Here is a 41,120-nt window from a genome sequence, read left to right as displayed (position 1 = left end):
AGCCAACGTCAGATCCTCAGGAACGGTTAGGCGGTAGGCGAGGTCGCGAACACCGCCTTTGACGAGCATACGCTTGCCGCTGCCCAGCGACAGCTTCCTTGTCGAGTCTCTTAAGCCACGGGTGCTTATGTCGATCGGCGAAGAAGAACAGGCGCTTGACCTTCACGCCGGCGCAATCCTTCAATAGTTTTTGCAAACGAACAGGGCGCAGATTGCCGAGGCCGCCAAACAGGGCGTCGACCTGCTCCTTCGATCAAAACCTTCTCCCCACGTGGGCAGAGCCCTTGAACTGAAGCACCTGCGCTCTGTCGTGGCCGCGGCCGATTGTGGCAGCCTCCGTCAAGCGGCGGAATTGCTGAGGTCCCAACAATCCTGCCTCAGCCGTAGAATTAACGAGATTGAACACCACTTGGGAATTGCGATCTTCGAGCGCTTCAGCGGCGGTGTGCGCCCAACACAGGCAGGCCGCAGTGTTCTTCGCCTGGCAAGGACAATTCTAGAGGAGTTCGATACTCTGATAGCGACTGCAGAGCAGTTCGGAACGGTGAACCGGTCGGCTCAGCGCCGGATTTTGCACGTCGCTTTCGGTTGGCAATCTTCAAGCGTCCTTGCTGGATTTCAAGCAAGATCGAGCTGGCGGCGGTTGAACGATCACGAACACGCTCGGCAACGGCACTTTACAACGGCGCTCTCGATATCCTAATCGTCACTGGGAGCCGACCACTACTCGACATTAACGCGTTGCCACTGTTGAGCGAGCGCGTTCTGGCCGTCTTACCGCATGATCATTTCGCGGCGCGGGACACTGTCTACTGGACTGATCTGCGGGACGAGACGATGTTGCTGCGTCATTACGATCCGGGAAAAGATTTTTTCTAATCTCCAAGCTCGTATCGCCTGAAAACCGTCCTAAATTCGAGCACCACGACGTCAGCCGCGACATCATCAAGAGCCTAATCAGCATGAATACAGGAATCAGCTTGGTGCTCGAATCCGACATTAACTATGGGGGCCTCGTCTACCGCGAGCTGCGCGACGGCGGCGGTCCGAGCCGCTTCGACTTTTCGGCTTATTGGCGGCCCGACAATGATAACCCAGCGTTGGCCGCCTTCTTGAAGCTGCTCTCCGAGCGCTACCCCTCGCCTCCCCTCGGGCGTTGACGCTCCCGTCGGGCCTTCCTAAAGCTCCTGTCCGCCGCCATGAACCGCGCCAGCATGGGCGCGATTAGTTTTGCCGGATCCTGGGGCCGCTGCCCCGTTTCCTGAGCCAGGATTTCGGCGTAGGCGACAAGGTCCCGGTGGACGCTCGCGGGCAATTCGTGCGTCACCTTGGTCGGCTTATCGTCCTCGATCGCTCCGAGCTTCAGCTTGGCCATTGTCCTCACCCTCTGTACGGTTCGAGCACCAGATCGCGGTTGACGATGACCCTCACCGGAAATCCCGGGCGGATCGTCAAGGTCGGCTGGATGTTGAGATTGCGGCGGACCAGCTGCTGGCCAGTTTGATTCGCGGAATCCCCCGCCCCGCGCCGGAGCGCAGCAATGAGGTCGCTATTCGTGCTACCCGTATCCGCTCCGGAATTCACCTCGGTGCCGACGGCGAGCAGGGTTGAAAGCGCGGCGGCGCCCAAGAGCTCTTTCCAGTGATTGTCGACCTCGTCTTCGAGGCCTGAGTACCCCGCGGCGTCCGCCCCGGGCTGGCGCTCCAGCACGATCGAACGCCCATTCGGCATGATGAGCCGGGTCCAAACCAGCAGCACGCGCGACTGGCCAAAGGCGACCTGGCTGTCGTACGTGCCGATGAGTCTTGCTCCCTGGGGGATAAGGCGGGCTCGGCCGGTAGGGGAATCGTAGACGGCTTCTGTTACTTGCGCCGTGATTTGCCCTGGCAGATCGGACCGAATACCCGTGATGAGAGCAGCCGGAATAACGGTCCCGGCTTGCACCACGAATGGAGAAGCTGGCCTCGTCAGTCGATCTGGGCTGGCGGTGCGGCGATCGACGGATGCACTGACGAAAGCAAGTTTCCGGTCCTGTCCATTCTGCGCGAACGCTTCATCGGATGATGTCGCGGCATTCGAAGGAGTTTCATTGGGCGCCGTCACAGCGGCCGACGGACGGACGTTGGTGCTGGCAAACACCTTACTGGTGCGTGCCGCTTCGCTCTCCTGGTTGACGCGCTGCTGTTCGGGATCAACCCCGAGCGGGCTCGAAGTCGACGACCCTTGGGCGGCGACGATCGGCCGGCCGAGATCGCCTGGCAAAGGAGGCCCGAGACGAGGCACGTTTTTCGGGATTTCGGTGTAGTCCTTGGGCAGGGTTGCAAGCTGATCGGCGACACTGTGGTGATCGGTCGCGTAGAGCCCTTCCGACGCCGGAGTGCGCGATCGCTTCTCCTGCAGAGCCCAGAACACCGCGCCAGAGATGAGCACGAGCACAAGGGCGCCACCACCCGCAAGCACCTTGCGCGACAGGCGCGCCACCTGCTGACGGTCCGGCCGGAGCCGCAGGGTTTCGGCGATCTCGCCCGGCTTAACGCGAGGCGCATCGTTGGGCGTGTCATTTGCGTGGCTAGTATCGCTCACTGCGGCCTCCCGTCGGTCCGCACGATCCTGACCTTCTGATGGTGCTCCTCGCCCAACCTCAGTTCCGCGGCCGCGAACAGCCGGTCCACGATCAGTAGGTTGCCGTAGGCGCGGTAGTTGACGAGCTCGGTCTTGCCGTCAGGCCCGATCACGAACAGCGGCGGCATCTCGCCCTGCCCGATCCCCGGCGAAAACTCGACATAGACCTTGCGGCCATCGTCGTAGGCGTTGACCGGACGCCAGGGCGGGCTGTCGCCCTCGATGGCGTAGCGATAGCGGCGCGCTGCTAGATCCGGGATGAAGGGCGTCGGCGACAGAGCCCGATGACGCGCGCCTCCATCCTCCGGATAGAACCACGCAACCGAAGGCATATAGGGCTTTTCGCGGGAGCGGAGCTCGACCAGGTAAGTGCGCCGGTCGGTGTTGATGACGAGATTGGTCTCAATCGAGGGGCGTGTCGGCTTGACCATGATGTGGACACGACGCGTGTCGCCGTTCCCGCTCTCGGTATCGCCGACAACCCACCGCACCGTATCACCAGCTGCAACCGGCCCCGAGCCGATCAGCTGCTCCCCGGGCTCGAGCGCAATGTCCGTAATTTGACCCGGCGCGGCATAGATCTGATAGAGGGCGCCCGGGCTATAGGAAAACACCTGCACTGCATTGAAGTAGCCGGCTTTGCGCGGCTGCACCCGTGCGGCATCATTTGCCGTTTCGATGCGCTCGATGGGCTCCTTGGCTTCCGCGCTCTTGCCGCCGCGTGCAGCCTTCCAGCTAGGTGGCACATGCAGCGGCCGTGGACGATCATCGGCAGGCGCCGGCAAATCGGGCGGCGGCGGAAGCTCGCTATCATAGCTGATTTGCGGCGGCTTGAACGTGGAGCAGCCGCTAAGAGTGGAGACACAGATTAGAAGAGCCAGAGGCAAGCGCGGTCGCACTTTCCGTGACGCAAGAAGAACATGTGACGGCATGGTCAGCCCAACTCCTTCGACCAGTTGATGGCGTTGACATAGATGCCAAGTGGATTCTTCCGCAGCCGGTCCAGGTCACGTGGCATCTCCACGACGACTGTGAGGATCGCGCTCCATCGCTCGGTCGCGGCGAGTTGACCGTTGTCGTAACGGCGCTCGATCCAGGCCAGACGAAAACTCTCTGGCGAAGCCCGGATCACGCTCGAGACCTCGATTGCAATTTGCATCTTGCCGAGCCTGGCGAACGGATCGTTGTTCCGAGCATAGTCGTTGAGTGCCGCCGCGCCCCGGTCGGTCGTAAAGTCGTAGGCGCGGAGCCAGTTTTCGCGAAGGATGATCGCGTCCATCGGCAGGCCGCGCACGTGCTCGATGAAGCGCGCCAGGTGAAACGCGACTTGCGGGTCTGTCGGCTGATAGCTGGCATTTGCCGGCGCAACCGTCTTTGCTTCACCCAATTGATCGACCTCGACCACCCAAGGCGTGATCGTGCCGTGCGCTGATTGCCAGACCAGAGCGCCGGCAAAACCAGCAGAGAGGAAAAGGCAGCCAAAGGCCATCAAACGCCAGTTCTTGGCCTGAACGCGCGCCGCGCCAATGCGGTCATCCCAGACCTGGGCTGCGCGTTGATAAGGAGTGACTGCTGCCGGTGTGCGGCCATAGTGCACGGCCGATCGTTTGAACATCGTTTGCCCCCAAGAGATGACTGAGAACGGGATTGAAAAGAGAAAGCGTCAGCGATCCCCTTGCGAGAGGTCGACAGATCCGCCTCCTCCGCCATGATCACCCGAGCGAATCGCGTGCGTTGCAGCTGATGCCCCATGCTGGACCGTCTGTGCCCGCTTCATCCGACGAACCCATGCGGGTGCACTGTCTGACGCGCCAGAAGCCTCCCCTTCCCTCTTACCGGCATTGCTCGCGCCATCGCCAAAACCTGCCGCGACCGAGCGCAAGGGGCTTGCAGCAGCCGAACCGCTCGCCTCGAAACCGGCGTGGCTCGCCGTCCGAAACACGCTCGCCGCACCACTCGCAATGGCGCTTCCGCCGCGCGACGCGCCCGCGATGGCGCCGCTGGCGAGACCGGCAGCGCCGGCTGCAAGGCCGGCGCCAGCCGCAATCACCCCACCAGCCGCAAGTCCAGTGCCGACCGCGCTACCCGCGCCAAGCTGCGGGCCGCCAGAAACGATGCCGTTGGCGATGCCTGGTCCGAAGATGCCGAGGCCGAGCAAAGAGAGAGCGCCGAGCACCAGCGCCATCGCGTTCTCGATGGCTGGCTGGTTGCCGCCGAAACCTGCCGTGAATTGCGAGAACAAGGTCGATCCGATGCCGACAATGACCGCGAGGACCAGGACTTTTACGCCTGACGAGATCACGTTGCCCAGCACCCGCTCGGCCGCAAAGGCGGTCTTGCCGAACAGACCGAAGGGGATCAGGACGAAGCCGGCAAGTGTCGTCAGCTTGAACTCGATCAGCGTGACGAAGAGCTGGATGGCCAGGACAAAGAAGGCCAGTAGCACCACGATCCAAGCGAACAGGAGAACCGCGATCTGGACGAAGTTCTCGAAGAAGCTGACGTAGCCCATCAGCGAGGAGATCGAATCCAGGATCGGGCGGCCGGCATCGAGCCCGACTTGGGCGATCCGGCCCGGCCTTAAGAAATCCGCCGATGAGAGGCTCGTGCCCGAAGCCTTCAGTCCAAGACCTGCAAAACTTTCAAAGACGATGCGGGAAAGGCTATTCCAATTGCCGATCAGGTAGGCAAAGACGCCGACGAACAGTGTCTTTTTGACAAGCCGGGCGATGATCTCCTCATCGCTCCCAAAGGACCAGAACAGGCCCGCGAGCGTGAGGTCGATTGCGGCCAATGTGGTCGCAAGATAGGTGACTTCGCCCCCAACGAAGCCAAATCCGGAGTCGATGTAGCGAGTGAAGGTTTCCAGGAACTGGTCGATCACGCCTGTGCCGCCCATGGCTCACTCGCTTTGGCGCGGAATGGAGGGATAACCGGTCGGGAGACGGCTTTCGTCCTTACGCGGCACAGGAGATGGCGATGGCCCGACGCCCGCCCGGCTATCCGCACCGCTTGAGAATCCACTTCCCTTCAAGAACTGGCTGCGTTGTTCCGCCCAGATCTTCTGGCATTCGAGGAGAGCGTCTTTCTGCTTGTAGGTGACGGTGCGGCATTGCTCGAGCTTTGCCGCGATCGGGTCGGGCTTCGCAGCGCCCGAGGCGGAAGATTGGGTAGCGCTCTCGTCGCCGCGCAGACGAATGGCGCAGGCCGCAACGAACAGGACAGCCAGGCTAAGTGCCACCGCCACCGGCAGCCGTTCGAATCTGGACTTTATCATCAGTGGAACATCTGCACGGTTGTTGGTTGATAGCCCTGGCCCTGGATCAGAAAGCGCCGCAGCTGCTCCCTCCCCTGGTCCTGCGCTGCTGCCCGCTGCGCTGCCTGAAGCGTTTGCGCCCGACCTTGCGCGGCCACGGCGGCGGTAAGGTCCGCTAGCTGCTGCGCTTGCAGTGCAAGGAGCTGATTGCCGGCCTGGCTCGCCTGAAGTGCGCCTGACGCGCCCTGGCTCGCGGTGACCAGGGCCGACATCTGGGTCCGATTGGTGTCGAGATTGCCGACAACGCTCGCCTGCACGCGCATGGCGTCCTGCAGCCCGGCAACGGAGTTCTGCCAGCGTGTTTGCGCGTCGGCGACCATGAACCCATCGGACATGCTCGATGATGCGGGTGCGTAAGTTGTGGAAAAGGCGCGATCGATCTGCTGGACGTCGTAGGCGATCCGCTGGGCCTGCGAGAGCAGCTGCTGAGTACGCTGAATCGACTGCTCGAGCTGCTGCAGGGACGAATATGGCAGGCTCGCCAGGTTCTTCGCCTGGTTGATCAGCATCTGCGCTTCGTTCTGCAGAGATGTGATCTGGTTGTTGATCTGCTGCAACTCGCGCGCCGCTGTAAGGACGTTCTGCACGTAGTTGTTGGGGTCGAACACGATCCATTGTGCCTTGCCCTCTCGGGGCACTTGCATGACGGCCATAGCGACCAAGCTCGCTGCCGTCAGCTGACGGAGACGGTTCATGACAAGCTTCCTTCCTTCGCAAGCTGCGGAATGAGATTGCAGGCCCAGCTGAGGTCTCGAGCCTTCAACCACCCAGTGACAAACTCGTCCCGCCCGTGCTCCTTAAGGACTTGCTCAATGAGAGCCTGATCGGCCTTGGAAGACGCGGCTGCAAAGGCAAGCGCGATTTCGCCAAGGCCGAGCTCGAACAGCCGGTTGCCTCGGCGCGACTGGCAGTAGTAATCGCGCTTGGGCGTGGCTCGGGCGAGGATTTCGATTTGCCGGTCGTTCAGTCCAAAACGCCGGTAGATCGTCATGATCTGCGGCTCGATGGCTCGGTCATTTGGCAACAAGATCCGGGTCGGGCAGCTCTCGACGATGGCGGATGCAATTGCGGACCCGTCGATATCCGCAAGCGACTGGGTCGCAAACACGACGGAGGCATTCTTCTTGCGAAGCGTCTTCAACCATTCGCGGAGCTTTCCGGCAAAATCGGCATCATCGAGCGCAAGCCAGCCCTCATCGATGATGAGCAGGGTCGGACGGCCGTCAAACCGGTCCTCGATCCGGTGAAACAGGTAGGAAAGGACCGCGGGCGCGACATCGGTTCCGATCAATCCGTCGGTCTCGAACACCTGGACGGAAGCCTCTCCCAGCCGCTCGCGTTCCGCATCCAAGAGCCGCTCGAAGGGACCACCGAGACAGTAGGGCTGCAGCGCGCGCTTTAGGGCATTGGATTGGAGCAGAACGGAAAGGCCAGTCAGCGTGCGCTCCCCGACTGGCGCGGAGGCAAGCGACGTCAATGCTGACCAGACATGATCCTTCGTCTCGGGCGTGACCTCGATCCGTTCGCGGCCCAAGATCGACGCGATCCAATCGGCTGCCCAGCCGCGCTCGCCAACGTCCTCAATGCGCGCAAGCGGCTGAAGAGCAACGAACGCTGCGGATTCTCCGGCAACCGCGCCGCCAAGGTCATGCCAGTCGCCGCCCATGGCGATTGCGGCTGCGCGGATCGACCCGCCGAAATCGAAAGCGAAGATCAGAGCTTGCGGATAACGGCGGAACTGCAGCGCCATCAGTGCGAGCAGCACGGATTTGCCGGCACCGGTTGGCCCAACCACGAGGGTGTGGCCGACATCTCCGACATGAAGCGAGAAGCGGAACGGGGTGGAGCCTTCCGTCTTCCCGAAGAACAGCGGAGGCGCCTTGAAATGATGGTCCCTCACTTCTCCTGCCCAGACAGCAGACAGCGGGATCATATGGGCGAGATTCAAGGTCGAGACCGGCGGCTGGCGGACGTTCGCATAAGCCTGTCCCGGCAAGCTGCCGAGCCAGGCTTCGACCGCATTGACCGTCTCGGCCATGCAGGTGAAGTCGCGGCCCTGGATCACCTTTTCGACGAGGCGCAGCTTTTCATCAGCTGCACGCGGATCCCGGTCCCAGACCGTGACGGTCGCCGTGACAAAGGCCTCGCCGATCTGATCCGAGCCGAGCTCCTGCAGCGCGCTGTCAGCATCCATCGCCTTGTTGTGGGCATCGGTGTCGAGCAGCGTTGCGGCCTCGTTGGTCATCGCCTCCCTGAGGATCGCGGCGATCGACTTTCGCTTGGCAAACCATTGCCGCCGAATCTTCGTCAGAAGCTTCGTCGCATCCGTCTTGTCGAGCATGATGGCCCGGGTCGACCAGCGATACGGAAAGGCCAGCCGGTTGAGATCGTCGAGAATGCCGGGCGTCGTCGCGCTCGGAAATCCCACGATCGTCAGCACGCGCAGATGCGCCTCCCCCAGCATCGGTTCCAGCCCGCCGGTCAGCGGCTGGTCGGCAAGGAGCGCATCGAGATACATCGGGATTTCGGGCACGCGCACGCGGTGCCGCTTGGTCGAGACTGTCGAGTGAAGGTAGGTCAGCGTTTGCTCGTCATCGAGCCAGCCGCATTCCGGCATGAAACCTTCAACGAGCTGCAGCACGCGGTTGGTCCGGTCCACAAAGCCGGCAAGCACCTCTCGCGCGTCCGCTCCCGCGCCGCGGTGGCTGCCCTCGTAGAGGAGACGCTCTGCCACCGCTGCGCTCTCGGCGGGCGGCAGATAGAGAAACGTCAGGTAGTAGCTCGATTCATAGTGGCTTCCGGCCTCCTCGAACTGCGCTTTGCGCTCCGCATCCACCAAGGCGGAGGCGATATCCGGGAAGATATCCGGCGGATAGCGTCCCGCCGAATGCCGTTGCGACTCCACGAAGATGGCCCACCCGGAGCCGAGACGCCGCAGCGCGTTGTTCAGCCGGCTTGCGACCGCGACAAGCTCAGCCGGGACAGAACTGTCGAGATCTGGCCCTCTGAACCGCGCTGTCCGCTGAAACGAGCCATCTTTGTTGAGGATGATTCCCTCATCGACCAGGGCGGCCCAGGGTAGGAAGTCGGCTAGGCGCGTGTTTGAGCGGCGATATTCGGCAAGATTCATCATTGACCGACTTCAGGTGCTGAGATGACCAGGGACGCGAACGTGGCGGCGCACGACTTCGACGAATTCTGGATCGCGCTTCGCAGCCCAGACCGCGGCCATGTGGCCGATGAAGGCCAGGAGAAGCCCTGCCAGCCACAAGCGCAGGCCGAGGCCGAGCGCGGCGGCCAACGTGCCGTTGAGAATCGCGACTGAGCGTGGCGCGCCGCCCATCAGGATCGGTTCAGTGAGCGCGCGGTGGACGGGCGCGACAAAGCCTGCGACTGGCTCATCCATCAGATCAACACCCCGCCACCGAACGAGAAGAACGACAGAAAGAAGCTAGAGGCGGCGAAGGCGATCGACAGACCAAACACGATCTGGATCAGACGCCGGAAACCGCCTGACGTGTCGCCGAAGGCGAGCGACAGCCCGGTCACGATGATGATGATGACCGCGATAATCTTGGCGACCGGGCCTTCAACCGATTGGAGGATCTGGTTGAGCGGCTGCTCCCAGGGCATGTTCGAGCCGGCGGCCCATGCCGGTTGAGTTGCCAGATAAAGAGCCGCGAATGCGATGACTGAAAAGCTCCGGCCAAGAGATGATGGCGTGGTCATGACTGATCTCCGATCTTCGAAAGGCTGTAATCGCCCGATGGTCCGAGCCCGGTGACAGAGGCGATCTCGCTCATGCGTCGCTCGGCACCACGGCCGGACAGCACGGCGATGACGTTGATGGTCTCGGCGATCAGCGCGCGCGGGACCGTCACGACGGCCTCCTGGACGAGCTGCTCGAGCCGCCGCAGGGCTCCAAGCGCGGTGCCGGCGTGAATCGTGCCGATGCCGCCGGGATGGCCCGTCCCCCAGGCTTTCAAGAGGTCTAGCGCCTCGGCACCGCGCACCTCGCCGACCGGGATGCGGTCAGGCCGCAAGCGAAGCGATGAGCGCACCAGATCCGACAGCGAGACGACGCCGTCCTTGGTCCGCAGCGCCACAAGGTTCGGCGCCTGGCATTGAAGCTCCCGCGTATCTTCGATGAGGACGACGCGGTCTGACGTTTTGGCGACCTCGGCCAGAAGCGCATTCGTCAACGTGGTCTTGCCGGTCGAAGTGCCGCCCGCGACCAGGATGTTCTTCCTTGCGGCAACCGCCTCGCGCAGCGCGCTCGCCTGCTCCGCGTTCATGATGCCGGCAGCGACATAGTCGGCGAGGCCAAAGACGGCCACGGCGGGTTTACGGATCGCGAACGCCGGCGCGGCCACGACCGGCGGCAGCAATCCTTCGAAACGTTCGCCCGTTTCCGGCAGCTCGGCCGAGATCCGGGGCGAGCCCGGATGAACTTCGGCGCCGACATAATGCGCCACCAGGCGGACAATGCGCTCGCCGTCGGCCGGAGGTAAGCTCTCGCCAGTGTCAGTGAGCCCGCTCGACAGCCGATCGATCCACAGCCGGCCATCTGGGTTGAGCATCACCTCGACGACGGAAGGATCTTCCAGGAAGCCTGCGATTGCGGGCCCTAACGCCGTGCGGAGCATGCGCGCTCCGCGTAGCTCAGCTTCCGAATGAAATGAATGGATGACCACGACTGCCCCAAGGAAACCGAGGCAGCTGACGATCAGCGGCCTCTCATGGGGACAACTAGAAAAGGCAGAACCTGCGCCATCGCAACAAGGGGACCACGTCGTTCGTAGCCTGGCGTAGAAAGAGAAAGATTCGGAAAAAATGTCATTGACGAGCCGAAGAACGGGGGCATTGCGACATCAGCCCAACGACAGCCTGGCGTCACCACGCCCCACTTTCATCCGCCTGTAGGATGACAAGCTCCGCTGGTGGACTAACGACCTCGACCGAGCTCGAGCCGCCCGCGCCACGACGTGTGCGGAAGCTCCAACCCTTCCTTTCAGGCCAACGAGCCATGGCCGCAGCCGGGCGATAGCCTCGCGTCACCACGCCTTATCTTCATCCGTCTCCAGGATGACAACCTCAGCCGCCGGGACAATGACCTCATCAGAGCTCCATCGGCCCGTTCCTTGACGTGCGACCAAAGGTCCAACCCTCCCTTTTCAGGCCTCCGAACCACGGGACGGCAAAACAGACGAGCGTCGCCAGCTGCAGCAACACGTTCACTCCGAAAGCGATCTGGTAGGCGATCAAGGGATAATGCCCCGCCTGGAGAGGCCATTGCTCCAGAATCAGTCCCGTTCCGTACTGCACGATGAACGCCCAGCCAAATTGCAGGACGTTCAATGCGCCGTTGGCTCGCGCGACGAGTTCAGTCGGGAAATAGTCCCCTATGATGGCGTAGGTCAGAGCTGTCGCTGATGCGGCGACCGATACGGCGTACCAGGGAAGAAGTGACAGCCAGGGCGGATGCAGGATCAGCACAAGCTCAGCGCCGATCAACATCACCGCGACGACCGCAAAGAGAGCTTCCGTTGTCTTGCCGCGACGGCGCACCCAGTTTGCAAGCAGGCCCAGGAGCAGGGCACTGAGACTCAAAGTAAGCGCCATGGCGAACAGTTCATCGACGAGACTCGTTCGGTCCAGCCGCTCGACATCGTCAAGCCAGGGTGCCGCCCACAAGGATTGCAGTGCCCAGGCCGATCCGATGCAGGTCGCCGACAGAGGCGCAATTCGCCAGAAGCGCGCGTCCGAATAGATGGTTTTCAGGGTGGCAGGCTTCGTGCTCGGCAGAGCCCCCGTGGATCGTTCTGGAACCACAAGATAAATCAAAATGCCAGCAAGCGCAGTCACTGCCGCCAGCGCCTCGAATAACCCCCTCCAGCCGATCCCGTCCAGGAGCACCTCGGCCGGCGCTGTTGCTGTGACCGCCCCCAATGATCCCAGCATGATCATGAAGCCATTGAGAAGAGCCATACGTTCTCTCGGAAACCAGAGGACGATGATTTTTAAGCCTGACATCAGGGCGGCTGCGGTTCCAAGCCCGATCATCGCCCGACCAACGAGGAGCGACAGGATTCCCGTTGATAGTCCAAAGAGCGCGGCACCCGCTGCAGCAACGCCTAACAGTGTGCTCTGGACCCGCCGCGGGCCGAAGCGGTCCAGACACATGCCGATGGGAATCTGGACCGCCATGACGATCAGGAAATAGATCGACGTGAGCAGCCCAATATCGGCAGCGCCAAGCCCGAGATCAGAGGTGAGGCGTCCAGCAATCAGCGTATTGATCGTCCGGAACAGGTAGGACAGGTAGTACCCGGCCGCGAAGGGAAGAAACACGCAGGCGATGAGCCGCGAAACTGGAAGGCGCTCGAGGCGTTTTTCGGAGAATATTTTGCTCAGCCCTTGTTTCGGCGCGCTTCTCCCGGCCCGGTCGGCCAGCTCAACAGAAGGAGTTGGGCAGGCTCCGAAAGTTCAGACTGCTGCCGCCCTCCTCGGCGGCAGCGCTCGGCTCGGTTTCTCCACGCGCGGCGGCTGCGGACGAAGCTTCCCGATTTAATTGCTCTGGCGCCGTAATGCCTGATGGGCGGCCGTGAGCTTCAGACGCAGGTCGACTGGCCCTTCCCAGCCGATCGATGGTCTCCCGTATCAATGGCTGTCCGAGCCGAACCCGGCGCTCGACCTGCTCGACCAATACCTTGAAGCGCCGCTCGCCGAGCAGGCACGCCTCCCGCTGCTCCGATGGCGGCATGGGAGGTGTCACGGTGAGGTGATAGCGCGCATGCAGACCCACCGTCTCGGCAATGATCGCGATCTCGCGCTCAAGCCTCGCCATCTGGCCACTCATGCGCTCCAGAGCCTCATGAACGCCCCCCTCGATCGGCAGCGCAGGACTGAAAAAGCGCTCAAGTGCCGTCTCGACGACCACGCTCTTGCCGAGTCCCGGGCGATCGGTCGCAGCTTCAAGCCGCTCGACCATGCTCTCGGAGAGCTGCACAGTGACCTTCTTGGTTCGCGGAGCTTCGTTCGAGACCGGCTGGGCATCGCTACCAGCTTGATTCAACTTCGAGCTGGGCTGGCTTTCGAGGCCTTCATCGACTTGCATATTTCCGTGTTCCCCACTTTGCGACCGCTCAAAGCCACACGACGGGCGTGTCCAGCCCGCGACGCAGATCCGATCGATAACGATGAATCGCCCCAGCGATGACGGGCTCACAAAGAAGCAGGCCAAACACGACATCAACCGCACGAACATGCCCGTCGCGCTCTGGCGTAGGCAAAGAAAGGAAGGGTGGCCTGATCAGAGCCGGACCTGTTCGGCTCGCGGGGCCAACATCCCAAATGACGGCTATGGAAGCGTTGGACTTGAACGAGGCGTCAGTCCCTTCGTCGCTTCACGGCTGGCTGTCGGTGCAAGAGCCGAGCTATCTCGGAATCGGTCTTCAGAAACGAGAGCCGTTAAATCGCCCATCTGCTGCGGAAACCTTCCTCACTCAGGTTTCTCCGAGGCGTCAAAGTCCATGCTCACTTCTTTAATAACGGTCGATCCGCTGGAAAGCCGCCGTCCGAGCGCTTCAACAAAGCGATTGTAGCGCTCCGCCCCTTTGGCGCGCGCGGCTGGTCCCGATTGTTCAGGGAGCGCCGGGGTCGAGGTCAGCCAGAAGCGGATGAACAGCGCAATCGTCTCAAGCGTTACACCGTCGTTGCGTTCAAGGCGTTCGAGTACGCGCGCGATCCGGTCGAGCCGCTTGGCGATCGCCGCCTCGCGCCGATCGGAATCGTCCGGGCAAAGGAACGAGGCGATCGCGGCCTCGGCGACCAACGACTTGGACTGGCCACGATGATTTGCGAAGCTATCGAGGCTCTTGGAGATCTCCGGATCGAGGTAGATGCTGAGCTGGGTCTTCTTCATTTTGACAGGCTCAGAGGTCCATGCCATCGTCAGGGTCGAGGCTGACGTTTCGCGCGACGCCCTGAGTAGATCGGCTGAACGCTTGCGCCTGGACGGCATCGGCGTCACCCTCATCCAGGCCTGCATCGAACTCATGTTCGGCAAGCGGCACCTTGACCTCGATCTCCTCATGCTGCGGCAATTCCGGCTCCCGGCGAAGGCCTCCGTTCGGGTCGTCGCTCTTGCGCTTGCGGCTCGTGAGCAGCACGCTCGAAGGAGAAATTGACGCTTGCGATGACCAGTCATCGGGCTGCGCAGCCAAGGTGGCACGTTCGGGGCCCGGCGGCTTCAGCACCCGCCGCTGGAACTGCGGATCCTCGTAGTAGCGGACCTTGGTGGCACGCAGCGGGTGCACTCCGGAAACCATCACGATCGCCTCTTTGGGCGAGAGTTGCATGACTTCGCCGGGCGTTAGCAAGGGCCGCGAGGTTTCCTGGCGGCTTACCATCAGGTGTCCAAGCCATGGGCTTAACCGGTGCCCGGCATAGTTCTTCATGGCTCGCAGCTCGGTGGCGGTCCCAAGCGCGTCGGAGACGCGCTTGGCAGTCCGGTCGTCATTGGTCGAGAAAGCGATCCGGACATGGCAATTGTCAAGAATCGCGTGGTTCGGTCCATAGGCGCGTTCGAGCTGATTAAGGCTCTGGGTGATGAGAAAGCTGCGGATGCCGTAGCCAGCCATAAACGCGAGCTGGCCCTCGAAGAAGTCGAGCCGGCCAAGGGCTGCGAACTCATCGAGCATCAGGAGGAGCTTCTGCCGGCGCCGGTCAGGATCCAGGCTCTCGGTCAACCGCCGCCCGATCTGGTTGAGGATGAGCCGGATCAAGGGTTTTGTCCGGACGATGTCGGATGGCGGAACGACGAGATAGAGTGAGACGGGTCGAGGACCGTCGACGAGATCGCGGATGCGCCAGGCGCTCCGTGCGGTGATCTTGGCAACCACCGGATCGCGATAGAGCCCCAAGAAGCTCATTGCGGTTGAGAGAACGCCCGAGCGCTCGTTCTCGCTCTTGTTGAGGAGTTCTCGCGCAGCCGAGGCCACGACGGGATGGACGCTGGTTCCAAGATGGGCCGTTGCGAGCATTGCGTTCAGCGTCACCTCAATCGGACGGGCTGGATCCGACAAAAAGTTTGCGACGCCCGCGAGCGTCTTGTCGGCTTCCGCGTAGAGGACATGCAGGATCGCGCCGACGAGCAGCGAATGGCTGGTCTTTTCCCAATGATTGCGCCGCTCCAGCGCACCTTCAGGGTCGACGAGGATATCAGCGATGTTCTGGGCGTCTCGCACCTCGCAATCTCCACGACGGATCTCCAGAAGCGGATTGTAAGCGGCGCTGGCCGGATTGGTTGGATCGAACAACAGCACGGGTCCAAAATGCGCGCGCCAGCCGGAGGTCAGCTGGAAATTCTCCCCCTTGATGTCATGAACAATGGTCGATGCGGGCCAGGTCAGAAGGGTTGGGATGACAAGGCCGACGCCCTTGCCCGATCGCGTCGGGGCAAAGCAGAGCACATGCTCGGGCCCGTCATGCCGCAGATAATGGCCCTGAAACCGGCCGAGCACGACGCCATCAGCCCCCAATAGGCCTGCGCGCCTCACCTCCCGCGCGTCGGCCCAGCGCGCGGAGCCGTAGGTGGTGACGTCTCTCGCCTCTTGTGCCCGAAAGACCGAAAGCATCATTGCTAACGCAATTGCCGCGATGCCGCCGCCCGCGGCAATGGCGCCGCCCTGAAGGAAGATGCGGGGTGCGTAAGCATCGAATTGGAACCACCAGACGAAGAAGGCTGCCGGCTGGTAAATCGGCCAATGCCCGAGCCTGAACCACGCGGGTCCAAGCTGCGGCTGAAACGCAAGTTGCCAGGCGGTCCATTCGGTCGCCGCCCACAGGAAGGCGAGCACGACCAGACAAACCAGGATTACCTGATGCCAAATGATCTTCGTCGCGGACATTGATTTAGATGTGGACACCACCTCCGTGCTGCACACAACAAGAGCCACGCGCACGTCGCAATCGCGCGCGTCGCAGCGCAGGATCTGCGGCGCAGAGCGAAATCTGCGTTTGCGCTCAAAGCGCCAATCGACGCTGTGGAGACCGGCGATGCGCCTACGCACCGTGCAGAACCGTGCAATGATGCATGGCGCTCCGCAAAGACAATGATCTCCACAGACGAACAGCAGTCACTGTCTCAGCCGAGCGCTTGCGTCGAGATTCCGGTAAGACAGGCAACACCAGGGATTTGCTCAGACCCCGTTGCTGATGCACCGTCGATCGGACCAACTTGAGTTCACGGCGCTCCTTTCCGCAAGGTCGCGTTGTCTCGATCGCCTCAGGAGCGGTTTAAGCGGTCACGGCGAGGTTCGGCGACGTTTTTGCGCGCGACATACCATGGATGCGCAGCAATCCCGCGACAGGCATCGAATAATCTGCGGAGTGACACGGGGTCACCTCACAATCAAGGTCGCACCAAGCGCAAATGACAAAGTTGCGCCTGCACAGATTGGCTTCTCGGCTCGGCTGCGCTGCAATAGTGGTGCTTGCCGGCGTCGCCGCGACAAACGCGGCGGGCTGCCCGCGGCCGAATGCACTGGGCACGTCACGCGTTCTCGCTGTCGATGCGACGACCTATCCGCGCGTGGGATTAAACAACTTTCCAGAGACCCTTCCTCTGGCGGACCATGAGATCGTCCTCACCTTCGATGACGGGCCGCGTCCGCCGAACACGGAAAAGGTGCTGGCGGCGCTCGCACACGAATGCGCACGGGCCACGTTCTTCCTGGTCGGCAGGTCCGCCGCGGAATTTCCTGCACTCGTTCGGCGCATCGCCGCCCAGGGCCATACGATTGCGCACCATAGCTGGTCGCACCCGATGATGTCGAAGATTCCGTTCGAGCAGGCGAAAGAGGCCATCGATCGCGGTATCGCGGCCGTTGAAATGACGCTCAACGGCGTTTCGACTAAAACCCCGTCGACACCCTTCTTCCGCTTCCCATATTTCGACGCGACGCCTGCGACGCTCGATCTCTTGCAGTCGCGCGGGATCGTCGTGTTCGGAGCTGACGTTTGGGCGAGCGACTGGGAGAACGTCACCCCGGAGCAGGAGCTCAAGAATGTGATCGAGCGGCTCGAGGCCGCTCGTAAGGGCATCATTCTGCTGCATGACGCGCAGCCCCGAACGGCGGCCATGATGCCCGCGTTCCTACGCTACCTGCATGAGAACGGGTATCGGGTCGTGCATCTGGTACCCGCTATTTCGGCCCAGAAGAACGCCGAAGTGCCACATTGATGCCTAGCGTCACGTCGCTCCCTGCCATCATAGCGCTCGCAGAAAGACGCGCATTGGCGAGAGCACGACAAGGGCGCTATAGATCGTTTCTGGGCGGTATCGCGACCCGATCGGGATCGAAGATAACGAACCTGTTGATGTGGCGTCGCAATTCAGGCCGCTTTCGACGCTCTTGCGCCAAAACGAAGCAAAAGCTGCCCCACCTCGGCGGCCGGCCTGGCGGCGCTGAACAAGAATCCTTGCACCTCGTTGCAGCCCTCGGCGCGAAGCCAATCGAGCTGCTCGGTGGTCTCCACCCCTTCCGCGGTCGTGGTGATGTTGAGGCTGCGTCCGAGGCCCGAGATCGCGCGCACGATGGCGCCGCAGTCGGAACGTATCGCCAGATCCTTTACAAAGGAGCGATCGATCTTGATCTTGTCAAAAGGAAAGCTGCGCAAGTAGCTCAGGCTGGAATAACCCGTTCCAAAATCGTCCAGTGAGATGGAAACTCCAAGCTCGCGCAGCTGGTGAAGAATCGCGAGATTGGCCTCGGTCTCGGCCAGGAATACGGACTCGGTGATTTCGAGCTCGAGCCGCTTAGGCGCCAAGCCCGAATTGGCCAGTGCTGAAATCACCACCTGGACGAGGTGAAGGCTACGGAATTGTGCCGGCGACAGGTTGACCGCGACCTTGATCTCGGACGGCCACTTCACCGCCTCGTTGCAGGCATCGCGCAGCACCCACTCGCCGAGGGGCGCGATCAGTCCGATTTCCTCTGCCAACGGAATGAACTCCGCGGGTGAGATCATGCCCTTCTCCGGATGGCGCCAGCGCAGGAGCGCCTCAAACCCTGAGATCTTGTCGCTCGCGATGTCGACCAGGGGCTGATAGTGCAACTCGAACTCGCTATCGGCAAAGGCGCGGCGCAGGTCGAGCTCCAGCTCGCGGCGTCGCTGCGCCTGGTAATCCATCTCGCGCTCGAAGAAGCGATGTGTGCCGCGGCCATCCTCTTTGGCGCGATAGAGCGCCATATCGGCGTTGCGCATCAGCTCCTCGCTGCTCGTACCGTCGCCTGGTGAGAGCGCAATTCCGACCGACGCGCCGATCACCACCTGATTGCCGTCGATCTCATAAGGCGCACTCAAACTCCTGATCAGTTCGGCCGCGAAATCGCTTGCCCGGTTCGGCGAGATGTCGTCGGTCAGGATGACGGCAAATTCGTCTCCGCCGAGCCGTGCCGCCAGATTGTTGCCGGCGACACGCGAGCGCAACCGGTCGGCCACCTGCTCGAGCAGGTGATCTCCCATGGCATGGCCGAATGAATCGTTGACGTTCTTGAAGAGGTCAAGGTCGATGCACAGCACCGCGACGTGTTTGCCGGCTGCATTGCCGTTTTCGAGTGCGTCGCCTAGCCGCTCCCGGTGGAGCGCACGGTTGGCAAGGTTCGTCAATCCATCGTGGAGTGCCATATGGGCGATGCGGGCCTCGGCCTTCCGTCGTTCGGTGATGTCGACCACCACGACCAAATAGCCCTCGCGGCCCTCGATTATGAGGCGTCGCCCGAAGGTAAGCACACAAATCTCGCTGCCATCGGCCTTGACATGACGCCAGGGATGTTCGGACTGATAGATATCTCCGGCGTCCCGTAGCGCCCGCGTATAGCCGACCTGCTCGTCTTTTGGCCAGATCTCCTGAACTTTCATTCGCAGGAAAGTCTCGCGGGCATAGCCATAGTGCTGCACCGCCGCGTCGTTAACCCTCACAAAGTCCATCGTCTCGGCGTCGAAGGCCCACATCGGCATTGGATTGCTGTCGAACAGCAGCCTGAACGAGGCGTCTCGGCGCTTCAAGGACGTAACGTCGGAAATAACCAGGGACACGATATTGCCGAAGGCGCTAACCCCCAAGCGCAGGCTCCGATTATCGTCTTCGATCTCGAACTGGTCACTCTGGTCGTTCGTGACCGCAGCCCGCAACCGCCCTACAACCTCTTGCGAACAGAGCAGATGGTCTGAATTGCTCAGACGCTGCCACAGCAGGCTGTGTTCTGCCACGTCGAGGAGCTTCACCGCCGCTTGATTATGGTGCACGACCTGAAAATCAAGCGGCCTGCCCGTCGGATCGCGAAGGGCTGAGAGCGAGACTACGCCGTCATCAGTCGTGCAAAAGATCGCATCGATTAGATTGAATTCCGTGCCGCGCTCGTTGACATAGGCGCCGACCAGTGTGCCGCCCCAACGCGAGAAGGTCGGCAGGGCCAGCACATCGTACGTCCGCACCATGCCTGCGCGCACGCAATGTGCGGCCGCGAGATAGGGACGGTTGTTTGCAATCGCGTTCGAGACTGCCTCACTGAGGACTGTCGCACAATCGGGGCGTAGCGCATCCATCGGAATGTTCCAGCGCGCATCGCCCAGCCAATTCTGCGCATAGCGACCAGTGCGCGAAACAGCAAACGCGCCATTGTCACACTTGAGCAGCACCAGATGATCGGCGAGCCGCCCGAGGCTCCCGAGCAACACATTTTCATAGCGGGGAAGCGTTTCGCCGGGCTTGAGCGCAGCCTGCCACTTGCGCCGCAGGACCGGCACGTCATCGAACAGCTTCGCATCCAATTTCGTGGATTGACCCTTGGCAGCATTCATCACACGCCCCCGAGACCTAAACTTCCTGCCCGCGCGACATCAAATCCAGCTCGGCTTAATTCGCTGTTAAAGCGATGACGCAGTCAGCTCTGGTGCGGCTCACCAATAGCCGCTCCGAGGACACCCCTCGTGATCGTCTTCGACGCATCTCGACGCAGGAAATCGTCGGCACGGCGGATAATTCGACTGAAATACGCCGGTAGGAAGCAGTATGACGAGGAGAAACTTCCGGCGAGCGGTTTGAATGTCGCATAGCGACCCGCGGAGCGTTCCATCAATTATCCGCGTAATGTTTGTTCGATGTCGGATTTGTAATAACTCCGATCTGCCGAACGGACGAAATTGCTTCTAACTTCGTTCTAGCGCGCAACGCCGAGAATGGCACCAAGCAACCCAAAAAGGGTTCCAGCTTATCAACGTGCATCTATGTGAATTTTGTGAGCACACGGACAAGGCACTGGGCATCAGCGAGCGATCCGCGATGATGATCTTGCCTGAGACTCCGGACCCAAGGAGATGCGGCGCAAACAAGCACATGTCAAAGAATTATGACGGCGTGCAGCGCGAGGAGGCCAGGCATGAGAAAGAGCGATGTAACGTGTTCCGAGTGCGGTGCTGGCTTCCGCCGTCTTGAGCTTACGTCTGAGCGCGGCATCGAATGCAAGTACCACTGCCCTGCTTGCGGCACACTGATCGAAGCGTGCGGGTCGGATCACCTCATTGTTTACCGGCTGACGGTGCAGCCATCAATCAAAGCGGTCCGCAATCAGTAATGCCTTCTCAGTTGGCGCGCGCTGGACAGGTGCTCGGTGCTGCCACTTGAATTGTTCATGTTCGATGGCGAGATCGAAGCCGGCCTTGTACACCTTGTACACGGGGGCGACGCCTTGAGCTTGAAAAGCACTGGTTGGTTGAGCAGCTCATAAGCTAGCGCGGGCATCGACAGCAAGCTCGACCTTCGCGCCGCGGAAGGCTCTTCCGTATGCTTGCTTTTGCGCCATAGGAAAGCTCATCAGGCATCCCGAGCGAGCGCCGATGAGCCGCCAAACAACGTGCCGAAGAGTACGACGGTGACCGAGATCGGCCATAGGGCGTTGGTCCAGCTCGTCTCGACCGAGATGATCGCCGCCATCTCGCGCCGTCGTGGCGCACGGCTCCAGACGATCTGCGGACATGCACCGAGGCAATGCGGCAACGGCAGGTGACTGTGCAACGGCAATCCGCTCGACGTCGTAGGAGCGCGCAGTTTGGCGCGGGGATCGGCGGGTCAGAGCGAGAGGTCGCGCTTGCGCCCGAAACTCCAATCCACGCCGCCAGGACCGGCGATGCCGTTCACCTGCCTGCCCAGCTCACGCTCCAGCGACGGTAGCCACGGCACGAGCTGAAAGCCCAGGCCATTGTCGATCATGGCGAAGCGGCCCGACGCCAGCGACAGCCGTTGGCGATAAGTCCCGGTAACGGCCTCGCCCGCCTCGGCCGGCAAATGCGTCAGCCCCGTTTCAGAGGCCAGGCGCCGGCCTACGATCTCGAGCTCGCGGTTGCGCAGGGTCCCAATCAGGTTACGGCCAAGCGTGATCTTGTCGCCGTCGCGGCGGGCAAGGCCCTGCTCCGCCAGCACGTCGATCCGCCGATCGAGTGCAGCGCGGACCTCAGCACCGAAGCCGGCCCGTGAGAGATCCACGGGGTCACGCGCGACGAGGCGCCGGTCGAGCCAGGTCGCCCCTTCCGCCGCCACCTGCTGGTCAAGACTGAGGTCTGAGCGGACGGCCAGCGCGATCCGCTGCCGGCCCCTCGTATCCTCGAAACGCCGCAGTTCCACGATGCCGCCAATAGGCCCGTCGCCAGCCGCTTCGATGTCGGGGAGCTTGAGATGATGCACCCTTCCGTCGATCCCGTCGACAATGGCAAAAGCTGTGCCTTTGAGCTCGTCATCGAGCCCGTGCCCCACGAGCCGACCGATCAAGGGTTCGCCGTGGTGTTCGCCTTCGAGTGCCCAGGATGACGGTGCGCGCGTGGCGCCATCCTTTGTGAGGCTCCTGTGCAGCCGCTTGATGATGTCGCCACGCTCGCCAAGCTCTCGCAGGCGCTGCTCTGCATCTGCCGCCAGCACCCAGCGCGCCGGCCCGGCCGGCTCGGCCAGGCCCAGCCGCTCGAGGGTGCGCATCCTTCCGATCCGGATCTCCCGCAGCGGGTCTCGCGCGGCTTCCCGGTCCGGCCGGAGGTCAATGACTCCATCCGCGGCGCTCGCTTCCCGGGCAAGCGCCCGGTCGAGCCTGGTCCAACGTTCAGCCGCCACGTCCCTGTCGAGGTTTTGGCGGATCTCGAGCTCTGAACGCGGGCCGAGTTCGCGGGTCACAAGGTCGACGGCCCGGGCGCGCAACCCCGTTGAGATATAGTCACGGCTGATAACGAGGTCTTTTCCGTCATCGTCGCGGCCGCGCACGAGGATGTGGATATGCGGATGCTCGGTGTTCCAATGATCGACCGCCACCCAATCGAGCCGGGTGCCAAGGTCCCGCGCAGCCTGATTCATCAGTTCGCGGGTGAAGGTCCGTAAGCTTTCCAGTTCCGCGGCATCATCGGGCGAGACGATAAATCGGAAATGATGCCGATCACCTTCGCAGCGCTCGGCGAAGGCGCGGCCGTCTGCCTCGTCGCCCGCCGCGTCAAAGAGCTTTCCTGGTGCCCCGTCGCGGGTAACCCCATCACGCTGGAGATAGCCGATATGGGCACGCAGCGCGCCTGGCGAACGCATCCGCCGCACAACACGCGCCTTGACGATGGCGCCGCGTGCGCGGTTATTGAGGAGCCGCGACGCGGCAAGGCTCGCCGCGCGGCCGCGCCCAAACGTGCTGCCGCGCCTCACGCCACTACGAGAAAGCCCGCCCGCCTTCTGCGCCGCCGTGAGCACCTGCGCCAGAAAGGATTTTGTCCGAGCCCCGCGGGTCGAGCGGATGCGGCCGGGACGGATGCGGAAATCGTCGTTTTTGGCCATCGCGAGCTCGCAAGGTGTCGAAAGCTGAGCAACGATGATGCGTTGCTGAGAAATGCAGGTTGCGCGGGAACGTGCGCAATGTTTGCGAGATCACTGGAATTCTCCGGTTCTCCTCGCCCCATCCGACCGACCGCACCTTGCGGTTTTTATCCTGCCCTCCCCGCTCGTCCAATCCATGCTCATTCCCAACCGCCTTCACGGCTGCGATGGCCCTCGCCAGCACGCGACGAAATGCGATTTCACTCATCGGTGCGGCAACTCGTCTGAACGAGGCACAAACAGGCCCGTCGCGCGCGGCACAAGCGCTGATGTGGACGCCGTAGCAAAGTGTTGCGACGAACCGAGCGATTGTTGAGCCGATGTCGATGGACCGTTAGCGAACGCGTTGCCGGATCGTCGAACAAACACGGTTGCCTGCGGCGCGTCGACGATCTGTCCCGTCATCGCACGACCGTGCTCGCGCCGGCTAATGCCGAGCAAAACTGCAAGTCGCCGAACGTAGGCTTGCGTTTCATCGGGAAGCGTTCGACCTGCAACCAGGTGCTCTTCATATCGCTTTGGACCAGCGTTGTAGGCCGCAAGAAAACCTTCCGTTCCGAAGCGATCGAGCATCTCGCGAAGATACGCCGTACCAGCCACAATATTGTCGTGAGGATCAAACGGATCCAATCCGAGATCATGCCGAACGCTCAGATCGATCCATGTCTGGGGCATGATTTGCATTAGACCGAGAGCGCCCCGCGTCGATACGGCATTCACTTTCCCACCACTTTCGACGTCGATCACCCTCAGGATCCAGTGCTCCGGAATCCCGAATCGAAGAGAGGCCTCGGCCACGAATGCTGCATATGCAGTAGACCGAGCGGCGCTCGATGAGCGCGTTGTTTGTGCGAGCGATGCTGATTCCGCTCTGCAGGTCGATGGCAAGCCGCGTGTTTGCAGGATACTGAGGCAGCAAGCGATGGTAGCAGTCGCCAACTGACGGGCGGCAGCTGAGCACAGCACAGCTTTGGCTCGACGTTGCGGTATGCAACGGCAGCACTTGTCCATACTGACTCTCGAGATCAAGGCCGCAAAGGAGGGCCGGCGTTGCGCTTCCCGAAACGGCCGGATCGCAGGCTGGTGGGGCAAGGAGGACATACTCACTCCTCCTTGGTCCAGACTGGAATTGCCCGGCCAATGACCGCTGATCTCGCGATGGGCCCGAAATAGCGGCCATCCAGCGAGTCTGGCGACTGCCAATTCATGAGGAAGACTTCGTCAGCGGCTATGACCCGGCAGCCCCGCCACGCCGGCAATGGTCTGTCGCGGCTGTCGCGCTCGCGTGCCGCGCCCATTTCGATGTTGTCGACAACAATCGAAAGCCCAGTCCTGCAGACCGTTTGCCCCGGGAGTCCCAGCACTCGTTTGAGCATCGGCACGCCGATCGGCAAGTAACCGTTGAGGTCGAGGAAGCTGGCCAGCGGCTCGGGCGGCCGAACGACCACCAATTCAGTAACATTCAAGGGGGCGGCATCTCGCATGCGATAGAGTCCGATCGGAACGCTTTGGGACGCGTTCCAGATGTAGGATGGTGCCGCCTGTTCGCCCGATGACAGGGCAAGCGCCGTGGCGCCAAGCATCGCGACAACGATAGCGAACCGTGCCATCAGAACGTTATCCTTCGTCGGTTGAGCCATGCTTGGTGGCGCGCGCGGGTGTAGGTCCGTGGGCCTTCGTTGACGGACAGGCGGTTGTGAACGTGATGCCAATATTCTGGGGCAGCATCGGCGGGGTCGATCCCGAGCGCCTCCACAGCTTCGATCAATTGCAGCGCGCGCTCGACCTTGGGCCAGCCGGAAAGTCGCAGAAAACTTTCTCCGCCAGGGCTGATCCATGGCACAGTCGAGTATGGCTGCCCTGGTGCGACCGCGCGCAGAATGTCGATGCGAGATAGTACTGTCCCGAAGTCATTTGATGTCCAGCGGACGAATGCGAAGATGCTGCCGGACGGAAACGAGAGCACGCGGCGATGAACATCGATGATCTTTTCCCCGACAGGTTTGCCGAACCGAATCCGGTTCTCTATGCGTTTTTCGATCCACAGGAGCTCAACGTCTGTTAGTTCACTCAACCGAGGCCTCCGTGTGCTGAAAGGCGTTTTTGAAGGATCCAAGGCGCTGCCGCCGGACGCGCAGGCGCAGATTTGGAGGCCGGCTGTGCAGCCGCGGTGAACCGAACAAACATCGGCGCTGCCGAAGCCGTGCAGCGAATTCCGGCCACCGCCGACACCGGCTGTTCCGTTAGAAGGAATCCGAAGGATTCCTGGTTAGGAAAGTTAGAGCATCGGGAAGTACTTGTGCCGCAACGATTTTGCGCTCCTTTTGGTCCCCGATAGCACGAGCATGCGGTCCCTGATGGCACGACGGTCTCGGTCACTGATAGCACGAGGCATTTCACAGCTTATCCCCCGCTGGTGACACCGAACGACGCTTGTGCAATCGCCTGTTGAGCGGATCGACGGGGATCGGCGCGAAGTTCAATCGCTCTGCGCCAGTCGGGTCGCGGGTGATGAGAAGCTGATATCCGGGCAATGCTTGACGACGGACGATCTCGCGCACGTCGTAAGCAAAATGTTTGAGCGGCGAGAGGCTGCCTGACTTGGCATGCAAGTGCACAAGATCGAAGCTCCAGCCGCCATGCTGACGGCCTCCATGCTTGCGTACCAGGCGATACAGCCAGCGCTCCAATCCGCCCGTCAGATCGAAATAGGCGCGGTCGATGGTTAGTACCAGTGCTTCATCGAGCACACCCATATAGAACCAGTCGGGTATTACGAGCTCTAGCCCACGTGGGCGCCTGTGGACGTCTGCTGTCTCTTTCCATTCGTTGATCCAGGAAAAGCGATGCGCTCGTCGTTCTGTTGGCTGGCGGATTGAGGTCAAGACCGTGGTCGATTGCAGCCGATCGAGTGCAGCTTTGAGGCGATCGTAGTCGCGCATGCTGGTACCGCGCCCCACGAAGGTGAGGATCTGGTACGGTGTGACCGCCATCAGTCGGGATGTCTTTAGGCCGGCGTCGCGGGCCTCGACAATTTGCGAGGCAGCCCAGATCAGAACGTCGGCATCCCAGATGGTCGCCATGCCGTGCTCCGGCACAGCCTCAACCCGGATCGCGATCGTCCCGGTACGAAAATCGATTGGCACAACGCGCTTTGATTTTGCCAACGAGAAGAACGGGTATGCCATCAGATCTTGCGCGTCGCGCGGCGCGAGATCGCCGGGAAGTGCACGGAAGAGGTCGAGTTGATCGCGCTCTGACTTGGGCTGTTTATGCGAGGAGAAGTTGTCGTCCGACATGAGTTAGCGCCGCTCCTTGCCCGCATACGGAATTGGTGCGTGTCGCTTTGCCGGCAACACCGATCCGTTGCCGGGATCGCTGGTCGACGTCTTCGCACCGCGGTCAACCCACGCTTTCAGATCCTCAAGGGCGTAGACGACACGACCGCCGAGCTTCCGGTAGGTCGGGCCCGTGCCATAGGTGCGATGCTTTTCGAGCGTGCGCCCGGACAGGCCGAGAAAGCGTGCAGCTTCTGGAGTTCGCAAGTAGCGCGGCGGTAAGCCGGCGTTTGGATCGGGCATCGTGGGGTCTCCGTGACCGTCTGGAGCGCCGCCGAGTTCAGCTGCGCGGCGCCGGTCACGATGGCGCAGTAGAAGCGCTTGGGGGGATGCCGAAGATGACGGGATGATTTTCGGCACCCCCAACTTCATTCCTTGCAACATGGTGATAGAGCAAGGCGGCCGATCCCCGCTCGGCACACGCGATCGGGGTTCCAGCGCGAGCAAATTGCATCGCGGTGACGGGAACGGCCTCGAAGAGCGCATTCAAACGCAGGATTTAGGCGCGGACACGCGGCTAGGCCGTAAATTCCCATATTGGGGCGAACTTTACCGCCCGACTCAGATATCCAATTCGCGCCACGCACGCGGCGGTTATTTTAGAATTGCCAGCCCCAGGCAGCGTCCAGTTGCCGTGGTTAGATTCCGGGACCAGCAATATCGTCCATCAATAAGGCACCTCCACGTGGCGACTTTCGGCGTGGGATTGCCTGCATCTAGAATGATGCTGGACAGCTTCAGACGAAGTATTGGAGCCGCTAGCCATCATGAGCGCCGTTAGCTCTCGAAGGCGATGAAGGCGCCGCAAATCGACGCGATACTCAGTCCCCACGAGATTGAACGCAAGCGATGAGTTCCGCCTCAGACCGACCACCCCCGATTCATAGGCATACGAATCCTCGTGCCAAAGCAACTATACGCGGACCACCTGTTATATGGGTGTCCTGAAAACACGCGGAGCCATGATCGTCGTGGCGGCAGCGTTCGCCGGATGCCGCGTTTCGCGGCTAAAATCACGGGCTAGCAATGCTTGGGGGGAACGGATGATTTTTCGCACCCCCGACCTACTTTTTGCGAGACGCTGGACGGAGCAACGCGTGATAACCCCCGCACATCAGCTCAAGGCCGGCCTTTACCAGCCGGATGGTCCGGCTGCGAAGGTCGTGCGTCTTCCAGGCACGGCCCGAGATCAATTGGCTTGCAAGCAACACTTCAGCGATGACCCGGTAAGATGCACCGTCCATGTAGGCGTCCAACGCTCGCAAGGCCAACGCGAGCCTTTGCCGCTGCTATGGCGAAAGCTGATGATAGGGAGGTCCTGGCCGGCGCCCCTGGATGGCAAGCCATAAACGGTGTGAAGCATATGCGCGGATTTCGTAATCCGCACCGAACGGCAGTTCGGCGGAATTCAACGCCCCTGGCTGGGGCGCCTGCGTCAGCCAAAGGTGATGACGCGTTCCGTGAATCCACAAAACGCCATGCCAGCCGTCCGATGCCTTCTTGATACTGCCCGATGGAAGGTCAGCAAGAGGCAGCGGAGCGCCTTTGACCAGCCAGGTTAGCGCATTGCGCACGACTGGCACTACGCTCGGGAGGGGCCCACAAGATGGTTTGCTCGAAATAGGACCCCTGCGGGTCACGAGCGAAAGCAGACGCCCCATCTCCTCCGGAATTCTGTGTTCACGTCGCCGCCCTTCGACTGAACCTCCCGATAGGCAGCCCGGTAATTGGGACTGCGCCTGAGCGTTTCCCAAGCGAAATCCACCCTCTCCCCTGACTTCATCGCGTGCTCATGAGGTGCATCTGAGCGCCAATCGAATCCCGACATACGACCGATCCCCAAAGAAATTGCGACGCAATGACTATGAAGCCTTCGGTTGTCGCGCAAGTCGCCAACTGATGAAGAATTCTGCAGGCGGCCCCAAACCCCAAAGCGAAGACCATAGGCTGCGATGACTTGAGAGCATATGATTTGCCGCTCGGCCCTGCTAATAGCTCAAGAAAGAGCCCTGCCGAGCAGCTCAGGCGGGGCCGGAGGTCGTCAAGAAGTTCTTGCGCGCCCGCGACCAGAGCAGTGTGTAGCCTTCGCAGGGTTCGTCGTCGAACAGGTTCACCTAGATCCGCATCGTGAGGTCATCGAGCTTAAGCGAAAGCTAATCGCCGCCATCCTCGGAGCGGTCTGATCAGGCTTCCACGATCTCGCTCTATGTGGTGCACCACATAAAGCCGACCACGTGGAGTAGAGCACTGTGCGGGGCTACGTTCTCAGAGCTGACCGCATAATGGCGAGAGTGGGAGACCGCGGCGCTCGCGCGGGGCGGCCGCATTAGTGGTCAGCGCGAGCAGACCAGGGCATGGCCGTCATCGACCGCGACGAAGTTGGCGTAGATCAGCGCCGGGACGAACGCTCGTCAAGTTTCACGAAGTGACGGACGGTGTTGCCCTCGGAATTTCGTTGCCACGCGGGCACCTACCTCGACGTTGCGGGCCATCACGCGCAAGTTCGGAGCAGCGCGAAGCGTTCCGCCGGCACTACAATTCAAAGGCGTCGACCTCCTCGTCCGGGAATTTCTCGGCGTCCAGCTCCAGCCTGTTCTTTGCCTCTCCCAGTTCCCATATGATCAGCACGTAGTCTTCGAACGTACTCGACGAGCTGATGTGCGTCTTAATCAGCTTCCGAAGTTCGTGCCTGAACTGATATTTGCTGACGGTCATTCGCGTTTCCTAGCGTTGCTGGGTTCACGCAGGAGATCCAAATTCTCGAGCTGGCGAGCCGAAACGTTTGGTGAAGGTGAGGAACTGCAAGCAATATCGCGGTTGGTGCCAAGAACAGTCAGTGCCAAGGCAACAGTTGCAGAGATCCCGGCCGCGATCCGGCCGTACTCAATTGAGTTGGCCCGAGCCTTGTCCCGCCAAAAACGCATAAGAGAAGATGACTTCATTGCAATTCCATTTTCCGGCTCGCGACCCGCAGCGGATTCCGTTTGACCGCTCCCGCCACTCATTCGCCTAGGCCGAGTGCCATCCATCCCGAAAAGGTACCGGATGCTCGCTCATCCGAGGTTGAGAGATAACTCAAGATTGCTCCCTGTTAGAAGTTGACCAATGCCGTACAACACAGACAACGCAACAATCATAGCGTAGAGATAGGCCGCAAGTTGAGGCCAGAAATCACCGTCACGGTGGAACATTAGCGCCTCATATGTCACCGCGCTTCCGACTAGAAACTAAGCCCCCCATCGAGCACACGGCGGGGCTGCTCCCTGCCGACCAAAGCCTAGGAGCCACGCGGCTGGGAAACCGCGCGCTACAATGCAACTTTGTTTTCCGCTGGCTTGTAATCGGCGGGTCGCTTTCGGAGACTCACGAGCGTCCCGATTTTCAGTCCTTTGCGCTCTTTACGACGTTGCGTAAGACGATTTCAGAAAGCTGCACAACCTGCTGTTTGAGAAAAGCAATAAGCTGTGTGAGACGACAAATCTCTTGCTTGCAGCGCTCCAGCTCGAGCTGTTCGTCTGTCATTGCCGATCCTTCATGGCGATTCGTACTTGCCGTCATGGTTCACGTAGCCCCCTTGTCCGAGAAGAACTCACACTGATGCGTTCTGCGAACTCCTTTTCGAACACGAATTGCGCCGGCTCGCCGTGTTCACCTTCGAGAAAGCCCTTCGCCACCAATAGCTCGCGGGAATCGCGCACTAGGGCCGGGCTGCCACATATCATGGCGCGGTCATGCTGCGGATCCATTTCAGGCAGCTCGATTTCTGTAAACAGCTTGCCTGACGCGATCAGATCGGTGATTCGTCCGCGGTTGTAGAAGCGATCGCGCGTCACGGTCGGATAATAGATCAGCTGGTAGCGCACAAAGTCGCCGACCAGCTCGTCGCTCGGCAGTCTTTCCGTGATTATCTCGCCATAGGCGAGGTCCGCGACGCGGCGACAGCCATGCAGCAGCACGACATACTGGAATCGCAGATAGGTCCCGGGATCCTGAATCACACTCAGGAACGGCGCGAGGCCGGTGCCGGTACCGATCAGATAGAGATTGCGCCCGTCATCGAGATTAGCGATGACCAGCGTCCCCGTCGCCTCGCGACTGACGAGGATCTCGTCACCTTTCCTCAGACGCTGCAGACGCGAGGTTAGGAGATCATCCGGCATTTTGATCGAGAAGAATTCCAGCCGGTCCTCGTAATGGGCGCTGGCGAGGCTGTGGGCCCGCAGTAGCGGCTTCTCGTCGACATTCAGCCCGATCACGGCGAATTCGCCGCTACGGAAGCGGAACGACGGATCCCGGGTCGTGGTGAAGCTGAAGAGATTGTCGGTCCAGTGATGGACCCTGAGCACGCTTTCCTGGTTGAAATTGCTCATCCCACCGCTCGCAGCAAAAGTTGGAGCATGATGCGGGCGCCGGTTTTGGAAAAGATCGGGCCCAAACGGACCCTCGATTGACGAGAACGCGAACGTAACCAGAGCGTTCGTTTTAAGCGAAGGCAAGGGCAAGCAGGCCCGAGCAGAGCAGCACGAAGCCGGCCGAGGTCAGAGCCAGGAAGCTGCCGGAGACAAGGTCATGATTCCGCATAAAACCACCTTGATGGCGCAACGCGCAAAGTGCGATATGAACCCTAGCCAAATAGACGATCTATTAAAGAAAAATGTCAGTACGTAACGCACAAAGCGCCGTTATTTCTGTCGCCGCGATCGCAATGCTTCACGTTCGTCCGTTTCCATCGGGCTGAGAGGCGAATTAAATGGCTCATCGCTTGGAGGAGTTCGGGATGGATGCCGAAGTGTAAACGCCGCAGTGCGGGGATCCCTCCGATAAGCTGGAGGCGGTGGAAGCGGTCATTCCGCCGGAGCTGCGCCGCGGACGGTTTCGCTTGGCGCGCGCGGGAGTCGAGGCGGCAGACCTTCTGACGCGACCCGCCGGATCAGCCGGGAGCCTCGCTAAGACATTTGACCGATTGCGGCCGAGTATCGGAAGGGTTGGAGAAATGAGGACCCCGCCCGACTGGGTCGGGCGAGGCCTGTGGGGCGGGGAGCTCACTCGCCGTTCTTGCGCGGCCGCGACCAGAGCAGGGTGTAACCTTCGCCGCCTTCGTCGTCGAACAGGTTCGCGTAGATCGGGGCGGTGAACGAGGGATCGTCGAGTTTGAGCGAGAGGTAGTCGCGGCCCTCTTCGGAGCGCTTCGGCCAGGCGGCCCCGATCTCGGCTCGGCCCACGTAGATGCGGTGGCTCGGAGCGTTGTCGTTCGATCGGTTAGCCTCGGTGACAATACGAACGCCCTTTGCCTGCAAGCTCAGGGTGATGATCTCGCCCTGGAAATCGTTACCGACCTTCTTGAAAGAACCGATGTTAGCCATGTCACTTCTCCTGTTGTGTTTCGAGCCCGCGACCACCGCGGCCTCGATGGCGATCTAAAGGCCGAGGACGATCGGCGACGCACCCGCTTTGAGGGCCGGAGCGAAGCGGAGGACGTCGTTGCGGCGACTTTCTTGCCTCGCGAGGAATGGGCGAAGCCCAGGGGAAGAAAGTCGCAACAACGGCGTTGCGGCTCAGACGATCGAGGCGAAGCCGGTCTTCGGCCAGATCGAGCCATCAACGAGGCCACGTGCGTCCGCGTGCTGAACCGCAATTTCAAGGAGATGACTTGGCGTATCTCGGCTTTGCTGAACAAGAGGTTCGATTGATAGGGCGCAGGAAGAGAAACAATCTGCTGCAAAGGGCGGTATCGTCTCCGACCGACCGATCAAGGCCAGCCCCCCGCTACCGCGACCATGTGCCCGTCAAAGTCGGCGTGGCTTGGTGGAGGCACTTCAGGGAAGGCGGCGACTATCTCTCGCTCAAACTCGAAAGAATTCTCGTTCAATGCGCCGATCTATGTGAACCTGCTCGATCAGGAAGAGGGTAACCGATCATCTCTTTGGCATAGTGGCCGTAAGAACTGGTTGTGAGTGCTTCACCTCGCCAGCCGGCTCGAACGGGCGGGTTTCGGCCAAAGCATTCAACCGTCCCCATGCGGTGCAGCAAGCGGAAACTGCGCCCACGCAAGCGAAGACCTCACGCCAGCCCGGCGAAGGCACGCCGATGTGGGACACAGCGAACGCCACCTGATAGCCGGCGACGGCGGCGGGAGCGGTGAATGCGACCGCGATCACGATGCGCAAGGTCAGGGATCGGCTAGCAGCGAGAGTGACCTGACTAAGGACAACGGTGAATGCGCCACTGGCGATCCCGACAAGCAGCGCACCGACTACGCCAGCGCCGCCGCGGAAGGCCGTCATCCCGATATTCATCGCGACGAAAAACGGAAGGGCATACACCGCGATCGCAAAGATCAGCCAGCAGAGCAGACCAACGCCGATGGCATTGAGAGCAAGCCCAAGGGCAAGCATGGTGGTGGCTCCATCTGCATAGGATTAAGGATTGCGCCTTCCACCACCACCACGGCGCATCTTCATACATGAAACCGAAACGAGGCGGAGTTGCGGCGTATGCAATTCCGCTTTGACGCCTTGGAGACCAGAAGACGGCGCTCACGCGCCGCCAAACTTCCAGACGGGGATGCCGAGGCGCTTCGCCTTGTCAGCGAGGTTGTCCTGAATTCCCGTGCCCGGGAAGTGCATGACGCCGATCGGCAGGAGTTCGAGCATGGCGTCATTGCGCTTGAAGGGGGCCGCCTTGGCGTGCTTTGTCCAGTCAGGCTTGAAGGCGATCTGAGGCACTTTGCGGTGGGTCGCCCATTTGGAGGCAATCAGTTCGGCTCCTGCCGGAGAGCCGCCGTGGAGCAAAACCATGTCTGAATGCTTGGCGTAAACCTTGTCGAGGCGATCCCAAATCAGGTGATGGTCGTTGAAGTCGAGCCCACCGGTGAGTGCGATCTTTGGTCCCGGTGGCAACATGACTTCAGTCTCGGCGCGACGCTTGGCTGCGATGAAGTCGCGGGAGTCGATTATGGCCGCGGTTAGCGTGCGGTGGTTTACCAGCGATCCCGATCGGGGGCGCCAGGTTGAACCGGTGTGGGTCTCAAAGCGCTCGATGGCCTGGTCGCGGAAGACCTCGAGGCAGCTGCGGCGCTCGATCAAAGTGATGCCTTCGGCCGTCAGGCGCTCGAGTTCGACCGATCGGACTTCGGAGCCGTTCTGCTCGCGCTGGCTTTTCTGCTGCGCCTGTTCGTTATCGTCGAGATGGCGTTCGATGCGGTCGACGGCCCGGTGGAACAGATTGACGGTCGACCAGAGCAGATCGTCAAGATCTGGCTCGAGCCGTGTGTCGCTCAACGTCGCGACGAGGGCATCGAAGATATCGGCGACGGCGCCGGTGATGATCTTGCCCTCGGGAAGCGGCCGTGGATCAGGCTCGTTGTCGAAGGGTCGGTAGCCGAACAGCTGTAGTTCGGTGAGGACGTGATCGGTCGGAGATACGGCGTGCGGCGGTTCGATGTCGTCGTGGTCGGCCATTTGAGGAGTTCCTTTGCCGGATCGGCCGCGCCCATCGCGGCCTTGGTGGCGATCACTCAGACGGCGGGCGGAACGGGCCAGAACCCGAAGGGCCGAAGCGACAGCGGAGGATGGCGGAGACCGGCTATTTTGCCTCGCGATGCAAAGCGCGCTAGCCAGATGGCGGGTTTGTCTTCTCATCGCCGGCGCGCGGCGGAAAATAGCCGGGCGTAGCCATTGCCGGCCCGGTCCCGGTTGCCGTCCGATCGCCCTCTAGAAGGCCGAGGTCGCGTCCTCTTCTGGCAATGGCCTCGTTATGACCGACCTATCAACGTCGATCGAAGCACCGGCCTATTCTGCGACTACCGTCGACGAATGCAGGAAGCGGACGACGTCCTCTGGTACGAGTTGAAGCCGCAACGCTGCTCGGAGAGTCTCGAGACCGAAGATGTGCAGGTCTTCGTTGAAATCTCCCAGCCGGGGCGACAACGCGATCGCTTCAACACCGACGGCTTCTGCACGCTGGCTAAGAGTAGCCTGCACGGCATCTCCGGCGGCATCAGCGTCGCGGGCGATATAGAGCCGACGCAGGCCAGACGGCAGCATCAGGGCTGCAAGGTGACTGGCCGAAAGCGCGGCTGCCATCGGCAACGTCGGCAGCACGTAACGCAGCGACAGCATGGTCTCGAGACCCTCGCCGGCGGCGAGCACGTCGTCCACCGCGCCAAATCGAACGGCATTGCCGAGCAAGTCGCCCATAGCCCGTCGTGGAGTATCGATTGGGGCCTTGCCGAGCCGCACGCGATCAAATCCGTCTGGGTCGAGCCAAGTGCGGTGCACGCCGGAGATCCGCCCATCGAGGTCCGTGACGCCAGCTATCATCGCCGGCCAGGTCTCGGTCGGCAAATGCTCGCCCGGTCGGTAGTAGCAACGTGGGTGGAAGCGCAGACTGCCGCCATGGTGGATGCGGGCTATTCCGCGGCGCCGCAAATACGTCTCGACCACCGTGCCTTCGATCGGGCTAGAGATCGCAAAGAGCCGACGGGCGGCTTCCTGCGATCCGACCGGCGCAGGCGAACGAATGGGTTTCGAGGCCAGCTGCTGCTCGGGACGAGGCAGCCTCAGAAACCGCCGCGCCTCCTCGGCGACCTCGCGGAAGTCTCGCAAGGCCAGGCTTTCGCGGATGATGTCGAGGAGGTCGCCATGTTCGCCGGTCGCAGCGTCAGTCCACTTGCCGGCGGGACCCTTCGGCGATTCCTGGAGCCGCACGAACATCGAGCGGCCCGGCGTGTTGTGGACGTCGCCGACCACCCAGTACCGCCCCGCTCGCTTGCCATTGGAGAGATAGTGTCGGCACACTGCCTCGGCCTCGCGCGCGAGGCGGCGTGCCAGTTCGGAGGCGTCGGGTGACATCACGCGGCCTCCCGCTCACTGACGCGCGCGACCGGATAGGTGTCAAGCACCTTTGTCAGGATCCCGACGCCGCTTGCGTCCGTGGGCACGAACATCCGCAGCTTCCAGGAGATGATCTCTCCAAAGAGGCCGTAAGCGCGGAGGCGATCGCGCATCGTGTCGTTGAATCCCGACAGTTCGATGCGGCATGCGCCCATCACCCGGACGCGGCGAAGCTGGAGCCCCTCTGCGAGGTCGAGGACGGTACGTCCCTCCATCACCGCAGCAAAGGCAGCGTCCGGCGCCAGCGTAGGCGCGTCCGCCGAGACGACGTTTACGACCCACGCGGCAGAAACCTTGATGATGCGTTCGCCCGCATCGGTCTGGAGCCGATAGACACGGGTAGATTCGTTCGGCAATCGTTTCCAGATGGGTAACAGCAAGCCGGCCACGACATGGATCGTGCTTTCCGTGAACTCAGACACCTCGGCAAGCTCCGCCAGCCAGGCCGCGGCAAAACGTTCGCGATCCGCTTCAACCCAATGGCTCTCCACCATCATGTTCAAAGAGACCTGGTGCTGCTCCATAGGCCGGATCAGGCGGACGCGGCGCTCGATCTCGCCGTCGTCGAGCATGATGCTCGGGGCCGGAACCTGCACTGCGGCCCGTGCCGACCGCTCGTTGATCAGCAGGACAGCAGGATTGGAAAGACGAGCAACGGCGTCATCCAAACCAACAGGATGGTTGCGCTGGCGCTGCGTGATGCTGAGCAGCCGTGTCTCGGCGCCTGTGCGCGGATGGACATAGATCGTCCGCCGCCCGCTGACGACAAAGCTTTCAGCGCGGAGCGTTTCCAGCCCGAGGTCATAGGTGCCAGATGCGACCGCGCCCTCGATTCGAGCGGTCAAGAGCTGCTCGAAGGCGGTGAAGAGGACATTCTGTAGGTCGATGGTGAGCGCCAACAACCTGTTCAGGAATGTCGTGATAGGCGGCAGGTCATCCCTGAGCCCATTGGCATCCGTCAGCTTCAGGCCGGTGGCATCCTCGAACCGTTCGAGCGAGCATCCGTCGACCTTGCCTCGGACGAGCAACGTATAGAGTTGACGCAACGCATCCCGCCCGTACTGGCTTTCGAGGTTGTCCTCGGGCCGAAACAGCCCCTGCCCTCCGGTCTGGCGCTGGCCGCGCGTAATGGCGCCCAACGTGTCGAGCCGGCGCGCGATGGTGCTGACGAAGCGCTTTTCGGCCTTCACGTCTGTCGCGATGGGGCGAAACAGCGGCGGCTGCGCCTGATTGGTCCGGTTTGTCCGGCCGAGCCCCTGGATCGCGGCATCCGCCTTCCATCCGGACTCGAGCAGGTAGTGAACCCGCAAACGCCGATTCCGGGCAGAGAGTTCGGCATGGTAGCTCCTCCCCGTGCCGCCCGCGTCGGAGAACACCAGGATACGCTTGACGTCGTCCATGAAGGCCGATGTCTCGGCGAGATTTGCCGAACCGGCTCGATTTTCGACCACAATTCGGCCGCCCTTGCGAATGATACGGCGCGAGCGGCCGGTCACCTCGGCGACCATGTCGGTGCCGAAGCGCTGCACGATTTGATCCAGCGCGCCGGGTACCGGAGGCAGCGAGGCGAGTTTCTCGATGAGGCGGCCGCGTCGTGCGACGGCCTCCCGGCTCTCAACCGGCTGGCCATCGCGATAAACGGGCCGAGAGCAGAGGTTGCCCTCAGAGTCCGTGAACGTTTCGTAGAGTTGGATCGGGAAGGAGTGGGCGAGATAGTCGAGCACATACTCGCGCGGGGTGATATCGACCTGGACGTCACCCCAGTCTTCGGTCGGGATCTCGGCGAGCCGGCGCTCCATCAGCGCTTCGCCCGTTGAAACAATTTGGATAACGGCGGCATGGCCGGCGTCGAGATCGCGGTCGATCGATCGGATGAGCGACGGCGTCTTCATCGAGGTCAGCAGATGACCGAAGAAGCGCTGTTTGGCGCTCTCGAAGGCGGATCGGGCCGCGGACTTTGCCTGCCCGTTCAGCGTTCCGGCTTCGCCGGTGATGTTGGCGGCCCGCATCGCCGCGTCGAGGTTGTTATGGATGATGCTGAACGCATCTGCATAGGCGTCGTAGATGCGAACCTGCTCCGGTGTAAGCTTGTGTTCGACGAGCTCGTACGCGACGCCCTCATACGACAATGAGCGGGCAGCGTAGAGACCGAGCGCCTTGAGGTCGCGCGCCAGCACCTCCATCGCCGCGACCCCACCATCCTCGATTGCCTCGACGAACGCGGCACGTGTGGCGAACGGGAAATCGGCGCCGCCCCAAAGACCGAGGCGTTGCGCATAAGCGAGGTTGTGGACGGTGGTGGCGCCCGTCGCTGATACATAAACCACGCGAGCGTTCGGCAAGGCGTACTGGAGCCTTAGGCCCGCGCGCCCCTGCTGGGAGGCCGCCTGGTCACCGCGCTCGCCCTTGCCGCCGACCGCGTTCTGCATGGCATGGCTCTCGTCGAAGACGATCACTCCGTCGAAGTCGGAGTCCAACCATTCAATGATCTGCCTGACACGCGAAAGCTTCTCGCCACGCTCGTCGGTGCGCAGCGTAGCGTAGGTGGTAAATAGGACGCCTTCCGAAAGCCGGATCGGGGCGCCCTGGCGAAACCGGGACAGAGGCGTTACAAGCAGCCGCTCCATGCCGAGCGCTGACCAGTCGCGCTGGGCATCTTCGATCAGCTTGTCGGATTTGCTGATCCAGACCGCACGGCGGCGGCCCTTGAGCCAATTGTCGAGCAGGATCCCGGCGACCTGCCGTCCCTTGCCCGCGCCAGTGCCGTCGCCCAAGAACCAGCCGCGACGAAAGCGGACGGCATTCTCTGCGTCATGGCGCGCGGCAGCTACAACATCAAACGTCGCGTCGACCGTCCAGGAGCCCGCGAGAAATTCGGAATGCGCCTCGCCGGCATAAATGACGCTCTCGATCTGGGCGTCCGACAGAACTCCGTCTGCCACCAGACTTGAAGGCAGGTGCGGACGGTAGGACGGCTTTGGTGGCGCAACGGAAGCCATCGCCGCGGACTGCACAAGCTTGGTCGGATGTGCACATGATGCAGGAATACGGATCGACTGCAGTCCATATTCCTCATAAAGCGCATCGGTGAATCGAGCGCCCTCCGGCGGCGACCATTCGACCGTCTCGTATATGAGTTCAGCGCCATTTGGCGCTGCGCTTTCCGAAGTGGACGACAGGCGTGATGCAGAAGCGCCGGCCGATCGGGACATTGCAGGGTGGCTAGTGGCGTTGGCCACGACCGGCGCGGCGGCGGGCAGCCTCGGCGGCACATGCAAGGTTACCCAATTGAGCAAGGTGGCGACATCACCGGCCATGCCTTGCGAGGCGGCAAAAGCCTTCGGATCAGCGGCGGGCAACTTATCGATAACGAGCAGCCTCGTGTCCGTCTGAGTGCCGTGCTTGGCGTAGACGGCGCCGTCGATCGCGGCAGAAAACACGACCCGTCCGCGCTCCTGGAGGCGAACAAAGGCCTCTAGCCACGCCGGGTTATCCGGCGCAAGGCCTGCGCCAGCGATGGCGACGAGGCGTCCACCGTCGCAAAGACGCGCGAGCGCCGAAGCGATGTGCCGGAAAGCCGCGTCCGCCATCCGCCGATCGACGTTCGCCACCTCGGAGAACGGCGGGTTCATCAGAACGACGGTCGGCACGACGTTCGCGTCGAGGTGATCATCGATCTGCGCGGCGTCGAACCGCGTGACCTCAACATTGGCGAACAAATGATCCAGCAGCGCCGCGCGGCCTTCGGCCAACTCGTTCAACATCAGAGAGCCGCCGGCGAGTTCGGCAAGGATGGTGAGCAAGCCGGTCCCCGCGGAGGGCTCCAGAACGCGGTCGGCAGGCGTAATACCGGCTGCGGTGCATGCGACCAGCCCCAGCGAGATCGGCGTCGAGAATTGCTGGAACGCCTGACTGTCCTCGGAACGCCTCGTATGGGTCGGCAGACAGCTCGCGATTTTCGCGAGCATTGGCAGCATCGCGGCCGTCGAGCCGGCCTTGGCGCGCATAGCCGGACCGAACTTGCGAAGGAATAGAACGGTTGCCGCCTCGCAGACGTCATAGGCGGTCTTCCAGTTCCAGGCGCCGGCCGCGTCCGAGGCGCCGAAGGCAGCCTCCATGGCGCTACGCAGGACGGCGGCATCGATGCGACGGCCGCTTTCCAGATCGGTTAGGAGCCGTCGGGCGGCCTTGAGGGCGGCAGAGGTGAGAGTAGCAGCGGCACGCATCGAGAGCGGCGCGGCGGCAGCGCCGCCGGCGAGAGATTCGGTCATGACAGGATTTCTCGGGAGAGCAGGAACGGGTCGAACCATCAGGCGCTCTCCTTTGACCCGACGGCTCAAACCCTTCCCGGCCCAACTCTCCCTCTCAGCCCTCGCCCATAAGAATGGGGACCGGCGCTGCACACCGGTCCCCAAGCAACTGCGGGATGGCCAGGCCATCCCGCTCTATGATGTCACTCAGCCGCGTCGAGCTGTTGCGGGTCATCCTCGCCCGCATTCTCCCGATCCTCATCGTCGGCGAGGAATTCGGGCAGAGGGCTGGCTTCACTTTCCTGCTCGACCGACGACACGCTGGAATCGACGAGACGCAGCGGTTCCGGCAGCCAGCCCGAGCCATCGAGAAGCCGCTCGGCCTCCTTGGCCATGTCGGTCTTCTTCAGGTGGTCGATCAGTTGCGCGGAAGACTCGCCTCTTGCTTCCCGCACCGCCTCCAGAATGCGAGGCTTGGTGATCCGGCCGAGGTAGTTGTCGACGGTGGGGCGCCAGCCGGCCTGCACCATGTCGAGCCCGACCGCGCGCGCCAGCACATCGGCCTGATCAAGACGCGTTTGGACGCCGTGGGCGGAGACACGGCCCTGATTGTAGCGGTTTGCTGGCTCATAGACGGCGTTGACCGCAAATGACGCACAGTGAGCGAACAGGGATGCTTGCGCGTCACCATCGAGAGCTGTGAGCGCATCCCAGAGATCGTTCTCGCCCTTCGGCAATCGTGCTTTCCAGGACTCGTGCCGAACCTGAACGGCCTTCGCGGACGCGCTTTCCCTCAGCCCGGGGGCTTGAGCGGGAAACGCCGGCGTGCGAAGTCCGATCTCAAGAGAGCTTCCAGAAGACGAGAACCGGTAAAAATGCGGTCAGCACGAAGTTGTGCAATACCGCCTGGAACGCGATGGCGGGATTTTCTGCCAGTGCATCGCGTAACGCCCGCGTACGATGCGCCGTCAGCTCGGTGATCAATCGATCCGGCAATGGTCTCGTCACATCGTCATCATCCTCGTCGGCTTCGACCGGCGCACCTGCCACCGAAACCACCGTACGCTTTACTGAATCACTGGCCTCGCGTCCCTCGGTTGATGACGTATCGGTGCCCTGGCCGACGTCAGGATCGGTTGCCGGCAGGTCGTCCTCTGGCCGGACGTAACCCCGGTCTACCGAGAGACGTCCTTCGGAATCGACACTGACGAACACGCCAGCTCGGGCAATCTCCGCGGGATCGTAGAACACCGACCGCTCTTCGAACGCTATCAGCGCCGCCTCGATTTCGCCGAGACGCTGGTCGACCTCATCGGGGAGCTCATCTGCATCCTGGTAGTCGGATTCAAGCTTGGCCTGTTCGGCGTTCAACGCGTCAATGGTGTCCTGCTCCTCAGAGCCTGACTCAAAAAGCGTAGACGTTTTCAGGGTCTGGCCAAGCGGCGAGTTAGGAGCCTCAGATGGGCGGCGAGCAACCAGGCTAGCTCGGTGGCGGCAGAGGCTTCGAAGTCTTTGGAGAGGCGACGACATCTGCCGAACCATGCAAAGGTACGCTCGACGACCCAGCGCCTGGGCAGGAGCTGGAAGCCTTTGACCCCGAGCGGTCGCTCGACGATCTCGATTGTCCATGGTCCGCAGTTGGAGAGTGCGTTGACGAGCTGTTTGCCGCGATAAATCCGATCGGCAAAGACATGCTCAAGCCTTGGGAAGCGGCCTCGCAAGAGCTCCAACAGAGGAACGGCACCATGGACATCCTGAATGTTGGCGGGATGAACATAGGCAGCCAGCAAGAGACCG

At 61.8% G+C, this 41,120-nt stretch carries 38 protein-coding genes and 1 pseudogene; 3 read left to right on the top strand and 36 right to left on the bottom strand.

Going from position 1 to position 41,120, the window contains the following annotated elements; genetic code table 11:
- Positions 1 to 16: 16 nt before the first annotated feature.
- Positions 17 to 196 carry a type IV toxin-antitoxin system AbiEi family antitoxin domain-containing protein gene (locus XI09_RS15645; RefSeq protein ID WP_442869597.1) on the bottom strand — a complete coding sequence of 60 codons (180 nt, stop codon included), beginning with the start codon at positions 194 to 196 and terminating at the stop codon, positions 17 to 19.
- Between the two features lie 75 nt (positions 197 to 271).
- Here XI09_RS15645 and XI09_RS45785 point away from each other — a divergent pair, with 75 nt between their 5' ends.
- Positions 272 to 703 carry a LysR family transcriptional regulator gene (locus XI09_RS45785; RefSeq protein WP_333939096.1) on the top strand — a complete coding sequence of 144 codons (432 nt, stop codon included), beginning with the start codon at positions 272 to 274 and terminating at the stop codon, positions 701 to 703.
- Positions 589 to 879, top strand: coding sequence for a LysR family transcriptional regulator substrate-binding protein (locus XI09_RS45780; RefSeq protein ID WP_333939095.1), 291 nt, complete (start codon positions 589 to 591; stop codon positions 877 to 879). The genes XI09_RS45785 and XI09_RS45780 overlap by 115 nt, the downstream gene beginning before the upstream one ends.
- 253 nt (positions 880 to 1,132) lie before the next feature.
- On the opposite strand, the gene XI09_RS15635 is transcribed toward XI09_RS45780, so the two are convergent.
- The 15 genes from XI09_RS15635 to XI09_RS15565 form a co-directional block, all read right to left on the bottom strand.
- Entirely contained in the window at positions 1,133 to 1,375 is a 243-nt protein-coding gene (locus XI09_RS15635) for a DUF2274 domain-containing protein (protein ID WP_271567614.1), read from the bottom strand.
- Positions 1,376 to 1,380: 5 nt separating this feature from the next.
- Entirely contained in the window at positions 1,381 to 2,583 is a 1,203-nt protein-coding gene (locus tag XI09_RS15630; protein ID WP_271567613.1) for a TrbI/VirB10 family protein, read from the bottom strand.
- Positions 2,580 to 3,554 carry a P-type conjugative transfer protein TrbG gene (gene trbG / locus XI09_RS15625; protein ID WP_271567612.1) on the bottom strand — a complete coding sequence of 325 codons (975 nt, stop codon included), beginning with the start codon at positions 3,552 to 3,554 and terminating at the stop codon, positions 2,580 to 2,582. Before trbG ends, XI09_RS15630 begins: the two co-directional genes overlap by 4 nt.
- Positions 3,555 to 3,556: 2 nt before the next feature.
- Positions 3,557 to 4,237, bottom strand: a complete 681-nt coding sequence (gene trbF / locus XI09_RS15620; RefSeq protein WP_271567611.1) for a conjugal transfer protein TrbF — start codon at positions 4,235 to 4,237, stop codon at positions 3,557 to 3,559.
- Between the two features lie 48 nt (positions 4,238 to 4,285).
- Positions 4,286 to 5,521: a P-type conjugative transfer protein TrbL gene (gene trbL, locus XI09_RS15615; RefSeq protein ID WP_271567610.1), complete on the bottom strand. Its 1,236-nt coding sequence runs from the start codon at positions 5,519 to 5,521 to the stop codon at positions 4,286 to 4,288.
- Positions 5,522 to 5,524: 3 nt separating this feature from the next.
- Positions 5,525 to 5,869 (bottom strand): putative entry exclusion protein TrbK-alt, encoded by a 345-nt coding sequence (trbK-alt, locus tag XI09_RS15610; RefSeq protein WP_271567609.1) that lies wholly within the window; start codon positions 5,867 to 5,869, stop codon positions 5,525 to 5,527.
- 29 nt (positions 5,870 to 5,898) lie between these two features.
- Entirely contained in the window at positions 5,899 to 6,633 is a 735-nt protein-coding gene (gene trbJ / locus XI09_RS15605; protein ID WP_271567608.1) for a P-type conjugative transfer protein TrbJ, read from the bottom strand.
- Complete coding sequence (trbE, locus tag XI09_RS15600) at positions 6,630 to 9,071, bottom strand: conjugal transfer protein TrbE (protein ID WP_271567607.1); 2,442 nt, start codon at positions 9,069 to 9,071, stop codon at positions 6,630 to 6,632. The genes trbJ and trbE overlap by 4 nt, the downstream gene beginning before the upstream one ends.
- A 9-nt stretch (positions 9,072 to 9,080) precedes the next feature.
- The gene (locus XI09_RS15595) at positions 9,081 to 9,344 is read right to left on the bottom strand and encodes a VirB3 family type IV secretion system protein (RefSeq protein ID WP_097669057.1); all 264 of its coding nucleotides are present in this window, start codon (positions 9,342 to 9,344) and stop codon (positions 9,081 to 9,083) included.
- Positions 9,344 to 9,667 (bottom strand): TrbC/VirB2 family protein, encoded by a 324-nt coding sequence (locus tag XI09_RS15590; protein WP_097669056.1) that lies wholly within the window; start codon positions 9,665 to 9,667, stop codon positions 9,344 to 9,346. Before XI09_RS15590 ends, XI09_RS15595 begins: the two co-directional genes overlap by 1 nt.
- Positions 9,664 to 10,584, bottom strand: a complete 921-nt coding sequence (gene trbB / locus XI09_RS15585) for a P-type conjugative transfer ATPase TrbB (RefSeq protein ID WP_271567606.1) — start codon at positions 10,582 to 10,584, stop codon at positions 9,664 to 9,666. The genes XI09_RS15590 and trbB overlap by 4 nt, the downstream gene beginning before the upstream one ends.
- A 472-nt stretch (positions 10,585 to 11,056) precedes the next feature.
- Positions 11,057 to 12,289, bottom strand: a complete 1,233-nt coding sequence (locus XI09_RS15580) for an MFS transporter (RefSeq protein WP_271567605.1) — start codon at positions 12,287 to 12,289, stop codon at positions 11,057 to 11,059.
- 103 nt (positions 12,290 to 12,392) lie between these two features.
- The gene (locus XI09_RS15575; RefSeq protein WP_097669053.1) at positions 12,393 to 13,055 is read right to left on the bottom strand and encodes a hypothetical protein; all 663 of its coding nucleotides are present in this window, start codon (positions 13,053 to 13,055) and stop codon (positions 12,393 to 12,395) included.
- Between the two features lie 384 nt (positions 13,056 to 13,439).
- Positions 13,440 to 13,862, bottom strand: coding sequence for a CopG family transcriptional regulator (locus XI09_RS15570; protein ID WP_271567604.1), 423 nt, complete (start codon positions 13,860 to 13,862; stop codon positions 13,440 to 13,442).
- A gap of 10 nt (positions 13,863 to 13,872) precedes the next feature.
- A complete protein-coding gene (locus tag XI09_RS15565; protein ID WP_271567603.1) occupies positions 13,873 to 15,849 on the bottom strand; it encodes a conjugal transfer protein TraG in 1,977 nt (658 codons plus the stop codon).
- Positions 15,850 to 16,373: 524 nt separating this feature from the next.
- Here XI09_RS15565 and XI09_RS15560 point away from each other — a divergent pair.
- Positions 16,374 to 17,183: a polysaccharide deacetylase family protein gene (locus XI09_RS15560; protein ID WP_271567602.1), complete on the top strand. Its 810-nt coding sequence runs from the start codon at positions 16,374 to 16,376 to the stop codon at positions 17,181 to 17,183.
- A gap of 152 nt (positions 17,184 to 17,335) precedes the next feature.
- Here XI09_RS15560 and XI09_RS15555 read toward each other — a convergent pair whose 3' ends face one another.
- The 20 genes and pseudogenes from XI09_RS15555 to XI09_RS15455 form a co-directional block, all read right to left on the bottom strand.
- Positions 17,336 to 19,807: a putative bifunctional diguanylate cyclase/phosphodiesterase gene (locus tag XI09_RS15555; RefSeq protein ID WP_271567601.1), complete on the bottom strand. Its 2,472-nt coding sequence runs from the start codon at positions 19,805 to 19,807 to the stop codon at positions 17,336 to 17,338.
- A gap of 746 nt (positions 19,808 to 20,553) precedes the next feature.
- Positions 20,554 to 20,682, bottom strand: a complete 129-nt coding sequence (locus XI09_RS15550; protein WP_271567600.1) for a hypothetical protein — start codon at positions 20,680 to 20,682, stop codon at positions 20,554 to 20,556.
- Between the two features lie 392 nt (positions 20,683 to 21,074).
- Positions 21,075 to 22,802: a relaxase/mobilization nuclease domain-containing protein gene (locus XI09_RS15545; RefSeq protein WP_271567599.1), complete on the bottom strand. Its 1,728-nt coding sequence runs from the start codon at positions 22,800 to 22,802 to the stop codon at positions 21,075 to 21,077.
- Positions 22,803 to 23,045: 243 nt separating this feature from the next.
- The gene (locus XI09_RS15540) at positions 23,046 to 23,588 is read right to left on the bottom strand and encodes a lytic transglycosylase domain-containing protein (RefSeq protein WP_442869596.1); all 543 of its coding nucleotides are present in this window, start codon (positions 23,586 to 23,588) and stop codon (positions 23,046 to 23,048) included.
- Between the two features lie 356 nt (positions 23,589 to 23,944).
- Complete coding sequence (locus tag XI09_RS15535; RefSeq protein ID WP_271567597.1) at positions 23,945 to 24,451, bottom strand: S26 family signal peptidase; 507 nt, start codon at positions 24,449 to 24,451, stop codon at positions 23,945 to 23,947.
- Positions 24,451 to 24,915, bottom strand: coding sequence for a DUF2840 domain-containing protein (locus XI09_RS15530; RefSeq protein WP_271567596.1), 465 nt, complete (start codon positions 24,913 to 24,915; stop codon positions 24,451 to 24,453). The genes XI09_RS15535 and XI09_RS15530 overlap by 1 nt, the downstream gene beginning before the upstream one ends.
- 322 nt (positions 24,916 to 25,237) lie before the next feature.
- Complete coding sequence (locus XI09_RS15525; RefSeq protein ID WP_271567595.1) at positions 25,238 to 26,140, bottom strand: replication initiator protein A; 903 nt, start codon at positions 26,138 to 26,140, stop codon at positions 25,238 to 25,240.
- Positions 26,141 to 26,143: 3 nt separating this feature from the next.
- The gene (locus XI09_RS15520) at positions 26,144 to 26,422 is read right to left on the bottom strand and encodes a helix-turn-helix transcriptional regulator (RefSeq protein ID WP_271567594.1); all 279 of its coding nucleotides are present in this window, start codon (positions 26,420 to 26,422) and stop codon (positions 26,144 to 26,146) included.
- A gap of 821 nt (positions 26,423 to 27,243) precedes the next feature.
- A complete protein-coding gene (locus XI09_RS15515) occupies positions 27,244 to 27,423 on the bottom strand; it encodes a DUF2285 domain-containing protein (RefSeq protein ID WP_271567593.1) in 180 nt (59 codons plus the stop codon).
- 392 nt (positions 27,424 to 27,815) lie between these two features.
- Positions 27,816 to 27,962, bottom strand: a complete 147-nt coding sequence (locus XI09_RS15510; RefSeq protein ID WP_271567617.1) for a transcriptional regulator domain-containing protein — start codon at positions 27,960 to 27,962, stop codon at positions 27,816 to 27,818.
- 749 nt (positions 27,963 to 28,711) lie between these two features.
- Entirely contained in the window at positions 28,712 to 28,894 is a 183-nt protein-coding gene (locus XI09_RS15500) for a hypothetical protein (protein ID WP_271567592.1), read from the bottom strand.
- A 666-nt stretch (positions 28,895 to 29,560) separates the two neighbouring features.
- Positions 29,561 to 29,701: a hypothetical protein gene (locus XI09_RS15495; protein ID WP_271567591.1), complete on the bottom strand. Its 141-nt coding sequence runs from the start codon at positions 29,699 to 29,701 to the stop codon at positions 29,561 to 29,563.
- A gap of 32 nt (positions 29,702 to 29,733) precedes the next feature.
- A complete protein-coding gene (locus XI09_RS15490) occupies positions 29,734 to 30,549 on the bottom strand; it encodes a ferredoxin--NADP reductase (protein WP_271567590.1) in 816 nt (271 codons plus the stop codon).
- Positions 30,550 to 31,221: 672 nt separating this feature from the next.
- Positions 31,222 to 31,542 carry a DUF736 domain-containing protein gene (locus XI09_RS15485; protein WP_271567589.1) on the bottom strand — a complete coding sequence of 107 codons (321 nt, stop codon included), beginning with the start codon at positions 31,540 to 31,542 and terminating at the stop codon, positions 31,222 to 31,224.
- 552 nt (positions 31,543 to 32,094) lie between these two features.
- A complete protein-coding gene (locus XI09_RS15480; protein WP_271567588.1) occupies positions 32,095 to 32,574 on the bottom strand; it encodes a hypothetical protein in 480 nt (159 codons plus the stop codon).
- 141 nt (positions 32,575 to 32,715) lie between these two features.
- Positions 32,716 to 33,639: a DUF2493 domain-containing protein gene (locus XI09_RS15475; RefSeq protein ID WP_271567616.1), complete on the bottom strand. Its 924-nt coding sequence runs from the start codon at positions 33,637 to 33,639 to the stop codon at positions 32,716 to 32,718.
- A 330-nt stretch (positions 33,640 to 33,969) separates the two neighbouring features.
- Positions 33,970 to 35,031 carry a DUF7146 domain-containing protein gene (locus tag XI09_RS15470; RefSeq protein ID WP_271567615.1) on the bottom strand — a complete coding sequence of 354 codons (1,062 nt, stop codon included), beginning with the start codon at positions 35,029 to 35,031 and terminating at the stop codon, positions 33,970 to 33,972.
- Entirely contained in the window at positions 35,031 to 39,344 is a 4,314-nt protein-coding gene (locus XI09_RS15465) for a strawberry notch-like NTP hydrolase domain-containing protein (protein WP_271567587.1), read from the bottom strand. The genes XI09_RS15470 and XI09_RS15465 overlap by 1 nt, the downstream gene beginning before the upstream one ends.
- A gap of 182 nt (positions 39,345 to 39,526) precedes the next feature.
- Positions 39,527 to 40,721: pseudogene (locus XI09_RS15460) on the bottom strand (DNA-binding protein); the annotation flags it as partial.
- A gap of 26 nt (positions 40,722 to 40,747) precedes the next feature.
- The coding region (locus XI09_RS15455; protein ID WP_271567586.1) for a transposase at positions 40,748 to 41,120 on the bottom strand (373 nt) is incomplete at its 5' end.

This window comes from Bradyrhizobium sp. CCBAU 11386, assembly GCF_028128955.1.
GTDB lineage: Bacteria > Pseudomonadota > Alphaproteobacteria > Rhizobiales > Xanthobacteraceae > Bradyrhizobium.
The sequence above is the reverse complement of the archived record's forward strand: the minus strand, read 5'-3'. Positions and strand labels throughout refer to the sequence as shown.

What these genes read in the sequence shown, in the direction of transcription:
- XI09_RS15485 (WP_271567589.1), bottom strand. Translation starts at nt 31,542, where the DNA reads ATGGCTAACATCGGTTCTTTCAAGAAGGTCGGTAACGATTTCCAGGGC.
- XI09_RS15475 (WP_271567616.1), bottom strand. Translation starts at nt 33,639, where the DNA reads ATGGCCGACCACGACGACATCGAACCGCCGCACGCCGTATCTCCGACC.
- XI09_RS15555 (WP_271567601.1), bottom strand. Translation starts at nt 19,807, where the DNA reads ATGAATGCTGCCAAGGGTCAATCCACGAAATTGGATGCGAAGCTGTTC.
- XI09_RS15535 (WP_271567597.1), bottom strand. Translation starts at nt 24,451, where the DNA reads ATGGCACGGTTCGCTATCGTTGTCGCGATGCTTGGCGCCACGGCGCTT.
- XI09_RS15590 (WP_097669056.1), bottom strand. Translation starts at nt 9,667, where the DNA reads ATGACCACGCCATCATCTCTTGGCCGGAGCTTTTCAGTCATCGCATTC.
- trbJ (WP_271567608.1), bottom strand. Translation starts at nt 6,633, where the DNA reads ATGAACCGTCTCCGTCAGCTGACGGCAGCGAGCTTGGTCGCTATGGCC.
- XI09_RS15595 (WP_097669057.1), bottom strand. Translation starts at nt 9,344, where the DNA reads ATGGATGAGCCAGTCGCAGGCTTTGTCGCGCCCGTCCACCGCGCGCTC.
- XI09_RS15480 (WP_271567588.1), bottom strand. Translation starts at nt 32,574, where the DNA reads ATGCTTGCCCTTGGGCTTGCTCTCAATGCCATCGGCGTTGGTCTGCTC.
- trbL (WP_271567610.1), bottom strand. Translation starts at nt 5,521, where the DNA reads ATGGGCGGCACAGGCGTGATCGACCAGTTCCTGGAAACCTTCACTCGC.
- XI09_RS15545 (WP_271567599.1), bottom strand. Translation starts at nt 22,802, where the DNA reads ATGGCCAAAAACGACGATTTCCGCATCCGTCCCGGCCGCATCCGCTCG.
- XI09_RS15635 (WP_271567614.1), bottom strand. Translation starts at nt 1,375, where the DNA reads ATGGCCAAGCTGAAGCTCGGAGCGATCGAGGACGATAAGCCGACCAAG.
- XI09_RS15575 (WP_097669053.1), bottom strand. Translation starts at nt 13,055, where the DNA reads ATGCAAGTCGATGAAGGCCTCGAAAGCCAGCCCAGCTCGAAGTTGAAT.
- XI09_RS15520 (WP_271567594.1), bottom strand. Translation starts at nt 26,422, where the DNA reads ATGCCCGATCCAAACGCCGGCTTACCGCCGCGCTACTTGCGAACTCCA.
- XI09_RS15515 (WP_271567593.1), bottom strand. Translation starts at nt 27,423, where the DNA reads ATGGACGGTGCATCTTACCGGGTCATCGCTGAAGTGTTGCTTGCAAGC.
- trbB (WP_271567606.1), bottom strand. Translation starts at nt 10,584, where the DNA reads ATGCTCCGCACGGCGTTAGGGCCCGCAATCGCAGGCTTCCTGGAAGAT.
- trbG (WP_271567612.1), bottom strand. Translation starts at nt 3,554, where the DNA reads ATGCCGTCACATGTTCTTCTTGCGTCACGGAAAGTGCGACCGCGCTTG.
- XI09_RS15560 (WP_271567602.1), top strand. Translation starts at nt 16,374, where the DNA reads ATGACAAAGTTGCGCCTGCACAGATTGGCTTCTCGGCTCGGCTGCGCT.
- XI09_RS15470 (WP_271567615.1), bottom strand. Translation starts at nt 35,031, where the DNA reads ATGTCACCCGACGCCTCCGAACTGGCACGCCGCCTCGCGCGCGAGGCC.
- XI09_RS15525 (WP_271567595.1), bottom strand. Translation starts at nt 26,140, where the DNA reads ATGTCGGACGACAACTTCTCCTCGCATAAACAGCCCAAGTCAGAGCGC.
- XI09_RS15500 (WP_271567592.1), bottom strand. Translation starts at nt 28,894, where the DNA reads ATGACCGTCAGCAAATATCAGTTCAGGCACGAACTTCGGAAGCTGATT.
- XI09_RS15565 (WP_271567603.1), bottom strand. Translation starts at nt 15,849, where the DNA reads ATGTCCGCGACGAAGATCATTTGGCATCAGGTAATCCTGGTTTGTCTG.
- XI09_RS15570 (WP_271567604.1), bottom strand. Translation starts at nt 13,862, where the DNA reads ATGAAGAAGACCCAGCTCAGCATCTACCTCGATCCGGAGATCTCCAAG.
- trbE (WP_271567607.1), bottom strand. Translation starts at nt 9,071, where the DNA reads ATGATGAATCTTGCCGAATATCGCCGCTCAAACACGCGCCTAGCCGAC.
- trbF (WP_271567611.1), bottom strand. Translation starts at nt 4,237, where the DNA reads ATGTTCAAACGATCGGCCGTGCACTATGGCCGCACACCGGCAGCAGTC.
- XI09_RS15465 (WP_271567587.1), bottom strand. Translation starts at nt 39,344, where the DNA reads ATGACCGAATCTCTCGCCGGCGGCGCTGCCGCCGCGCCGCTCTCGATG.
- XI09_RS15510 (WP_271567617.1), bottom strand. Translation starts at nt 27,962, where the DNA reads ATGAAGTCAGGGGAGAGGGTGGATTTCGCTTGGGAAACGCTCAGGCGC.
- XI09_RS15490 (WP_271567590.1), bottom strand. Translation starts at nt 30,549, where the DNA reads ATGAGCAATTTCAACCAGGAAAGCGTGCTCAGGGTCCATCACTGGACC.
- XI09_RS15495 (WP_271567591.1), bottom strand. Translation starts at nt 29,701, where the DNA reads ATGACAGACGAACAGCTCGAGCTGGAGCGCTGCAAGCAAGAGATTTGT.